The organism is Alteromonas hispanica (genome assembly GCF_010500915.1).
GTDB lineage: Bacteria > Pseudomonadota > Gammaproteobacteria > Enterobacterales > Alteromonadaceae > Alteromonas > Alteromonas hispanica.
Map to the genome: position 1 here is coordinate 1 of NZ_JAAAWP010000007.1, position 57,671 is coordinate 57,671.

A 57,671-nucleotide genomic window follows, 5' to 3' on the forward strand; every position below is an offset into this window, starting at 1 on the left:
TTGCCGAATAAGGTTTACCATGCGACAGTGGAAAGCTGCACTCAAATGGTACAGCTCCATAGTAGACAGTGCATGGGCCGGAAGCACATGGAATTAAATTCGTGGGGATCCCTCAGGTTCTGACCCCATTTTATTGATGCGGTTGGCGAAGTTTGGTAGCTCGGACAGTTCAATTTGTAAAAACGCATTGGGGTGAGATGTCATAAACCCGCTTGCAATAGTTACTGTATCTTCTTCCGGCAGCCTTCTATCTTCTTCATTAAATAAATGGGAGATGTTGGTGTGAGCGCTATGTCTAAGCATGGTGTAAAAGTGTTCTGAATTGCTGTCTTTATCAAAAACACGCACTATGGTCGATTCCGGCAGTAGTGATACATTTGTTCCCTGCATAGCATTAATACGCTTAAAACTGTTTAGTGCTTCTTTTGAATTAAATCCATTTTCCAAGCTATGGCGGCGGCTCAACGTATCGTCAAATTTAGCTTTAATTTTATTGAGCAATTCTTGGTAAGGGGCTTTTGTTTGATATTCGATATCGGTTTTTATATTCGACGTGTTGCCCTTGTAAACAAACTCTTCAACTTCGCTTACAGAACCTCTGTACCACTTGCTTCTTACCTCTTCTCTAGTTTTGTTAGGAAGAAATGATAAGAAGTTAAACTCGCCTTCCATGCGTAAAAAGTCCATGTACATTCTGCTATTTAGCTGGTGGCCAACGTTGCCGTAAACATCGTATCCTGCTACCAGCAAATAATGAATTCGTTCGAACAAGGGGTAGGTTAACACCCAAGCCGTTTGGGGTGTTTCTCCAACAAGCCCCTTTACTACACTTGCAGCGTCGTTATGCCTGAAAATGGTGAGCGCCAAGTTTTCATTGTTATTTTCACCATCCCACAATAAATTTAAGTCTATGCTCAACTTGTTTTTTATTTGAGTGTCAATGAAGTTAGATTTAGCCGTTAAATACTCTCGTTCCATGGCCGCATAGTTCATCCATGCTGTGGGCAACGCATTGCTCTGTTCTTCAGCCGGAAGCTCTATATTTTGTAATGCTTGCTGAATAAATTCTCCGTTATTTTGAACAAGATCCAGTTCTGGCTCGGAAAACACCACCCAAAAATGGTCATTAATTACATTGAGTGCCATTTGACCACGACAAACGGGGCCTTTAATAAATTGCATGATGGTATTTTGAGCTTCATCTAGCATGTACTTGTAGCGCGCATTGATAGGAATTTGCGCAAAAGTAATAAAGGGGTTAGACGCCTCTTTAGGCTTATATGAAGGTAATTCAGTAACTGCGTAGTTGTCGTTTAAAAACCATCGTTGCCATTTTTTCATGCGCTGTTCGTTAAGCAACACGGGCATGTGTGATTTGTGCACCAAAGTTTGCTTTTCAGGCACTAAACGATAATAGACTCGCTCAACATCTGGTTCGTCAAAGGGGCGACGGGTAAAAATACCCTCTACTGGGGTGCCCGGAGCTGTAGATGAACGTACTAACTTAAAGAATTGCGTTGGTTGTTCAGCACTAAAATGCAAGTGCACTAGAAAAAGGTGCTCGAACAAATACCGGCTCATTAACTGCGATTTTAAATCATCGGCATTTAAGAAGCGTTCCCATTCCTCAATTTTTTTCAGATGAGCGTTTGTTAATACAATGTCGTCATTTCCTCTCGCACCCTGTGCAATCCAATTTAATATAAGCGTATTTTCTTTCTCATTTATCGCCGGAAGTGCATAGGGCATTCCCCAAAGCGGGTAATCTTGTTTATAGGTACCAATGTCGTCAATGGTAGGGCATTGATATGATCTATTGATATTTAGAGGGTATTTTTCTTTGTTAAGCTGTGAGGGCGTCGTGCCTTCTGTCTCGGCACGGTTGTCTTGTTTTAATTGAAGCAAGTGAGCTATTACACTCGAGGACAAATTATCTTTAGCAGAGGATTGATACTCTTTAGAAGAAAAGTTCTCTGACGTTTCCTTAGGTGAGTCTGAAACTACCGGGAAAAAGTCTTTGTCTCGCCACTGTGCCAGAGTGTGGCCGTCTTCAAACAAGCGGGTTAGGTTAGCCTCTACCAATCGTTCACCATCGTAAACACGCGCTTTGTTTGCGCCACGTTCAATGCCTGAAAAAGAGCCCATTTTAAGCTGGCACGGAGCATCATAGCAGGCGTGGCATACCACACAGCGTTGCGCTAAAACAGGTTTTACTTGGCTGTGGTAGTCAACTATTTCACTTGCTTTGGGGGCTGAAATGGGTAGCGACTTTGCTTTTAACGGTGCTTGAAAGTAATGGTATAAACCTGAGCCTACTGAAAGGGCGAGGATAAACGAAATGGAGGTAACCCATTTATTCATGCAAAAATTCTCTTATTAGTGGTGTTGCTATCAATGTTGATATTGGCTGTTTCACCTAAAGCCTGAATGATACTTGATACTATTTAATACCATAAACCTGTTTTGCCAGCTTGTTTCAGCTGAAAAAGAGGCCAACTTCTTACTAAGTTGCATCTAGAGTACTATCAAAAGGTACTTTCAAAGAGTACTTTCAAAATTAAACACCCAAAATATAACACCGACAAAATGTGAGATCGAATAGCAGCAAGCTGGTAGCAAGTAAGCCTGTTAATTAGCTCTAACTAATTTACAACTATACCTGAGCCATCGTGTAGGCGGTAGAAAATAAAAGATTTAAAGCGCAAATGTCGAGCTCTTCTACCATCAGCAATCGTTAACGCTTTCTTTTTATATCTACCGCAGCTAACAACGTCACCGGGTTGAGTTACGTTGTGCAATTAAGCTAAATCAAACCGGTAAATCAAACCACAGAGCCTCTAGGGCACTTTCAGCAACCACCTGATAAGTTTCATTTTGGGTAGACGCAAAGGCATCGCCTGATTCAAAGCGATGATAAAGATGCTGGTTATTCACAGTAGCTGAACCACTAATAATATGCAGGTAGCCAGTTCTCGCTGTTTCTAATGCTAAAGACTGTCCGGCTTCCAACACAAGACGATGTATACTGGCATCTTGATGTATTGACAGTGAGCCGCCGTTTCCCTGGGGTGTTACTAAAGGTGTAAGCGGGCCTGCCTGCTCAATCGTGGTTTGCTCATAGCTTGGCGCAATACCCTTGCTTGAGGGGGTAATCCATATCTGTAGAAACTTTACGTGTTCATTGTCTGAAGCATTCAACTCACTATGCATAACCCCTTTTCCTGCGCTCATACGCTGTACATCACCAGCGGGAACAACATAACTATTTCCCTCGCTATCTTCGTGTTTAAGCGCGCCCTCTATCACATACGACACAATCTCCATGTCACGGTGTCCGTGCTTACCAAAACCGTGTCCAGGCATTACAACGTCTTCGTTTATCACCCGTAACACCGATATACCCATGTGTTTAGGGTCGTAATAACGCCCAAAAGAAAAACTGTGCTTGCTGTTGAGCCAACCAAAGCTAGCGCTGCCCCGTTCTGCTGATTTTCTAATGTATTTCATGTTTAACCTTTTGGTTTTACCTTGTGCCGCTATGTTATTGCTTTATGGAACACAGCAAAATTATTTTAAAAAGGTTTAAATATTCTTTTTATTAGAATGATTTCGGTGAATGAGCGGTGCTATTTTTATTGAATATTCGTTTTAGTGGAATGGTTGGTGTTATTTTTTTCAATTTTATTTATCGCCGAGTCATTGAATAATCATCCCAAGCATTCACTAATACTAATCAACTGTAAGAGGGAACAATAATGAGTAACGTTTTATTTATTAAGTCATCGCTGAACGGCAGCGAGGGTAATTCCAACATTCTTGGTAATTTGCTTGTAGCAAAATTGAAGGAAGAAAAGTCTGCCAATACAGTGGAAAGGGACTTGGCTGCCGACGCACTACCGCATTTAACACAAGCTGAGATGGCATCGTGGGCACCTGATAGTAATAATCAAGAGCTGGCTAGTTTTTCTGACACGTTAATCGATGAACTTAAAGCAAGCGACACTGTTGTAATTGCTATGCCTATGTACAATTTTGGTGTTCCCTCTACGTTCAAAGTATGGGTAGATCGTATCGCACGTGCTGGCGTTACTTTTCAATACACAGAAAACGGACCTGTTGGATTGTTAGAAAACAAGAAGATAATAGTAGTTGCCGCGCGAGGCGGTATATATGAAGGCACACAAAAAGACACTCAATCACAGTATCTAAAAGATTTCTTCGGTCTGATTGGTCTTACAGACATTTCGTTTATCTATGCTGAGGGCTTAGCTATGCCAGACGGTGAAGAACGAATGAATGCGGCTAAACAAGCAATTAGCGAATTTAAGTTTTAGTTTTGCCTTCAACCTTCAAATAGGTGTTCTTTAGCAGTTGGGCTTTTTGAAATTAAGCCTGCACTAGCATCTTTAGTGAGGCCAGCGTTGGCCTTACTAAAGATAAACGCTACTAGGCTGCCCACAATTCCTAAAAATAAAGCTCTTAGAAACCGCAGTTTTTACGATCCATTGCTCCTACAATATAAAGCCTGTAGAAGTATGGACTGCTGCAGCAGCTGTTGCAGCACCCAATAATGTAACCACACCTGCACCCGCTAAAAAGGCTACAAGCTTTCTTCCACCTTGCATTTCACCTTTCCTAGCTTTCGACTTCGCTAAAAGCTTTTGGGAAAAAAACGAGCTTAAAATGAAAATACCACCAGCGATTACGGCATAGCTCACATATGTCATCAACATAACTTTCTCCGTTTATTGGATAGACAATGGTTGTTTCTCTCAAAGAAAGTATTATGTTCACTTTTTGCGCGTTACATTATGTTAACCGAGGAATCGTAAATGAATTAGCTCTGAGAATGGGTTTACGACATAACGATGTACCGAATAAATTTTATTCACCTACAGATTCCATTTGCAAACCGATAAGAAATAATCCTTTTGCCGCGCTTTCACTTACTTTTCGTCAAAATGTTCGAATTATTACTCTTTATTTAATTTGGCATTATAAATAAACTGAAAATATACTTTAGCCTAACTAACGTACACCAGCGAAAACATGGTTACATCCAGCGCACACGGCTTATATTCCTTGTCTTTAAGTCAAAACACGGTCTCTTGTGATTATTCCGAAGGGTTTAATTTACATGGCGTGCGCGAGTTAACTCGAGATGTACTGTCTTTAACGGCTCATTTAAATGCCTGGGTGCTTTTTCAACGTCCCACAGAAACTGCAGGCATTACTCATGATGCGATTGGCGAAATGATGGCGGGCTACTTGGCTTTTCAGCAGGCCGGCTGCAAAGCGGTGGGTATTGTCGAAAACAGTATATTTGTTCACGCAGGTTCCCCGCATAGGCCTTCAAATCTCACCATGCCGTTTATGATTGATAAAGATGAAGAAAAAATAAAGCACTGGCTTTCAGGCGTTCTCTAACCTGTTAATACGGTGTGCTCTTAATGTTAAACCTCAATTTTCGACTTTTTGTCGCTTTGTATAGTCCTTCCTCAACAAAACAACGTATTCTTCGCGTGTTTACAATTGCAGTAAAGCGTCTGCCGCGCGGAGAGAAGAATGGTCAACCCTGACAATAACTATAACAATGAACAAAAAATCTTTAATAAAAAGGCGCCATGGATAATTCATGCCGGTGTATCCATAGTCATTCTGATTATCGCTGCATTGGTAGTAAAAGCTATGTTTGCAAGCAAGCCCGAGGCAAGAAAGTGGGGAGGGAGCCAGTCTGCGCCTACAGTAGCGGTTGATGTTATGGACCTTACTGTTGAAGATTATGAAGTGTGGATTGAATCTTATGGCACCGCTCAACCCCTTACTCAAACCGAATTAGTAGCAGACGTGTCAGGGCGTGTAGTGTCGGTTGCTCCAAATATTAGAGCTGGCGGCTCATTTAAAAAAGGTGACGTGCTTGTTAGATTGGAAGATCGCGACTTTCAAATTGAAGTTGATATCGCCAAATCTGCGGTTGCCGATGCCAACGTCGTTTATCTTCAAGAGTTGGCCGAAGCCGATTTTTCTGCTCAGCAATGGAATAAACAACCATCAGGTGAAGCAGCCAAACTTCTTGCTTTACGTAAGCCGCAAGTGGCAGCTGCAGAAGCAGCGCTTCGGGCTGCTGAAGCAAGGCTGATGGGGGCAAAGTTAAATCTCGAGCGCACAGTAATTAAAGCGCCCTTTGATGGCATGGTGTTAAGTCAGTCTGTAGATGTAGGGCAGGTGGTTTCACCCTCACAAACAATAGCGTCTATTTATAGTACTGATGTTGTCGAAGTCAGGCTGCCAATTAAAACAGCCGAGTTAGAATATTTTTATTTAGGTGAAAATACTGCACCTAATGCTTCGAACCCCCGAGTTAAATTGTATGGTGATCTTGGCACCAAAACTTATCAGTGGGATGGTGAAATTGTGAGAAGCGAAGGGGCGTTTGACCCAACAACTCGAATGCTGTTTCTTGTTGCTCAAGTAGAAGCGCCTTTTGAGGCAACGCAGCAGCGACCGGCTCTTAGAGTTGGTCAGTTTTTAAGTGCCCGTGTAGAAGGTCAAAAACTTAACGACGTGTTTGTTATACCCAGACAAGCGGTATCACAAAGTAACATGGTGAGTGTGGTGGACGACGGAACGCTGCGCAAGCGACCCGTAACGCCACTTTGGACAGATGATAAAAACGTAATTGTGTCGGCATCACCGCAACAAATGCCGAATAATAGTGCGAACGTTTTAACGCCTAGCGATAAGCTAATACTTACCCCTACCGCTAATATTCCCGATGGTACAAAGGTAAAATCGCTAGCCGATAGTTTGCCAGAGTCATCAGCTGCTCAGAAATCGCTTCAGGCTAATAATGCTGAAAATGCGAAAAACAGCAAAGCACAGTAGGAGTTGCTGACATGATTGCATGGTTTGCTAAAAATGATGTAGCGGCAAATATCTTACTTGCCGTAATCCTTATATCGGGTCTTTATGTAGTCTCGAATCATATTCCGGTGGATTTATTTCCTGAGTTTGAGCAGCGCAGCGTACGAGTGTCTATGTCGTTACCGGGCGCATCACCACAAGAAGTGGAAGAGGGCATTACCATCCGTATTGAAGAGGCGGTTCAGGATTTAGAAGGGATCCGCGAACTCAATTCTTCAAGCAGTGAAGGCAGCGCTTCTGTCACCATTGAGGTAGAGGAAGGGTACAACGTACGAGAGTTGCTTGATGATGTAAAAATTAAAGTCGACGCAATCAATAATTTTCCTGTCGATGCCGAAAACCTACTTATTCAGGTGCCACAGTGGCGAAGAGACGCAATTGGTGTTGTGCTTTACGGTGAATATGACCCTGTAACGTTACGACGTCAAGCCGACACCGTGCGCGATGAGTTGGCAGCCCTTAGTCAAGTGTCTCAAGTTGAAGTTGGAGGTACGCTGCCGTTTGAGATTTCAATTGAAATTCAGGAGCTTGCGCTTAGAAAATACGACCTCACTCTTGAGCAGGTAGCTACGGTTATTCGCCAAAATGCTACTGATGTGTCTGCGGGTAATTTAAAGACTGAGGGCGGTGACATATTTATACGTAGTAGGGGGCAGGCCTACAATGCAAGTGAATATGCCAACATTCCTATTGTTACCACGCAAGATGGGACCATGCTAAAACTTGGTGACATTGCCAATATTGTGGATGCTTTTGAAGAGACACCACTAAAAACAAGGTTCAACGGTATGCCCGCTGTGGAAGTGGAAGTATTTCGCACCGGTGATGAAAGCATTATTGAAGTTACACAGGCAGTAAAAGACTACGTGCTGGCTAAGCAGACTCAAATGCCAGAAGGGTTAAGCTTAGATTTTTGGCGTGATAGAAGTGAGCCAATTAAAGCCCGCTTAGCCACACTTTCCACAAGTGCATGGCAAGGTGCGCTACTCGTGATTACGCTGTTAGCGCTATTTTTGCGTCCTTCAGTGGCGTTTTGGGTTTGCTTGGGTATTCCCATGAGTTTTATGGGCGCATTTCTCCTTATGCCTGTGTTCGATGTAACCCTAAACCTAATGAGTTTGTTTGCCTTTATTTTGGTACTGGGCATAGTGGTCGACGACGCTATTGTAACCGGAGAAAATGTGTATGCTCACTTAGAGCGGGGGGAGAACCCTCTGGACGCGGCTATTAAAGGTACGCAGGAAGTGGCAGTGCCTGTAACTTTTGGTATTTTAACCACCGCAGCAGCCTTTTTACCTCTAGCGTTTCAAACCGGTAGAGGAAGTTGGTACGCGGCTATTCCTCTTGTCATCATTCCCGTATTGCTGTTTTCTCTCATTGAATCGAAGTTTATTTTGCCCGCTCACCTAAAGCATGTGAAACCTCGCGGAGACAAGCCAGCGTCAAAACTTTCTCAAATCCAAAAGAAAATAGCTAAATCTCTTGAAACACTTATTGAGCGTGTGTATCAACCTTTATTGGCCCGCGCTATGAAGTGGCGCTACGCATCGTGGATGTTAATGTTCTCCACTCTCATCATCATTATTGGTTCTATTGCTAGCGGACAAACTAAGTTTGTATTCTTCCCTCGGGTGCAAAGCGAGGTGGCAACAGCTACCTTAGTGATGCCGGCAGGGACGGCGTTTGAAAGCACAGACCGCATTGTGAAATCTATCACCGGGCATGCCCAAGCGCTTCGTGAAGAGTATTTAGATGAAGACACCGGTGAGTCGGTTATTCGCAATATTTATTCAGTAAGCGGTGGACGAAACTCTACTACAGGACGAGTACAAATAGATTTAGTTCCACCTGAGAAGCGTACCGTGGATGTTTCAACCAGAGAAGTCGTTAACGAATGGCGTAAACGTGTTGGACAGATTGCTGGAGCAGAGCAGCTAAACTATCGTGCCGAAATAGGCGGCTGGGGTGGGGCCGCGGTAGATATAGAGCTTAAAGGTAGAGACACAAATGCGCTTAATGCGTTAGGAGAGAAGTTAAAGACAAAAATGGCAGAGTATGCAGCCGTCTTTGATATTGAAGATTCTTTGTCTGATGGTAAGGAAGAACTGCAGCTTGAGCTTAAGCCTGAAGCAAGATTACTTGGACTGGATTTGAACACCGTTGCCAGACAAGTAAGGCAAGCTGTGTTTGGCTTTGAAATTCAGCGCATTCAGCGCGGTAGGGAAGAAGTGCGCGTAATGGTGCGTTATCCGCTGCAGGCGCGCCAGTCTATTGAGACATTAGAGCAAATGATGATCCGCATAGGCCCAAATCAAGAAGTTCCGCTTTGGCAGGTTGCCGACGTAATTCCTGGCTTTAGCCCCGACAGCATTTTACGGGTAGACAGGCAGCGCACGCTGTCGGTTACCGCCGATTTCGATAAGAAAAATGGTGATCTTACGCTCGTTCAGTCAGAACTAAACGACTGGCTTTCACAGCAGCTAGGGCAATACCCCGGTGTTACGTTTGAAATGGCAGGGGAAGCGCGGGATCAGCAAGAGTCATCTCAAGGGCTCATTGTCGGCGGTATTGGGCTGGCAATACTCATTTATATCTTGTTAGCTATTCCGTTTAAATCTTACTCCCAGCCTTTCATCGTTATGTCTGTTATTCCATTTGGCTTGGTGGGTGCGGTAATAGGCCATTGGATTATGGGAATGGACTTAACTCTGCTTAGCTTTATGGGAATGTTGGCTCTTTCTGGTGTGGTAGTGAACGATTCTTTGGTGTTAGTTGATTATATTAATCAAAAGCGCAAAGAGGGAGAGGCAATCAAAAAAGCTGTCTATGATGCCGGCGGCCGTCGATTTAGGCCTGTGTTGTTAACATCGTTAACCACCTTTGCCGGGCTAATGCCTTTGTTGTTTGAAAAGTCGACTCAAGCGCAGTTCCTAATACCGATGGCGGTAAGTCTTGGTTTTGGTATTTTGTTCGCCACATTAATAACGCTATTCATTGTTCCGCTGAACTATTTAATTCTAGAAGACATTAAGAGTTATTTCAGGCGGTATGGTAGAGATATGAAAGGGTTGTTGAAAAGAAAAAGTGCATAGCGCTATTAGTAAAATTAGAGCTTAGTTTCACTTTGATTTTTATACTCGGCAATTCTAAAAGGCGATTGCGCCGCATTAATAAAACGCAGTCTTCAATTAAGCCGAATAAATTGCGACAAAATACATTGCGATAAAGCGGGATAAACAATGTATGGGAGCGGTAAGGTAATCATTGCCTTACCGCTTTTTTTATTTTTTATCTTCCATCGGTTATCTTTTTCAGTTCTCTTTCCATTTTTAGCTCGATTTCCATTTTCAATGACGCACCTTTACTGATAAAAAGTGATCTGCGCTTACGAAAACATGTCTTTACTGATAAGGTAAAAAAGTCGCTAAGATAAAAATGACGCCCTCTGAGGTCATTCTGTAAGAACGTTAAAGTAAAGAGAAGTTTTTGATGAATATTCGAAGTAAGCTTATAACCGCATTTTTAGTCGCCGTTACGGTTCCCATCATTGTTTTGGTGGTCACCACCACGGTACAAACCTTTACACAATCTCGTAACTACTTCGTCAATAGTGCTTCTCAAGAAATAAAGCAAATCGATAATGCATTTGAGCTATTTTTTGAGGGTATGAAAGAGCACGTTCGTTATTTGGCCGATGATGAGCGTGTTAAAGCCGCTGCCAATACGCCAATCACGAATTACATCAACCGCTCTGCTGATATGACGCCCAGATCTAACGGTGCAGTTGAAAAGGCAATTTACGACTTTCACGGGCAGTTTCGAGAAAAGCATCCCAATTTACTGAATGTATATATGGGCACAGAGTCTGGCGGATTCATTCAATATCCCGCAGAGCCAATGACAAATTATGACCCGCGCAAACGGCCTTGGTATGAGCAGGCTAAGCAAGCAGGCGGTGAGGCCATTATTACTTCGCCTTATCAGGGAATATCGGGCGGCCCCATGATTTCTATTGCCACCACAATTACCGCTAATAATGGCAGTGTAATTGGCGTTCAGTCTATCGATGTCACCCTCGATACGCTGACTCGGTTGGTGAATGATGTGAAAATAGGTGAGTCGGGCTATGTCATTTTAGTGGATGAAAATGGCGTTGTGCTTGCTGATCCACGAAATAAAACCAATAACTTTAAAAATATAAGTGAACTGCAAAATCTGGCCCTTTATAAGGCGCTGAAGACTGAAAGTGATAAAACGTTTTCTGTAGATACCAAAAATGGCGAGGTGACGGTAACTAAATATCGCTCACCTAACCTGAAGTGGCAGTTTGTTGGTGTCATTGAAAGCTCTGACATTGAAGCGCCGGCTAGAAACATAGTTACCACCATGATGATTGTGCTTATTGTAATGCTTGTATTATGCAGCGTGCTTGGCGTTCTGCTTGCCAATAAAATTGTTGCTCCCATTCTTCATATCAGCCGAAGCCTGAAAGGCATTGCAGACGGCAAAGGTGATTTAACCCAGCGCTTAGACGTAAAAACGCGAGATGAGATTGGTGAACTTGCTAATTATTTCAATCAGTTTATGAACTCGATTGGTGAACTTATAGGCCAAATTAAAGCGCAGGCCCAAATCTTACACAGTTCATCCCAAGACTTTAAAGCGGTTGCCCAATCGCTTAATCAAGCAAGCGAAAAGCAAGAGCAGTCTATTGAGCATACTGCAACGGCCACAAATCAAATGGCTGCAGCGGCGCAAGAAGTGGCGCGTAGTTGTGTATCCACGCAAGATGCAACTGAACAAACTGACAGTGCCAGTCAAAGTGGTCGCTCAATTATTAAGGACACCGTGGTTCAAGTAGAGCAGTTGATGACGCTGATGCGCGAAGCCTCTTCGGCAACGGAGGAACTTGAAAACGAGAGCGAAAATATTAATAAAATCTTGAATGTTATTCGAGGTATAGCAGAACAAACCAACTTACTGGCGTTAAATGCAGCCATTGAGTCGGCCCGTGCGGGAGAGCAAGGTAGAGGGTTTGCTGTGGTCGCCGATGAAGTAAGAACGCTAGCGCAGCGCTCTCACGGAGCCACAGAAGAAATTGATACCATGCTTAATAAGCTTGTAGAAAGAACGCAGTTTGTGTCTTCTAAAATGACCACCAGTCTAGAACAATCGGAGCAAGCAACTACGCAGTCAAACGAGGCAAGTGAAACCTTTGAAAAAATAGGTGCGCTGGTTCAGCAGATAATGAATCAGATTACCCAAATTGCTACTGCCGCAGAGCAGCAATATCAGGTATCTGAAGAAATTAGTAAAAACATTGTTGGCATGCAAGCATCGACATCAGACGTGAGTAAAGCGTCGCAGGGGCTATCTACTAATGCCGATAACTTGCTGTCATTATCGGACGATCTCAACGACTTAGTAGGGCAATTTAAGCTGTAGAAGTGTTTTTTAACTGGCGGGTTAATAACATAGCGAGTTCAATTAATCAGGCATAGATATGTATAAAAACAATCAATTGTTTATGCCTGTTTGCAGTATTGCACCAAACCATACTAACCGTTTACTCTAGGTTAATTATATGTAACCAAGTAGTTAATCTGGAGTGCTATGAATTTTGCAGAATTTGCTGCGTCGAGAAAAAGTGTTCGCGGCTTTACAAACCAGCCAGTATCTAAATCTACTGTCGAGGCTATTATTGACGCGGCTAAGTGGGCACCGTCCTCCTACAACACACAAACATGGAAAATTCATGTAGTCACTGGGGATGTGTTAGATAAAATTCGAGAGGGCAACACTGAAAACACGCTGGCGGGGAAACCTCACAAGCGAGATTTTCCATACAAAGAAGATTACCAGGGCATACATCGTCAGCGCCAAATTGATGTGGCAGTTCAGCTTTTTGATGTTATGGGGATCACTCGTGAAGACAAAGAAAAGCGCATGGAATGGATGATGCGCGGTTTTCGTCAGTTCGATGCACCAGTGTCATTAGTATTAACGTACGATAAAGAATTAGAGCCTGCTGGGATCACGCAGTTTGGTCTAGGCTCACTAGCTTATGGTATTGTTTTAGCTGCCTGGGACCTCGGGTTAGGTTGCGTTATTAACGGGCAAGGCATCATGCAATCTGATGTGGTTCACAAACACGCGAACATCCCAGATGACGAGGCAATAATGATTTGTATTGCGCTCGGCTACCCAGACCCTGATTTTCCTGCCAACGCAGTACGTTCAACCCGAGCAGATAACAAAGATTTTGTTACCTATCACGGCTTCGAATAACGTCCAGTTTGTTAGCCAAGACGGCCAAGTTGGTTAACCGGCATGAGTTCGACAAGGCTCAATCTGCTTGTTCTTGTCTTAAAATCATGACGAACACAATGATAAGTAATAGGGCAGTCGGTGCTCCCACCAACAAAAACTGCCCCTGTCGCACGAAATACCATGCCAATGATATGAGCGAGACGATAATCGCCGCAGCAACGCCCAATTTCAGTAGTTTCATATCTATTTCCCTTTCTTAAGTGTCTAAAGTTTAAAAAGTTAACCTAAAGTATAACTTTTATTAATGTTTTTTAATATTCGCACAATTCTTGTTTATATTCTGATCCTAAACCCTTGTTATTGATTAATCAAAGGTACGTTAAGTAATTGTTAAAATACTCGACGTTAACTTTAAACAAGTGATGAATGTGAGAGAAAAAAATATGAAAAACTTTAGCTCCATATCAGATATGTGTAAAAACGTGGGTCGACTAGGAACCAAAACAAAACTGCTCGCAACCGGCGGTTTAATGCTTTTGACTCCAGGCATGGCCCATGCAGCGGCAAACTTGCAACCCGATGATTTTGTTGGGATTTCTTTCTGGTTGATTTCTATGGCGTTGATGGCGTCTACTGTGTTTTTCTTATGGGAAACTCAGGGCGTAACTGCAAAATGGAAAACATCATTAACGGTATCGGCGCTGGTTACTTTCATCGCTGCCGTGCATTACTTCTACATGAGAGATGTATGGGTAGCCACGGGCGAAACACCAACCGTTTATAGGTATATAGATTGGCTATTAACAGTGCCATTACTTATGATCGAGTTTTACCTAATATTGCGCGCCATTGGCGTAGCATCTGCAGGTATCTTCTGGCGTCTGCTTATCGGTACATTGGTAATGCTAGTACCTGGCTATCTCGGTGAAGCTGGCTATATGAACCTAACAGTTGGCTTTGTTATCGGTATGCTAGGTTGGTTCTTCATCCTGTATGAAGTATTCCTAGGCGAAGCAGGTAAAGCCGCAGAAGCAAACGCTAGCGATGCAGTGAAATACGCTTACGGTGCAATGCGCTGGGTAGTAACAGTAGGTTGGGCTATTTACCCAATTGGTTACGTACTTGGTTATATGGTGGGTGCTGCAGATGCAGATACACTGAACATTGTTTACAACCTTGCTGACGTAGTGAATAAGATCGCATTTGGTCTCTTAATTTGGTATGCAGCTACTAACGAAAGTGATGCAAAACTGAAAAGCTAAGAGGATAAAGCACCAGCTTCATGAGAAGCTGGTGCTTATCGTTATATGCAGTTAAGGAGCGACTTAGCATAATAAATAACGGCCGAGGGTGTGAAAATGAACAAAAGCAAAGTAAAAAGCACCAGCAAAATTAATACGCGGATGATGGAAGCGTTAGAAAAAGCGCTGTTTTTATCCGTTTCAGAAAATACAGCAGCGTGTTACCACCTACAAAGTGGAGGCTCTCGAACTAGGGCGAAACTTTGTTTAGATGCAAGCAATGCGTTGATGCTAAATGAAAAAATGGCACTTTCTTTATCCTGTTGTGTTGAACTTCTTCACAACGCATCGTTAGTGCATGATGATTTACAAGACAACGATGCAGAGCGTCGTGGCAGGGCTTCTGTTTGGAGCCGGTTTGGAAAAGATATAGCGCTTTGTGCAGGCGATCTTATGCTGTCTAAAGCATACGGTGCACTTAGCGATATTGATGAAATAAATAAACTTCCTGCATTACTTCGATGCGTGAGCGACAGTGTGTCGAAAACCATTGAAGGTCAGTGCAAAGACATACACCAGCAGTGTAAGTCGCTGTCCGATTTTGAGCTGATTGCAGCTGAAAAATCTGGACCTTTGCTGCAGCTTTCCTTAGCGCTGCCATTAATTGCAGCAAATTATGAAAGTGAAGTGGAGCGAGCAAGCGAAGCTATTCGACAGTTTGCCATAGCCTATCAAATAGCCGACGACATGAATGATTGGCGCGCAGATCTAGCGAACGGTCAGCTTAATATTGTTAATTTGCTAGCGCGAGAATCTGATCACAGCCAAGCTATCGAATTGGCAAAAACACGAGCGCAATACTTGCTGAAGCGCTGCGAGTTAGAGCTTAAAGAGCTTCCCGCAAATTGCGGCGCATCAGCTATTGAAGCTTGCCAGCAGCTTTTTAAGGCAGTTTGTAGGAGCCAAAATGAATAAAGCCGTAGTGATTGGTGCCGGATTCGGTGGCATTGCGTCAGCATTGCGTATGAAAGCTAAGGGGTACGATGTTACTTTAGTGGACAGGCAAAGCGAACTAGGTGGACGTGCTCGCGTTTTCCGTAGAAATGGTTTTGTTTTTGATGCCGGTCCCACTGTGATTACCGCCCCTTTCTTATTCGAAGAACTGTTTGAGCTTTTCGACAAGCGCATAGAAGACTATATCGATATCGTGCCTGTAGAGCCTTGGTATAAGTTTGCTTACCCTGACGGTGATACATTCAACTACGGCGGCACATTGGAAGATACGCTGCAAGAAATAAGGCGCATCTGCCCTGAAGACGAAAATGGCTACCTCGAACTGCTCAAAGAATCTGAAGCTATCTTCGACATTGGTTTTAGTCAGTTAGCAGACAGACCTTTCCATTCGCTCTCCAGCATGGTTGAACAGATTCCTAATCTTGCCAAACTTCGTTGCTATCGAAATGTATGGCAGCTAGTTTGCGAGCACTTAAAAAGTGAAAAGCTGCGTCAAGCGTTTTCCATACAACCGCTTCTTGTTGGCGGGAACCCCTTTGATACCACCTGCATTTATAACCTTATCCACTTTCTTGAGCGAAAATGGGCCATTCATTTCGCAATGGGGGGGACGGGAGCGCTAGTACAAGCTTTAGGAAAGTTGATGGAAGAAGAGGGTATCAACATTCAACTAAATACCACCATCACGAGCATTGAGACGGAAAATAAAAAAGCGACCAAAGTGCATTGCGATTCAGGTGAAATAAGTTGCGATACACTGGTATCAAACATCGATCCGAAATACCTTTATTCTAAATTGATAAAAAAAGAAGACCAAAAATTGTCGGCCAGAATTAAGACAAAACACGCGAAACTCTCTATGGGTCTGTATGTTTTGTATTTTGGCACCACCAAAAAGTTTGAAGATATTGCCCATCACACCATCTGGCTAGGAAAGCGCTACGAATCGTTGCTTGATGATATTTTTAACAAAAAAGTGTTGGCAGATGACTTCTCGTTATATTTGCATAGACCAACAGCCACAGATCCCAGCATGGCTCCGGAGGGATGTGACAGCTTCTATGTTCTATCACCTGTTCCTAACCTCTCTGCTGGGACTCAGTGGGATGACATTCGCGAAGAATACGCCAACAAAATTATTCAAGCCCTCGAGTCGTCAATTATGCCTGGGCTAAGCGAATGTGTGGTTGAACAGTTTGATATGACGCCGCAAGAATTCTCAGAGGATTACCTTAGCGTACAAGGAGCAGGTTTCTCAATTGCTCCAACTTTAACTCAGTCTGCATGGTTTAGATTTCACAACAAAAGTGAGGGTATCGACAACCTTTACTTATGTGGCGCGGGGACTCATCCCGGAGCAGGTCTCCCCGGTGTGCTTTCCTCGGCAAAGGTAGTTGAACGACTAGTACCAGAGGTGTTAACGCACCCGGTAAAGCGCAAGAGTCATTCCACACACCGTCCTTCGTTATCCACCTCGCCTGAACTGCAAAGCGAAAGTGTAAATGTCAAATAGTGAAGTAGCACTAGCAACCTTAGCCAAGCACGGGAAGTCTTTTCGTTTCGCGGGCTATTTTTTACCTGAGGACAAATTAGCTCAGGCCGCTAGGCTTTATGCGTTTTGCCGATGGATTGACGACATAGCTGATGAAAGTAGCGATAAAGCCCAAGCAAAAGTGGAACTTAATAACATTCAAAACGCATTAGAGTCGGGCACCCATATTTGCTCTAATACTTCAGACTTTTTGCTGCTACAGCAAGAGTTGGGGTTTTCCTCCACCTTGCCCATTCAGCTTATCGAAGGGGTAAAGCAAGATCTCTACACCGTAGAATTTGAAACAGAGTATGATCTCATCAGGTATGCGTACCGCGTAGCAGGGGTTGTTGGCTTAATGATGTGTCCAATTTTAGGGGCTGACGAGGAAGGCTTACCTCATGCCACTAACCTTGGCATAGCTATGCAACTCACCAATATCGCTAGAGACGTTTTTGAAGACGCAGTCATGGGACGTCGCTATATTCCCCGCCAGTGGTGCGATGTCAGTGCGCAAGAAATAGTAAAAAACAGTGAAGCGACTCAAAACAAAGTGGTAGAAGCAGTAAAACGACTGCTTACACTCAGCGAGTCGTATTATTGCAGCGGTTGGCAGGGGTTAACTTATCTACCTAAGAAAAGCCGAACCGCTATTGCGATTGCTGCATCTGTCTACCGAGAAATAGGCGTGAAATTAGCGAAGCATCATAAATATGCATATTGGCATGGCAGAACTCACGTAAAGCTTTCAAAAAAAGTGTTTATTGCATCGTCAATTTTACTTCGAGGTGGTTATCCAGATTTCGAAAGAGAAACTGTTCCTCCATTAGCTACCCTTCAGTCAGCAATCTCGGATTTACAGCCCTACAGCATTACAAATAGTATTACCGGTGATTAACCGCTGATGACTACCTATCTATGAATGCCGACCGTGTAGATATTATTATTCGTGGGGCTGGGCTAGCCGGCACATCGCTCATGCTCGCGTTGGTCGAGCAGGGGTACACGGGGAAAATCTTGGTTGTCGACAAGCTTCCAAAGCCCGACACTCAAAAGACATGGTGCTTCTGGGGAGACCAGAATTTACCAGACTCTATGCGTGCGCTTATAGCAAAACGCTGGTTGACGTGGAGCTTCTCCAGTGACGACGAGGAATTTGAGCACAAGACATCATCTTTTGATGAGTCATACTGCTGCATAAAAGCAGAAGATTTTTATCAATATGCACTAAGCAAATTAACCAAGACTTCTAATATTGAGTGGCACTGGAACACAGACTGTGAGCAGATAGATAGTGATGACACTGCTTGTGAAGAAGGTGTAGCCATAATGCTTAACGGAAAGCGAGTGTCGGCGGATCTCGGCTTTGATAGTGCAGGGCAGTGCACTGCACCTGACGCAGCACTTAATAAAGTACCCAACAAGGCACCTAATACAAGCATAATCAATCAGTACTTCTCAGGGGCGTGGGTAACTTCAGCGTCACCAATCTTCGACTCCAATAGTGCAGCACTTATGAAAAACATGGTTGCAGATAATCATTGTTTTGAGTTCACCTACATCTTGCCTTTTAACGCTCACAGCGCGCTTATAGAGCTAACTCGATTTTCAACTCGACAAGAAAGTCTCTCTGATATGCAGTCAGCATGTGAGCAAATTATTGCAGATGGAAAGTACGGTACGAATATTGGCAACGAAACTACAATCGAGCGCTGGGAGAAAGGCGTACTGCCCATGGATACGCGTATTAAGCCAGTCAAAGTGGGCAATTGGGAAAGTATAGGCGTAAGAGGTAATATGATTAGAGCTTCTTCTGGATATGCATTTATGATCATTCAGCGGTGGGCAAAATACGCGGCAGCTGTCATATGTAATAACGCTATCCAGCGTGAAAATTCAGGCGCAAAGGATACGCATCGTCAGCAAATAGTCTTTACAAAAAGCGCTGTTCCCTCGCTTTATACAAAACTAGACAGTGTTTTTCTGAAAGTAATGCGTACTGATATGGCACGTGCTCCGCAATTGTTTTCAGCTATGGCTCAACATATAGAGGCGGGAGCGTTTGCACGCTTTATGTCGGAAAGCGCATCTTTCAAGGATATGTTGGCAATGATTAACGCTATGCCCAAGCGCCCATTTTTAAGAGCATTAATCACCCCTGAGCATTAAATGCAAACTCAAAAGCTTTTTAACAACTTTGCGATAGTCAGTATTTTGTTTACTGCATTGTGGTATGCGGCGCCCCAAGTATCCGAGAACACAATAGGCCTTGTAGCGCTTGTGGTTATCTTTGCTTTGGGTATGCCCCACGGTGCGCTAGACATAATCATGCTTAAAACCTTAAGCAGGGCAAGTGCGTGTAAAAGTGTTGTTTCTTGGGGAGAAGGAAAACCGGGCAGACGCTTGGCGGGTTTAGTTACCGTTTACTCTCTTGTTGTTGTAGCTGCTTTTTCTGCTTGGGTAATAATGCCAACGTTGTGCCTTGTCACCTTTCTTATTATTGGTGCCGCGCACTTTAGGCATGATTGGCAGCAAACATTTACTAAACCTTCATGGTGTTTTGGTCTCATTGTTGTCACTGCGCCATCCTTACTCTACTCATCGCAACTAGAAGGTGTTTTTGGTTGGCTATTTGTGCCTGCTAGACACTCTGTCGTTATTGTATTGATGATGCAAGTTGTCACGTTCATTTGTGCAGTGGCAGTTTTCTACTATTGGCTAAAGGGAAAGGTAGAAACACGGAAAGTGGGAAATATGATGATGCTATTAGCCTGTGCTAGCTTATTGCCGCCGCTCATTTACTTCACTATTTATTTTTGCGTTATTCACTCGGTGTATCACACTGTTTTAATCAAAAATAAGATGGATATGCGGTGGCGAGAGTTGTTAGCTGTCACGTTGCTTCCAATGGTGGGAACGCTGGTTCTATATGCTTTTGCGCACATTTACCTATCTGACTTAAATGGTTTAGCCAACTACTACCCTCTTATTTTTATTGGCTTATTCGCCGTTACCGTACCCCATGTGATGCTGACTTATTTTTGTGAGCGTTTTTTGGGCAATGTGTCGGGCAATGCGACTCACTCAATATCGTCCTAGGCGCTAATTAATAGGCGCTGAGCATTGAGAACTACGCATTGCTTGGGGCTTTGACATTTCTAGCTGCAATAAATTTCTCTAGCAGTTCGGCAAACCAAGCAGTGTAGCGTTGTGGAGAATGTGTTAATTCAGCCTGTATATCGCTTTCGTTTACCCATCTAGTGGCGCAAACCTCATCAGGGTTAGGTGCTAGAGGCAAGGTATCATTATCGCAGTATTGAACAAAAATATGGTCGTACTCATGCTCTGTCAGGCCGTTATCGAGTTCAGCTTTGTACGTCATCGCCCCAATGTACTCAGGGTTAGACAAATGCGTAACGCCTAATTCTTCAAAGGCTCTGCGTTTAACCGCACTATCAAGGTTTTCTCCCTCACGAGGGTGAGAGCAACAGGCATTGCTCCACTTGCCGCCACTGTGATATTTATCCGTGGCCCTTTGTTGAAGTAAGTGTTCAAAGCCGTTTTCGGTTTTCCTGACAACCATAAGCGAAAACGCAAGGTGTAATAAGCCATGACGATGAGCCTGGAGCTTTTCGCAGGTACCCACCTTATTTCCCGTCGAATTTACTAATATTACTGATTCACTCATTTTAACTGCTCACGCTTTTATTATTGTTACGTAATACAGTCGTAATGGTTTCACTTTGTCATGTTTATTAAGGCGCGTAATCACTCTTGAGGTTTTTTATGCGTAAAGGCAGGGTTTAAGAACTTTCTTATACCAGCGAATTCATTATGTTGCAGGGCTCTCATCAAATGTTAAATGCAGGTCGTTTGCTTGCCTTTCTACTTTTAACAGCTCATTGAATTGAGACTCTGGTATGGGCTTAGACCACAGGTAACCTTGCCCAATATCACATCCAAGCTCGATTAATTTTGTTTTTGCAGCATCGCCTTCCACACCCTCTGCAACAACTTTCATATCAAGGCTCTTTGCCATGTTAATAATAGCCGATACCAACATTTCGTGTTTTTCGTCGATGCCAAGGGTAGTAATAAAAATTTTGTCTATCTTCAACTTTCCAGCGTTAAAAGAACGCAAATAATTTAAGTTGGAATATCCCGTGCCAAAATCATCAATAGCAAACTGCACACCTAACTTTTTCAATTGTTCGAGTTGCGTAGATATATTGCCCTGCTCATCGGCTAATATACTTTCAGTGAGTTCTAGTTCGAGGAAGTTTGCAGCCAATCCGGTTTTCTTTAGAACGGATTCGACAATACCGGGCAGTGAATTATCGCGGAACTGAGAAAAAGACAGGTTTACCGCTACCGTTAATTTGTCATTCCCTATGCTGTGCTGATGAGCACAGAAGCGACAGGCTTCCTCTAGCACAAAAGCGCCAAGTTTATTAATTAAACCACTACTTTCCGCGACAGGAATAAACTGATCGGGAAAAATCATGGCTCCATCTTCCTGGGGCCATCTGACTAGTGCCTCCATACTGCAAATAGTGTCACTGTGAAGGTCAATAAGGGGCTGAAAATACACCTCAAGTTTATTGTTAAGTATGGCGGGCCTTAACTTTTGCAGTAAGGAAAATACTCTGTCACTGTGTTCATCAAGTTTACTATTGTAGTATTCAAATCGGTTGCGGCCTTTGCGTTTTGCCTCGTACATAGCGACGTCCGCTTTGCGACATAACTGTTTAAAGGTTAGGCCGTCGTCTGGAGCGCAAGCTATACCTATCGAAGCCGACACCACAACTCTAGCGTCATTAATACTATATTCTGTTGAGCATAATCGAATGATTTGCTTGCTAAGCGTATCTACCTCTTTCTTATCGCTCATGTTGGGGGCAAGAACAATAAACTCGTCGCCGCCAAAACGAATGAGACACTGGTCTTTTTGAAGGTTTTGATCAATGGTTTGCGATATTTTTTTCAAAAAATCATCACCGGCGGCATGACCTAATGCATCGTTAATTGGTTTGAAATTATCTAGGTCGATAAACAACATGGCGAGTTTATTTGGCGATGCTTGATGCTCGTTGAGCATTGACACTAATAGTCGCTCTCCTAACACGCGGTTCGGCAAATTAGTAAGTGGGTCGTGCAGGGCTAAATGTTGAATTTGCTGTTTACTTTCTTCGGCCTTCGCGTTTTCAATTACTAGTGACTCAATAAGTTTGCGAATATCTTGCACTAAAACATATACGCTAAAGCCGGTAACAGAGAAAATAATAAATATAAAACTGACGTGAGACCATGTGAGAACCGGCGTATTGGGCTCGACTATTCCCTCTAACTCAAGCCATGCTAAAACAAAGCATTGTATTGATACTAATGAAAGCACAGATAAAAATAGACGTTTGTTACCGAGCATCGCAGAAAAAATGATAACTACGGGTAACCCGAGCATAGCTAAATCGAATACACCTGCACCCGTTGCACAAAGGGCGAATAGTATTGAAGAAACAGTACCAAGAAAAAGATAATTGCAGGAGCTGCTATACCGATAAAGCGCCATTAACGAGGTGGTAAGTAAAGCGATAAATCCAATTAACATGATAAAGAATGCTGAGTTGCGCGCAAAAAACAACGCAGCAAATAGCCCTAAGCTTGCTGCAAAGCAGGTCTGGATAAGACGACGACGTCTTATCTCAGTTTCAGCAACATTCGATGCCAATTTATTTCGAGAAGCCTTTCCTTGGTGCATTAAGGTGTCTTTTCACAACTGATAGTAACAACATTAATCGTAAATGAAGAAAATGCAAGAGGGGCTTTAGTTTTAAGCAGTACTCAGAGGTTTCACTAGGTGTAAGGTGGGACTCAAAAGTTTAAGGTGCGAATTATAAATAAAAACGCTCGCTGATATTCCAATTTACAGAATATCAGCGAGCAGGCTTACGGCTTGCAGGCTCATAGTTCGCAGGCTTAAGCCGCAGACTCAAGCTAGCAGAGCAGCATTAAGCTGCTAGTGTAAGTATCTGTCTTGCCTTTGTTAAATCGATATCGCCGTGTTCACCAAGAGCCGTTAGTCCATTGCGCTCAAGGTTTTCTACCAAACCGTCAATAGCAGATTTATCGATGTCGTAGTCAGATAGTCGAGTTTTAACCTGCATGGTTTCAAAGAAGTCTTGAACTGCCTTTATGGTTAAATCGATAGCCTTGGCTTCATCTTGCTCAGTGATGTTAAATACACGCTCACCTAACTGCAGCAGCTTTTCTTTTTTGCTATCGCGCTGAACGTACATAAGCGAAGGCAATACGATTGCCAATGTCACGGCGTGATCTAAACCATGAAGTGCCGTAAGCTCGTGGCCAATCATGTGAGTTCCCCAATCTTGAGGTACGCCCTTACCTATTAAACCATTGAGCGCCATGGTTGCCGACCACATCACATTAGCTCTTACGTCATAATCTGTTGGAGTTGCCAAAGACTTAGGACCTTCCTCTACTAACGTTTGCAGTATACCTTCAGCAAAACGGTCTTGTAGGGGAGCGTTAACAGGGTAAGTAAGGTATTGCTCTATTACGTGTACAAACGCATCTACTACACCATTAGACACCTGACGGGGTGGTAATGAGTAAGTGAATTCTGGATCCAGTACAGCAAATACTGGCTGTACTTTCTCTGAAGAAAATGCGCGCTTTTGCGATGTTTCTTTGCGATTCACAACAGAATTACCGTTACTTTCCGAACCTGTTGCGGGTAATGTAAGCACTGCTCCTATGGGTAACGGGTTTTCAAACGGCGCCTCTTTAATAAGAATATCCCAAGGATCACCGGCAAAGTTAACTGCTGCTGCAATGAACTTTGCGCCATCAATAACGCTACCGCCACCCACTGCTAATATAAAATTCACCTGGTTGTCTCTGGCAACATCGACAGCTTTCATTAAAGTAGAAAACTCTGGGTTGGGCTCTACGCCTTTAAACTCAACAACCTCTGCATCTCCAAGAGCGTCAATGGTTTTATCGTAAATACCGTTTTTCTTAATTGAGCCTCCACCATATAAGAAAAGCACCTTAGCGTTTTTAGGTAAACGAGACGAAACTTCGCTAAGTTGTCCTTTTCCAAAAAGAATTTCAGTTTGGTTTTTAAACGTAAAGTTAAGCATATGTATCAATCGTCCTATTAGTCTTGTTCATCTAGTTGTTCAATAAGTTTCTCTGCAAGCAATTTGTCAGAGAAAGGGTTTTGGCCTGTAATCAGTTCCCTATCTACCACTACGTTCGGCGTCCACATTTTGCTGTATTTCATATCGCCGCCGGCCGTAGCCATTGCGTCTGACGGATAATATAAAAGCTTGGCGTTTTCTAATGAACTTTCAAAAACTTCCTCTTCGGCCTCTGAAAATATCGTCATTTTATAATCTGCATAAATCCAGTTGTTGGCGTTGGCCGAGCCTTGGGTTTTCATTGCTATGTTGTATGCCTGTGGCTCATCTTGCGCAGATAAAAGTGCGATTGGTCCATGACATATTGCCGCTGTAGGTTTTTCAGAGGCATGAAAATGCTTCAATATTTGCCCAACTTCAGGGTTGTTAGCTAAATCAATAAGTGGAGCATGCCCCCCCGGTATGAAAACCCCTTTATAGTCCTCAAGGCCAGCGTCTATAACTTCTGAAAGGGAAAGGGTGTCGTTGATACCGTCAAGGGAGGCGACAAAGTTTTCTATTGTCTGCATGTAGGCTTCGTCTTGACCAAAATATTGAGGTACCACAGATTTTTTATCTACCGATGGCGCATTGCCTTTTGGCGTAGCAAGTACTAGGTGATATCCCGCCTCTACTAAGGCTTTTGCCGGTACACCGAATTCATTTAAATAATATCCCGTAGGCTCTGTTTTTCCATTGGTGAGCTGCATCGTATCTTCGCTAGACAGCAGTACGAGTACGTTACCTTTTTCGTCTGTGTGCGCATTTTCACCATGGGCAAAAGCATTTAACGATGTTAATGCAGCGGGCACGAGTAATAGTATTGGTAATGTCTTTTTCACAGAAAATCCTTCAATGTGTTAACTTGCAAACATAGTAAAGCTATTTGATAAGTGTAAGAAGTCAGATAACTTAGTGTCAGCCATCAAAAATCTGATAGGTCGGTTATGTCATACCTCACCCAGTTGAAAACATTTGTTGAAGTTTATCGCAGTGGTAACATCACCAGAGCAGCATCAAGGCTGCATATGTCACAACCTGCAGTCACGTCGCACATTCAAGCTATGGAATCTATTGTTGGCAAAGAGCTATTTGTTCGTAAAGCTCGAGGTGTTGAGCCAACACCTATTGCCGATGATTTAGCGCTTCAAGTCGCAAGTCATATAGATATTTTAGAGCAAAAAGTAGCTTCTATCCGCAGTCGAGCTTCTACAGACCATGGTACGCTACATCTAGCTGGACCTGCTGAATATCTTAGTTCGGTAGCAGGGCCCACTCTTGCCAACCTGCTTCAAGCAGATAGGGTAAATCTGGTTATTCACACTGGAAATAAAACCGATATCTACGGTCTGCTTGAAACCGATGTGGCAGAACTTGCTATTACAGCCTCAGAACCTACATCTCAAATGTATGAATATCAAAAACTCGATAAAGAAAAGCTTATTTTGGTCATGAATAGAGTACAGGGAAAATTGATTGGTGAGCGGGAGGTTACCGTTTCGCTGTTAAATTCCCATAAGGTGGTAGCCTACGATGAGCAGCTTCCTCTTATTCGACGATATTTTGCCGATGTTTTTAATGCCAAATGCGAATCGGCAGTGGCGGCGATTTGCCCGGATATCCGCGCAATCGCATCAATTGTTAAGTCAGGTATTGGTTATTCGGTGTTGCCAGACTACCTATGCAAGGAAGGTATTCAGCAGGGGGAGCTTATTCAATTGGGCGCAGATGGACCTGAAAATGACCTATATTTGGTGTGGAAAAAAGGGGCATTATCAAACCCAAGGGTCGATTTCGCAAAGGACGTTATTATGGCCTTTGCTAATATCAACTATTATGCGGATTATCCTAACTAACCGAAAAGGTAAAAAATATCGTGTGCAGTGTATTAGTAGTAAAGGCTATTTGTTTGCTATTTAATACACTGCGCATTTTTTGTTGAGGAATGACTGAAAAAGTATCGAGAAAGCTCTACCTATGACGCCACATACATCAACTAGAAGGTGCCTACAACTTTAACTGTCTCATTGACTTTGCTTTCATCAACAAATCCAATGGTATTAGGGTTATTAGCGACAAGTGTCAACATTTCTTCTTCGCTTGCTATCATCTCAGGGGGCGTTCCGCGGCCCGTGAAAACGAGTTTTGACCAAAATGCAGAGTATTGAGATTCAGATTTACCAAGGACATCTTTGTTGAATGTATCTCTCAGTCCGTTGCCTTGTTCAAATGTCAGTGGTATCGCTCTGCTGCCGTCTGGAAATGCCTTTGCCTTACCTAGATAGATTCGCTTTACCATTTCCAGATCAATACCGGATGTATTGCTGCTATTGATGATAATTGCTGTGCCCGCAAATACAGGTGCTGATAAAAATAAACACAGCGCAATAATAAACTTCATTGAAATTACCTTAAAATAATTGTGGTCAGGCCCAACTAAGTATAGACCCAAAATATAAAAGGCCCAGCATTGGTTAGACGGTGCTAAAAGATTAAACTCTCATTATTGTAACTGAGAACAAAGGCTGAGCACGATTCTACAATGGTAGCAATTTTCCTTTTTTATTCCTGCTCTTGCCAACAGCGAGGTGTTAATGGCTAAGCCACGTAAAAAGGGGCCACAAAAAACGGTTCAAATTTACTGCGCAAAATGCAAAGAACAACTTTATAAATATAAAAAAGGAGGAAAGGGAGCGTTAGTAAAATGTTTTAAAGAAAGGATTGTAGAGGACTACACAATGAGCGAGGGAATTTGTCCTAACTGCAATCAACAGTTTGCTCGAGATGCACTTATTCGCGGCGCGCCAGCACTTAAGATGATTGGGGGCAAAGTAAATATGAAGTAAATGTTAAAAAAATTTGCTCTATTGAAAAACTTACCTAAATTTAAGTATATGGATAGAACCAACAAAGGATGTTGCCCTCTTAGAAAGTCCCAATAAGTGAGAAAAACATGTCGATACAGCGGAAATTTTTGCTAGCCATTTGTTCTGTTATTGCGTTATTGGCATTATTGATCGCCATCATTACTGTAGTCACCACGTCCTCCAGCGTGTTGAAGCAAATAGAGTCGCAAAAACAAAGTACTGCAGACAGGCTCGTGAATATACTCACCGTTACCGACGCAATTGTTTTAGAAAAAGTGAAAAGCAGTATGTCTTTACTCAAGCAGCGGGGAGCTGAAATTGGAGCCCCCAGTCACGGCGGAACAGTAACGGTAAACAATACTGCTGCGCAGCAATTGTTCTTGGGCTCTCAAGCACAAGCGAACAATTTCTCATTGGTTGATGGCCTTACAGAAGTAATGGGAGGGACGGCCACATTATTTAGTAAAACCGGAGACGACTACATTCGCGTTAGCACCAATGTGATTAAAAACGGTGCAAGAGCTATAGGTACCAAACTCGCCCCTACCGGAAAAGCCATAAAACAAATAGAGCAACAGAAAGCCTATTATGGCGCTGTAGACATTCTCGGAAGCCCTTATCTTACCGGCTATGAGCCTATGTTTAATGCACAAGGTCGCGTTATTGGAATATGGTATGTAGGGTATTCTGCAGATTTAAACGTGTTAGAAGATGCAATAAAAAAGAGCCACTTACTGGAAGAGGGGTTCGTTGCGCTTAGAGACGGTAAAGGCAATATTCGCATGCATTCTTCTCATGTGAATGAGAAGACGGTGCAGGCCGCTTTAAATAATAGTGACGACTGGTCTACGACTATAGTGCCTTTTGATGCATGGGGTTACGACATTATACTTGTTGCATCAGAAAGTGAAAAATCATCGCTAATTAGTGCTGCTGTTTTTGCAGTCATCCTCAAAGTAATTGTTGCCAGCGCAGGCGTGCTTGTCACTATTTGGCTGCTAGTAAAATACATCGTCGGCCGTCCGCTAGAAGAATTTATTGCCGTGGTAACAAATTTAACCTCTGGAGAAGGTGACCTCACGTTTAGGTTTGAAGGAAAGCGCAGCGATGAATTTGGCGCTATGGCACGGGCGTTTAACAAATTGCTTGGTCAGCTGCAGGAGACATTACAAAACGTAGATGCCGCCACGGGGGGAATGCTAACAAAGTCTGAGCGGCTAAACTCAACTGCGGAACGTTCAAGTGAGTCTGTATCCTTGCTTTCAGAAGAAACCGATAAAATAGACTATGCTATTACGCTTCTTCAAGAGAACACCGACAGCGTTTCCTCACGGATCCTGAGCTCAAGCGACGCTGCCAATGCCGCAGATAAGGACACCAGAACCAGTGTCAGTGTGCTGGCGCAAACTATCGAAGATATACAGGCTCAGGCCAATGATGTAGACGCCTCGGTGAAGGTTATCAATGAACTCGCGCAGGCAAGCGAAGAAATTAGTGGCGTGATGGAAGTGATAAGAAATATTGCTGAGCAAACTAATCTGTTGGCCCTAAATGCTGCTATTGAAGCCGCCAGAGCCGGGGAACAGGGACGGGGCTTTGCTGTAGTTGCTGACGAGGTTCGGTCCCTAGCAAGTAGAACGCAGCAATCTACCGAAGAAATAAGAATAATGATTGAACGTTTACAACAAGGAAGTAGAGAAGCTGCGTCGAAGATGAACCATAACAAAGACACGGCATTTAAAACCCTGGAAGTGACAAAACATGCAGGTACATCTCTTGAACAGGCCTTAGGTGCAGTTGCAAGAATAACGCAGTTGAACAATGAAGCGTCTGAGACTGCACAAGGTCAAAAGGAAGTGGCTAGGAATGTAATACAAGGTGTAGACAGTATTAAAGCGGTGGGCGAAGCAAACAGTAATTACGCAGAGGAAGTTGCAATAAGCTGTAATGAACTGGTTGAACAAATTAGGCAAATGCAGGCTCAGCTTCGTCGCTATCGTTTTTAAAAATCTCCCCCCCCCCAAAAAAAATACCGGCATATTTGAAACCTGCCGTAACAATTTGCATCGTTACTTTTACACACTGCGCATTGCGATAGACGCAATGCGCCTTTATCCTAGGCGATAAATAAATTGTTGCACCACGTCATTGTGTTGCTCTACGCATGGAATAATAAAAATGAAACGAATGACTGCGCTCTTAAACGGCGCTGCACTGGTACTTATTTTAAATCTGTTTGCGCTGAACGCTTTATTAAGCAATACAGCCCTAGCAGCAGACGTGGAATATCGTTTGCCCTCTTCGGTAACGCCTACTTTTCAAAGTATTCACCTAGATATAGACCCCGATAAGCCAAATTATTCAGGCACCACAGACATAGAGGTAACGGTGAATACGCCTACAAAAAGAGTAGGGTTTTACCAACACGACTTGTCCATAATATCTGCTGCTTTATTACAAGGAGATGAAGTTCTTTCCCTTGACGTTACGCAAAGCGATTTTGATATTAATTGGGGAGCAGCAGAGACACTTATTGAACCTGGTAAGTATACGTTGCAAATTACCTTTGAAGGTAAGGTAAATACCTCATCAGACGGCATGTACCTATCGCGTTTTGAGGATAGCAATTACATATTTACCCAATTTGAAGATATGCACGCAAGAAAGGCATTTCCCAGTTTCGATGAGCCAATATTTAAAATTCCTTATCAAATGACAATCAGTGCTCCGGCACATCAAGTGGTGGTATCGAACACGCCAGTTGAAACAGAAACCGTTAGCGATGGTGTAAAAACGGTTACCTTTGAAAAAACCAAACCTATGCCAACTTACCTTATTGCCTACACCGTAGGGCCGTTCGACAGCACTGAAATGGAAGGGTTATCTGTACCAGGGCGTATTTATGTCCCTAAAGGTTACGTTGATAAAACCAAATTTGTGATAAAGCACACGCCTGAAATTTTAGCGTCCTTAGAAGATTTCTTTGGCATAAAGTATCCGTATAAAAAATTGGATTTCGTTGCCGTACCCAACTTTACTCATGGTGCAATGGAAAACGTAGGTTTGATAACCTACCGCGATAGCTTACTGCTTCTCGCTGATAACCCAAGCGTTACTGAGCGCTCTGCACCGTTAAATGTTATTGCTCATGAGCTTGCCCATCAGTGGTTTGGCAATTTAGTTACAATGGCGTGGTGGGACGATCTTTGGCTTAACGAAGCTTTTGCTTCTTGGGCTGCAAGTCATACCATGAAAGAGCTTTACCCAGAGCTTAACTACGCAGATAGGCTAGTACAAGAAGGCGCCTTTGGTGCAGACGCTAGCCCTACTGTTAAGCCGGTGAAGAAAGTGGTGAAGCGTCAACCTGACGTAATGGATGGTCTTGGTCTTAACTATTCAAAAGGTGAATCTATTCTGCAAATGATTGAGTCGCTTATTGGAACAGAAAACTTCCGTAAAGGCGTTCGCAATTACATGAAAACCCATTCATGGGGCAATACCGTCGCCGACGACCTTTGGCGTGCACTAGATGGCGTTTCAGATTTCAACTTAAGTGCAATGATGAAAGCCTATCTAGAGCAACCAGGCTATCCTGTCATTCACATTACTGATGGCGGAAAAGTGACTCAGTCCCGTTTTCACTATGCAGGGGCATCGGTTGAAGAACAAACTTGGGCTATTCCCCTTAAACTGACTTATCAAGTGAACAATGAGATTAAAAGTGAAATTGTTTTCATTGATAAAACAACGACTGTGCTGCCGCAATTAGCCGAGGCAGACTGGGTGTATCCGAACGACAACGCTACAGGTTATTTTCGTTGGTCAGTACCTCAAAAGCAGCTAGATAACTTGCTTGCCAACATTGATGCGCTAAATAAGCGCGAGAAGAAAAACGTGCTGTATAACTACCAAGCTCTGTTAAATGCCGATGAGGTAGGGGTTGATAGCGTAATGAAAGTGCTGAATACGTTGAGCGGTGATGACGACCCGGCGGTGACGATAGCTGCTGTAGGGGTACTTCAAGAGTTCGATTATTTGGTCAATGATAACAACGATGAGGCTTATGCGGCCCTGTTAAATAAAACGTACATGCCGCTATTAGATGCTTTAACCCTAAATCAACAAGATACCGACTCTTCAGATGTAATACGTCTTCGCAATCAGCTTTATGGATTACTAGGTATGTATGCTGATAGCGAGATGCTTGTTAAGAAAAGCGAGAAACTGGCTAAGCAATACATTGCGGATACTACAAGCGTTCCATCTGGGATAGCGGCGACGGCTATCGCTATTGCCACAAAAAATAGCGCAAAAGAAAATAGTGAAAAATGGTTTGCTGACCTGTTAGGCGCATTTAAAAAGGCGCAGTTGCCTAACGTAAAACGAACGCTACTTTATTCCATGCGTTTTGATGATAAAGAGCTGGTTTTTAAAATGTTAGATTTAGCGCTAACCGATAATGTAACGCCAGCTAATGCTCTATACATGGTTACACGAGTGGCCAGAAACCTAGACGATCACACCTTGCTTTATCAATGGCTTAATGAAAATAAAGAGGCTTTGTTGAAAAAAATGCCTGACTATCATGTTTCTAGTATGCCCGAGTACGTGTCATCGACATGCTCAGTTGAAAACTTGAACATGGCGAATGCGTTTTACGCTGATATTATGAGCAAGCATGAAGGCATGTCACGCGGCGTAGAGATTATGCAAGATGAATCTCAGCAGTGCCTTCGCTTAAAAGACGCTTTCCAACAAGATTTCGATAATTTCTTGGCAAGCTACCAAAGTTGAGATTCTGAGGGTACTTGAGCGCAGGCTAAGACATTAACCAGCGTTAAAATGCTAAGAAAACTCAAACCAAGTATTAAGCACCTTTTTAGGTGCTTTTTTATTTTCTAAAGTATGAGAGTAAAGCCGAAATTTGGGCATATAACAGTAAAGTTTATATTTACACGCGGCTTAAAATAAACCACACTGTTTAAAAAAACACTGGGTATTCATTATGCTTGAGTCTATTTCATTTTCACAACGCCAACGGCTGGCGTACATCGATTTTTGTTTGCTATTTAAAGGCGCGATCCACCGACAAGATCTCATTACGCGGTTTGAGGTAGGCTTGTCTGCAGGCTCTCGTGATTTCACGTTATACAAAGAGCTGGCTCCAGAAAATTTAGTATATTCCACACAGGAAAAACGCTACTTTCAAACGGAAAATTTCAACCCGCTATTTGAGCACGATGCAAAGCGCACGCTTGTAAAGCTAGCTAACGATATATCAGACGGGTTCGATGCCATTGGCGATATTCATTTTCCCGTTGAAAGTGCTTCGTCTTTAAATGTTCCTGACATATTTGTTGTGGCTAAGGTAGTGCAAGCCATTGTGAATAACAAAGCAATAAGCGTTATTTATACATCGTTAAGCAGTGGCTCTGGCGCAAGAGAGCTTGTACCTCACAGTATTGTTGATAACGGCCAGCGTTGGCATGTTCGTGCTTTCGACCGCAAGTCGCAAAGTTTTCGTGATTTTGTTTTAACCCGCATTAGCAAGGTGACGTTAAAAGAAACTCCAGAGGCTAACGAATGTAAAGAAAGTGATGAGGCTTGGCAGAGAATCATTCCATTAGAAATCGTACCGCACCCCAAAAATATTAAACACCCCACTGCAATTGAGCTTGATTATGCAATGGAAGAAGGGATGCTAACACTTAACGTACGGGCGGCAATGGCTGGGTACTTGTTGCGCCGATGGAATGTGGATTGTACAAAATTTGCAAGCTTAAGAACCGGAGAATATCAATTGTGGCTTAAAAATCACGCGAGCTTGGCAAATACGGATAATCTCGCTATTGCGCCAGGGTATACCCGTGAAGAGCCGGAGTACCAATAGTGCTTGGTGCGTAAGAGGGGAGAGCGTTATTCTCTCGTCTTGTGTCAGCGGCCGATAGCGGAACTTCAGCATTACTTGGCTTTTTTGTGGCACGCTCCAAGCGTTTAGCAGGGACATTACTTTTTGGAACGCTTTCATCATCGCGTTCCACATCTGACTCAACATTTAACTCAGCATTTAGCTCGTCATCAGAAGGCAATCGGGTGACGCGAATTGCGCTCTCTTCAAAGTCTAAATTTATCAGTCCCTTTTCCGCATAGGCTTGAAGAATATCTTTACGCGGGTAGTAACCCCATTTGTCACGAAATAGTTGAGCATTATGCACGAAATCAAGCAGGTGGTTTACTGGGCACTGCGCAGTCTCACGTGCTGGAGAGTATGAAGGTAAGGAGAGGTCGTGTATTGAAAAGTTAAGCGCGCGGCATTGGGTGAAAAAATCTTCGTCGTTTAGCCCGTAGCCGTCGTAGGTTTCATCGAAACCGCCGGCTTTTTCAAAGTCTGTCTTACGAATAAAAAACATTGCAGAAGTACTGCTATCGTTACTAAATTTTCCATGATTCTCGTCCTTTTGACTCGATGTAGTCACATTATTATTTGGCTTTGTTACAGAATTAAGGTTGGCTTCAGTATTTTCTTTTCGCTCGGCAAATAAATGCTCATAAGGCGACTCGCAATCCGATAAGGGAATAAACTCTACAGGAGCGCGCACAATGGATGACTCAGTTAGCGAATTAAGACCCTCTTCAATACATTTTGGTGAGAAAATAGTATCCACGCTGATGTATAAAAGCGTTTCGTTTTTCGCTTCAAACATTCCTTTGTTTCGGGCCTTTGCGATAGGTAACTCGTGTTGGTTTGCAAACTTGTGTTCAATTGTGAAGTTGTCGCTTTTTATTAGCGACAAATCAGAAGGAGGCGTCATCCAAACTATAATTAACTCGCTTGGCGCTGCTTCGCATGCTTCAAGCTGATTAACAAGGTTACAGAGCTTATCAGTTCTGTTTTTCACTATTGTTATCACGCTAACTGGTGCACACATTTACAAATATCCCTTTATTGACTGAATTGCGGCAAAAGTAGATTCGAAATAAGTTCTTATACTTTTGTCTATAAAACCCATTGCAACAGTAGATAAGCAATAGGTGTTCCATAACTTAAGTGACTGAAAATTAATGATAATTTGTATGTTGGTTTAGTTTTTAAGAAGCCGGTAGACAATACTTTCAGAAGAAAAGGAAAATATTACAGGTCTATATTGCAGGTATAGGGTAACCCCGTTTTTACTGAGCAAATTTAGTGATTAACGCTATGCGAGAGCTGGCTTATTTGCTAACCTTGAAATCGAAGTTAAGTAACTACTTTTCAACAACTTATTTATTCTTGTTCCCCTGCTTTTATCCGTGTAAAAGAAAAGGCAGTAGTTATAACCAGTATCTATAGCCAGCGTTTATAGCTAGCACTTACAGATACTATCGATAGACAGACAATCTTAAATAGCGGTTAGCGCGTAATAATGCTGATCATTGCGCCATTTTTATAAGGGTAATTATCCTCGTGCCATCTCAGTCTTCTGTAGAAATTAGAAATTACGACAAGCAATCATTGCGACTAGTCGATGTTATTTCCGGGATATCTCCCAATGCGATGCGAAGAGTTTTTGGTGGCTGGATATTCTTTGCAGCTGTTGTTGCTGTCATCGTGATTGTTGCGCCAGATTTGAGCAATCAATTTGTCGGGTTAACACTGTTTGTGTTGGTCGCTTTTACGCTAATTATGTTTGGACAAAGCCGTATTTCAGAAGGGTGGCCGGCCATTATCAGCGACAACAATATTATCGGTGTAGTGCGTGATCCTGTAAAAAGGGAATATATTTGCGTGGATAAGTCAATCGTTGTCGATGCGGTACCAACGCTAATTAAACCCAACAAAAAGGCTATCGAAATTCAATTAAGCGCAGAAAAACTTACCGAAGCTGATAACGACGTGTTGAAGCAGGCTGTCTGGCCAAGAGATGGAAAGCTTATTGGTTTAGCGCATTTCAAGCGCCGCGAAGATGCCTGTAAAAGCTTAATGTGGTGTGTAGAAAAAAAATGATACTCACATACAAGTAACTACCTTTTCTAAGGCTCTACTTCTGCAAGTTTTTTATAGAGAAAAGGCGTTACTCCAACGCCAATTCCAATTCTGTGTACAAAGGATAATGGTCTGAGCCAATATCGCTTAGTCGCTCTAAACGCACCAGTTTAAAATGTGATGAATGAAAAACGTGATCTAGAGGCCATTTAACAAGAGGGTAATGGGCATGGAACGTATTAAAGAATCCTCTACCTTCTCTGGGGTCTAGTAGCCCGCTTACCTTTTTAAACTTTCTTGTGGTGGGCGACCACGCGACATCGTTCAAGTCTCCTGCGACAACAACAGGACCCGGTGTCTGAGCCACTTCCTTGCCCACAATATTTAGCTCTATGTCTCTGGGCCGTGCATATTCATTTTCTGTCGGGCTTGGGGGTTTGGGATGAATAAACTGCAGTGTAATAGGAACACCATCCACTCTTACGATAGCCTTTACCGACGGTACATCGTCTTCAACCAAGAAACGCAACTGGTGTTCTTCAAACTCATACTTACTGTACACATGCATGCCATAGAGATTTTCAAGAGCACAAAACTTAGTGTAAGGATAGTCTTTCTCCAATGGCTGAAGTGCTCGCTGCCATTTTTCATTTGATTCAAGTGTAACCAAAAAATCAGGCCTCTTGTCGGTTACATGGTCCAGCAGCTTTTGATAGTTGCTGTTGTGCATAAAGACATTGCTCGAAAGAATGCTAATTGTGCGTTTTTTGGAAGGGGTTTTACTGCGTTGAACATCTGTTCGATAAAGGGGGGTGTAGGGAAGGATCCAAACAGCTTGGTATACCAAACTTATCACTAACCCAGTGACTATTGCATAGATTAGAAACGGCGTTATTGACAAATATTTGTAATCTTCAATTGTAAAGAACGCATGAGAGATAAGAGCTGCAATAATGAGTACAGCGATTTGCAAGCGAGGGAATTCCCACACTCTCACTAACCAGTGCGAGGACGGTAATAAGGGTACAAAGCTAACCGCGATTAAAAACGTCGATATTAATAGAAGAAAAATGTCCATTTATTGTCCGTAATATATTGATGCGTTTTAGTCTACTGATATGAATCAGCAAGAGGTATAAAGATGACAACCATATTACATGTAATTGATGTCACGAATTCAAGCTTTCATTTACGTAACGCTTTATTTAACTAAAAAGATGCACTGCTTAATAAATTCTTATAGGTGTGCCATCTAATTCGCTTTTCCAAATACATGTACTGTTCAAGTCGTACTTAGCGGAAAAGAGACTTTATTAAAGCAGTGTTGATTGAATCTAAATGAGAATCAGTAATTTTTGCCGAATACTACGCAATGTTTTCAGGCAGACGATTCTAAATTTTTAAAATTTATTGACGAATATTAAATATATCAATGGCTTAAGTCATTGGCATGAACCTAGCTTACTCATACTTGAGTTTCAACAAAGGAGAAATGTTATGAAACGTACAATACTATCTATGATTATTGCTACATCAGTGTCAACGGCTGCTTTTGCAGGTGACATGAACTCAAATAGCCAAACAGATAACGCATGGGAAGAAGGCGCCAAAGACGCATGGATTGATGGCAAGGCTGAAGCTACGCTGCTGTTCAATGGCAACCTTGATTCCTTTGACATTAATACAGACGTTAAAAACGGCGACGTTATTTTAACGGGTAAAGTAGAAAACTCAGTGGACAAAAAGCTTGCTGAAGAACTAGTCGCCAACATTGACGGCGTGATGTCAGTAGATAACAAACTTACCGTTATCGAAGACAGAGATATGGATTCGATGACCTCTAAAATGTCTGACGACATGGAAGAGGGCTACGAGGAAGGTGCCAGTGAGCTGACGGATGCTAAAATTTCGACCGTGGTAAAAACAAGGTTACTTATGGATACCGACATTTCTGGTTTTGACATTGATGTAGATGTAGAAAACGGTGTCGTTACCTTAACAGGTACAGTTGACTCTGACGCTGAAGAAGACTTAGCGATTGAGATTGCTAAAAATGCTTCTGACGTGAAAGACGTAGAGAACAACCTGACAGTAGTCACAGAAACAGCGATGAACTAATTGGTTCATAGTCTGAGCCAGTACATCTGAGCTTATACATCTAAACAGCAAAAAGGGGCTTTAGCCCCTTTTTTGTTGGTCTGAGTTGCTAGCACGTCTTTTGCAAAAACGTTACTGCATCAACTGCCAGATAGCTGGTTATTCTACGTCAACCACCTTCAGCGTGTTTGTAGCGCCCACTTTTTCCATCTCATCACCGTAAGTCAGAATAATACTGTCGCCACTTTCAACAAGTCCTTTTTCTTTTAAACACGCCACTACATCGTGTTTAAGCTGACCTGGTTCGCTGTTAGATGAATCGAAAAATATTGGCTTAACGCCACGGTAAAGTGCCATGGCATTCAGTGTAGATTCGTGACGTGACATTGCGATAATAGGAAGTGATGTTGTAATACGCGACATAAGTTTGGGGGTATTACCACTTTCTGTTAACCCAACAATGGCCTTTATGCTTGGCAAGTGGTTAGCAGCATATACCGCAGACAGGGCGATGGATTCACTGGTAGATGAAAACTGCTGATCCATGCGGTGCTTTGAAATTTTAACGCTTGGATGTGTCTCTGCACCCTCACATACTCTAGCCATGGCTTCAACAGTTTCAATAGGGAAGCTACCCGCAGCAGTTTCTGCTGACAGCATAACCGCATCGGTACCATCAAGTACGGCATTGGCTACGTCCATTACCTCAGCACGAGTTGGCATTGGGCTATCTATCATCGATTCCATCATTTGCGTTGCTGTAATAACAACTTTGTTCAACTGGCGAGAGCGCGCAATAAGCTTTTTCTGTACGCCAACGAGTTCAGCGTCACCAATTTCAACACCCAGATCGCCGCGTGCTACCATAACTGCGTCAGACGCACTGATAATGTCGGTAATCGCTTCATCTGTTGCAACGGTTTCGGCACGCTCAACTTTTGCACAAATTTTCGCGTGACAGCCTGCTGCTTCTGCAAGTTCACGGGCATAATTTAGGTCTGCGCCACTTCTTGGGAATGAAACCGCTAGGTAATCTACGCCAATGAGCGCCGCTGTTTTTATGTCTTGTTTATCTTTCTCTGTAAGAGCTTCAGCCGATAGACCGCCGCCCTGACGATTGATTCCTTTATTGTTAGACAGCTTGCCACCAACGGTGACTTCAGTAATGACTTTTCGACCTTCTACACCTGTGACCTTTAATTGAATTCGGCCGTCGTCCAGCAGCAAAATGTCGCCTGCAGAGACATCGTCGGGAAGGGCTTTATAATCTATACCTACTTTATCTACAGTGCCGGCATCTCTTTCTAGTTCTGCGTCGAGCACGAAGGTTGCGCCGATATTTAAGTGAACAGCACCATCAACAAATCTTGCTACACGAATTTTTGGTCCTTGCAAATCACCCAAAATAGCAACGTACTTACCCAAGCTTTTAGCAGCTTCGCGAACGCGTTTAGCACGCTCAATGTGGTCTTCTGCTTGGCCGTGAGAAAAGTTCATGCGAACCGTATTTGCTCCGGCTGCAATAAGTGCTTTAATTTTTTCAAGTGAATCTGTTGAGGGGCCTAATGTGGCAAGAATTTTGGTTCTTCTAGTCATGGGATTCCGTCGCTGCTTCTTTTATAGAAAAGATAAGTAAGTCGAATACGCTAACACACTGATGTTGTAATCGCTTTACGTAATTTTATTACAGAATAGTAGTTTATTTTGACAAAAATGTGAATGAAAGAAAGAAAAACGCTGCACTGGCTCGACCAGTTGTAGTGAAATTACTTACAATTTTTGACCAAAATGGATAAATAAGGCGAGAAAATGCTCAATAATCGCAACGTTTTCAATGTAGAGACTTTTTTAAATTATAGGGCACAGACGCCGTTAAGCAAGCTCACTAATATGCAATATCACTGAGTAGGGCTTGCATTTCTAACGCTACCCATCTCGCTTTTCGTATCGAGAGCCGCGCAGAGTATCTTTTACCCGTTTTAAATTCTCTCTAAATTTGTTGCCTCTGCGAAGTGTGAAACCCGTTGCGAGCACATCGATTAGCGTTAATTGCGCAATACGTGATGCCATGGGCATATACATGTCGGTGTCTTCTGGTACTTCAAGAGAAAGCACATAACTACATTCTTGTGCTAACGGACTATCTGCAGAGGTTATACCCACCACAGTTGCGTCGTTCATGCGAGATATTTGGGCAATCTCGACCAAACTTTTGGTTCTGCCGGTGTGACTAATGAGAACAACGACATCGCCAGCCGAGCAATTCATACAGCTCATTCGCTGCATTAAGATATCTTCAAAATAAACCACTGGAACATTGAAGCGAAAGAATTTGTTTAATGCATCGTGGGCGACAGATGCAGAGGCGCCAAGGCCAAAGAATGAAATCTTCTGCGCTTGTGTCAACAGGTCAACAACTCGGTTTACCACGTTTACGTCTATCGACTGTCTCGCCACTTCAAGAGACGCCATGGTCGATTCGAAAATCTTATTGGTATACTCATCTGGGCTGTCGTTCTCATCGACATGACGGTTTACGTATGGAGTACCGTTGGCTAAGCTTTGTGCTAAATGCAATTTAAAATCTGGGAAGCCCTTAGTGTCTAGCCTGCGGCAAAAACGATTTACGGTAGGCTCACTCACATCCGACATTTTCGCCAGCGTTGCTATACTTGAATGAATGGCGGTCTGGGGGTTGGCAAGTATGATCTCGGCAACCTTCTTTTCTGATTTGCTAAATGCGGCTTTATTTTGTGTGATTTTTTCTAAAATGTTCATACAGATACGACAAGTAATTGGCCCAGATTGTTCTAATGTACATCGTAATACTACTCAATGTGAAACCTATGACAAGGAAAATGTAATTTTTTGACATTTTTTATGTTTTGTTTGCCATTGAGATACCCTAAAATCCATCGATAACGAAAGAATTTCAACTTGTAGTTTGTTGAAGTTGTAATTTTACTACATTTGGTGTTAACTATACGGTAATAATAGTCGTTAGTGTTGTAAATAAAGAACCAGCACGACACGTACATACACATACAAAAGGTCGACGAATATGGTATTGGAGAATTCCTACGAGCCCTGCGATTTTGTACTTTTCGGTACATTGGGCGATCTTTCACGACGCAAGCTGTTGCCATCACTTTATCAGCTTGAAAAAGCGAATTTAATGCATCCTGAAACGACAATTGTAGGTGTAGCTCGCCACGATATGTCGCTAGAGGACTACGTTGACGAAGTTCATTCAAACCTGGTGAAATTCGGCGAGCAAGACTTGTGCGAAGCAACATGGGAAAGAATGAAGGCTCGACTTCACTATGCCTGTGTTGATATGAAAAACGTTGATAGCTATTGCGTTTTAGACGATCACGTAGATCCCACGCGCACCATGGTTTGCTACTTAGCAACGCCTCCTGCCATTTATGGGGATATTTGCCGCGGATTACACAGTTGTAAAATCATCGATTCAAGCGTTCGCGTGGTGCTTGAAAAGCCGATTGGTCACGATCTTGCGTCTTCAAAAGTGATTAACGAGCAAGTTGCTGAATATTTTGACGAGAAGCAGATTTATCGTATCGACCATTACCTGGGCAAAGAAACTGTTCTTAACCTAGTGTCTCTTCGTTTTGCTAACTCAATCTTTGCGACTAACTGGGATCACAACTGCATTGACCACGTTCAAATATCAGTTGCTGAGTCTGTAGGTATTGAAGGCCGTTGGGGTTATTTCGATGACGCCGGACAAATGCGCGACATGGTTCAAAACCACTTGCTTCAAATTTTGAGTTTGGTTGCCATGGAGCCGCCTACCACACTAGACGCAGACAGCATTCGTGATGAAAAGTTGAAGGTACTTAAAGCACTGCGTCCTATTAATGCTTCTAACATTAATGAAAGCATCGTTCGCGGCCAATATACCGCTGGGTTTGTAAAAGGTGAAGAAGTACCTGGTTACCTAGAAGAAGAAGGCGCGAACACGCAAAGTAAAACAGAAACATTCGTTGCTATTAAAGCGGAAATTGACAACTGGCGTTGGGCGGGGGTGCCTTTTTACCTTCGCACGGGTAAACGCATGCCAAACAAGGTAAGTGAAGTTGTTATTTACTTTAAGCGTCAGCCTCATAACTTATTTGGCGATAGCTTTAAGAATCTACCGCCTAATAAACTGGTTATACGTCTGCAGCCAGATGAGGGTGTTGAGATAACCGTAATGAATAAGGTTCCTGGTCTCACCAACTCTGGTTCTATGGACCTTCAAAAGTCGAAGCTAAACCTAAGTTTTTCTGAGGCATTTGCCGATGAGCGCATTCCTGACGCCTATGAAAAATTATTGCTTGAGGTGATGTTAGGCAACCAGGCGCTGTTTGTTCGTCGCGACGAAATAGAGCAAGCGTGGACATGGGTAGACTCAATACTCGACGCATGGAAAACATCAAGTGAGCCACCAGAACCTTATCAAGCAGGCACCTGGGGACCAGTCGACTCTATTGGTTTGTTAGCAAGAGCAAACCGTAGTTGGTATGAAAGCAAGACGGTGAAGAAGAAGTAATATGGCATTAACTACATTATCATTCGAAAGTCCTGATGCACTTACCAATGCATTTGCAGAAGACCTAGTTAGTATTTTAGAAACCGGAATTAAAACACGCGGTAGAGCCTCTTTGGTTGTCAGCGGTGGACGTACGCCCTTAGCGTTGTTCAAGCAGTTGAGCAACACTGACTTACCGTGGGATAAAGTGGACATTACCCTTGCCGACGAGCGTTGGGTGAGTGAAGACCACGAAGCAAGTAACACTAGCTTGGTTAAAAACAACCTGATCCAAAATAAGGCTGCAGCAGCCCGTTTTGTGGAGTTAAGAAGCGATGTTGAAGATGCTAACGACGGCATTAACCTTGCCGAGCGTCACTTAGCCAGTATGTCTCAACCATTCGATGCACTTATTCTTGGAATGGGTGAAGATGGTCACACTGCCTCGCTTTTTCCGTGTTCTGAACAGGTTAAAGACGGCCTGGACATGAGTAGCGGTCGTACATGTATCGCTGTTCAACCAACAACAGCACCTCATCAACGCATATCGTTGACACTCCCCGCACTACTTAATAGCAGACATATTTTTTTGCACCTTACAGGTGAGAAGAAAAAACAGGTACTACTCGATGCTATCGACAATGCCACCGAAGCGCAAAAGCCTATCACTGCGGTTGTAAACAGAGCACCGGTTACACTGATGTGGGCGCCATAGGAGACGAAAAATGAATCCAAAAATTGCAGAAGTTACGCAACGTATTATCGAGCGTAGTAAAGAAACGCGAAAAGCGTATTTAGAAAAAATTGAAAAGGCGCGCCGTCAGGGGCCTCATCGTGGCGTATTATCGTGCGGTAACCTTGCTCACGGCTTCGCAGCATGCGGCACAGAAGAAAAAAGTGACTTGCGTTCGATGACCAAAGCCAATGTCGCTATCATTTCGTCATATAACGATATGCTTTCGGCTCATCAGCCATACGAGACATACCCTGCGATAATCAAACAGGCCATTAAAGAAGTAGGCAGTGTTGCTCAGTTCGCAGGTGGTGTTCCGGCTATGTGTGACGGTGTCACGCAAGGTCAGGCGGGCATGGATCTTAGCCTAATGAGTCGCGATAATATCGCTCAAGCAGCAGCGGTAGCGCTATCGCACAACATGTTCGACAGTGCCATGATGCTAGGTATTTGTGACAAAATCGTACCTGGGCTACTTATGGGGGCGTTAACCTTTGGTCACTTACCAACGGTATTTGTTCCTGCTGGCCCTATGCCTTCTGGCTTACCTAACAAAGAGAAAGCCCGTGTTCGTCAAGAATTTGCCGAGGGTAAAGTTGGTCGTGACGCATTATTAGAAGCGGAATCTCAGTCTTATCATTCAGCGGGAACCTGTACTTTCTACGGTACTGCTAACTCTAATCAGTTAGTCGTTGAAATGATGGGGCTTCACTTGCCGGGTTCATCGTTTGTCAATCCTGGTACACCGCTTCGTGAGGCGCTTACAAAAGCTGCAGCAGTACAGGCGACGCGTCTTACTGACTTAGGTGAAAATTACACGCCTATTGGTCATATCGTTGATGCCAAGGCGATTGTGAATGGTCTTGTCGGCTTGCTGGCAACAGGTGGTTCTACTAACCACACTATGCATTTAATTGCAGTTGCACGCTCAGCAGGTTACATCGTCAATTGGGATGACTTCTCAGATATCTCAAATGCAGTGCCGCTTCTTACTCGAATTTACCCTAATGGCTCTGCAGATATTAACCATTTTGTTGCTGCTGGTGGTATGTCGTTACTTATGAAGCAGTTGCTTGATGCTGGCTTGCTTCACAACGACGTTAAAACTATTTGTGGTGAAGGCTTAGACTTTTACACCAAAGAGCCAAGACTGATTGACGGCGAACTAGAATGGCGAGATGGCGCAAGCGAATCTCACGATAAAGAAGTACTCGCTAGCGTGGATGCACCGTTTAAGCCAGATGGTGGTTTAAGTGTACTAGATGGCAACTTGGGCCGCGGAGTGATTAAAACCTCAGCGCTACGCACGCCACACTGCACCTTAAAAGCGCCTGCGGTAGTTTTTGAAGATCAGTTTGAACTAGATGCTGCGTTTAAAGAAGGCAAATTGGACAAAGACTGTATCGTTGTAGTGCGTTTCCAGGGGCCTTCAGCCATTGGTATGCCTGAACTACACCGTTTAACGCCGCCGCTAGGTGTTTTGCAAGATAAAGGGTTTAAGGTTGCCTTGGTAACCGATGGTCGTATGTCTGGAGCGTCGGGTAAAGTGCCCGCTGCTATTCATGTTACCCCTGAAGCATATAAAGGTGGCTTGCTAGCGAAGGTTCAAAACGACGATATCATTGAGCTAAACACACAAACAGGTGCGCTTACGCTGCACGTTGATGAAGAGACATTAGCAGCTCGTGAAGCAGCGCCTGCTAACTTAGCAAATCACCATGTTGGTATGGGACGTGAAATGTTCGCAGGCATGCGCGCTATTCTCACGGGGGCAGAAGAAGGAGCATGCTCTTTATTCTATACCCAGGAGCAAGCGTAATGAGCCAGAGATTTGTGGCTGACGTTGGTGGAACGAACATTCGTCTGGCTCGGGTTACCGAGTCGGGCGTCACCGACATAAAAAAGTACATGTGCGAAGAGTTTGCAAGTATTGATCTCGCCATAGCGCAGTATTTTTCAGACATGCCTGAGGTTAGTTTTAGCGAAGGTTGCATAGCCATTGCCTGCCCAGTATTAGGCGATAAGGTTGAGATGACCAATCACAGTTGGGCATTCTCGCAAAATGCGCTAAAAGCACAGCTGAAGTTAGATGCGCTTTTTGTTATCAATGATTTTACGGCTGTGGCGCACTCACTTCCGGTACTGAGCAGTGAGCAAGTAGTTCAAGTGGGTGAAGGTACAGCTATAGAAAACGGCAATATTGCAGTTTTTGGTCCGGGAACCGGCCTTGGTGTTGAACATATCACTATGACCGATTCGGGCTGGCAAACGCTAGACGGCGAAGGCGGACATGTAGATTTCGCACCGGTCGATGAGACCGATATAGTGGTGTGGAGACATTTGCAGGCCACGTTCTCACGAGCTTCAGCGGAAGAGGTGATGTCAGGGCGAGGTATTCTTAATATCTATACTGCGCTTGCCAATCATGCTAAAAAGCCGGTTGAGTTTAATGAGCCAGCACAAATCACTGAGGCTGCATTAGCAGGAACCTGCGCAATTGCCGAAGCCGCTCTGCATCAATTCTGCCGAATTATGGGCAGTTTTGCGGGCAATCTAGCGCTTAATATGGCAACTACCGGTGGTATCTTCATTGGTGGTGGCATAGCAAATCGATTCCCAAAATTTATAAAGAATAGTGACTTCAGAGCTCGTTTCGAAGCTAAAGGTCAAATGAAGCACTATGTAAAAGATATCCCTACCTATTTGATAGCAGAACCCGATCATGGCCTTTTGGGAGCAGCTGCTTATTTGAATCAAAACACAGCGAGTTAAATTATGACGACAAAATGGAAATACTCTCCAGAGGAAATTTTTGCGGCAGGGCCAGTGGTACCCGTACTGGTTATCAATGACGTAGAAAAAGCCGTTCCTTTGGCAAAAGCGCTGATGGCTGGTGGGATCAAAGTTCTTGAAGTAACGCTTCGTACACCAGCAGCAATAGATGTTATTAGGCGTATTGCAGAAGAGGTGCCAGATTCACTTATTGGTGCAGGAACAGTAACCAACGCTCAACAGCTTAAAGCCGTTGTGGATGCAGGTGCAAAGTTCGCAATAAGCCCAGGTATGACTGCCGACTTATTAAAAGCGGGTATGGAAGCTGAAATTCCTCTTATTCCTGGTATTTCTTCAACTTCAGACCTGATGAAAGGAAAAGACGCTGGATACACCCACATGAAATTCTTCCCTGCGGAAGCGTCTGGTGGGGTGAAAGCGATAAAATCAATCAGTGGTCCTTTCCCTGATGTAACCTTTTGCCCAACAGGTGGTATTGGCCCTAACAATTACAATGATTACCTGTCATTGAACAATGTGAAATGTGTAGGTGGTTCGTGGTTAGCGCCTGATGATGCCATTGAATCAGGAGATTGGGACCGTATCACACAATTAGCGAAAGAGGCTGTTGCAGGCGCAAACGTCTAACATCCTTGTTGTAAGTCACTTATATAAAAACCTGCCTCTCGGCAGGTTTTTTGTTTGCAGATATGCAAGTGGTGTACGAGGCGCCGATTTTTTTAATCTAAGTGATTGGGCGCACGGTTTGCACCAGTTCAGCTTTTTCACCTGGTGCAAGCTCAAGACCTTTGGTCACCGATGATTCAACGCACACCATATGGTTGTATCCAAACGGGTCCATATCTGAAATAGACGCGGCACTTTGCCAAGGATTCCAGACAACCAACGAATCGTTGCCCTGTGAAAGCACCTCAGTAAAGTCTTTATCGTCAACTGCAATGGTTGTCTGTTTTACAGCAGATAAATGAATACGGTCTGTTTCAGCGTCGATGGTGTAGGGAGCCGGTGTCGGTTTTACGGCCCAGTCGTCTAACTTATCTTTATAATCGCCAGAAATGCCTTTTAACTCTGTGTGTTTTATATTCTCGACATGGAAATAGGTGTGAAGCGCCGTATTAAAAGAAAACGGAATGACGCCTGTGTTTTCAGTCTCAAGACTCACTTGCAAGTTTTCGCCTACATGCACACGAAGGGACACGCTACAATCGTACTCGAAGCCCTCTGCTCGTGTAAATGAGGGCGCAAGCTCTACCGTTGTTCCCTTACTATCTTCTGTTGAATTAACGAGTTTCCATACCTGAGTGCGCAAAAATCCGTGTGAGGGAAGCTCACCGTCATCTCTACCGTGGTCGTTGGCAAACCAAGGCCAGCAGATTGGAATTCCTCCACGAATAGGTCGCTCTCCGTTTAGATAGGCATGAGGGCTAACCCATAAGCGTTCTTTGTTATCTGCAGCTGGAATGAAAGACAATACGTGGCCGCCAAATAAACTAATTTTTGCTGACGCGAATGCATTTTCAATATTAACGAAAGAGAGTCCATTTGACTCGCTTAGGGAGACTGAAGCTACCGGCGACATGTGTCCTCCGAGAATGATAAAAAGTATGAAAAGTCTGTGTGACGAAAAAATGAAAAATCACGCAAACAAAAAAGGCGTAGATTTGAATTCTACGCCTTTAGATTACCTTAACTATCAGACAAATAAAGCGTTAATGTTGCATTATTTGTCGCTAGTTAATTATTTTGAAATGTGTGCAACCAAATCAAGTACTTTAGATGAATAGCCCCACTCATTGTCGTACCATGATACAACTTTTACAAAAGTATCAGTAAGCGCAATGCCGGCAGTCGCGTCGAAGATAGACGTATTAGGGTTGCCTACAAAGTCATTAGACACTACTGCGTCTTCAGTGTAACTCATGATGCCTTTAAGCTCGCCTTCAGACGCTTCTTTCATTGCTGCACAAATGTTGTCGTAGCTGGTAGGCGTTGCTAGGTTTACAGTTAAGTCTACTACTGATACGTTTGGAGTTGGCACGCGGAACGCCATACCAGTAAGTTTGCCATTAAGCTCAGGGATAACTTTACCTACCGCTTTTGCAGCACCTGTTGATGATGGAATGATGTTCTGGCCTGCACCGCGACCGCCGCGCCAATCTTTCATTGAGGGGCCATCTACAGTTTTTTGCGTAGCCGTTGTTGCGTGAACCGTTGTCATCAGGCCATCAACAATACCAAACTTGTCGTTTAGTACTTTTGCCAGCGGCGCTAAGCAGTTTGTTGTGCAAGATGCATTAGAAACGATGTTTTCGCCAGCATAGCTTTCGTGGTTAACGCCCATCACGAACATTGGCGTATCGTCTTTTGAAGGTGCAGACATTACAACTTTCTTCGCACCAGCTTCGATGTGTTTCGCCACAGTTTCTTTTGTTAGGAATAAACCCGTAGATTCAACAACAACGTCTACGTTAACTTCGTCCCATTTAAGTGATGCCGGATCTTTTTCAGAGGTGATTCGAATAGTTTTGCCGTTTACGACAAGGCTATCATTGTCTACTGTTACTTCACCATCGAACATACCGTGAGTAGAGTCATATTTTAATAAGTAAGCAATGTAGTCTGTGTCTAGCAAGTCGTTTATTGCCACAACTTCGATGTCTTGACGCTCTGCTGCTGCGCGCATTACTAGGCGACCAATACGGCCAAAACCATTGATACCGATGCGAATTGTCATAACGTACCTCGAAAATTTAAAATAAATTGAAAATAAATTACGTAAAGTATGGATCAAAATGCCATAATTAGCAAAATAAAAACGCAAAGTGTTGCAAAATTACGAACAAATACTTATGCAATCGTATTCAGTTTCGTCAACGCGTAGTTTCTAGAATAATGTTAAAAAATTGTTTGTAGGCGCTTTTTAGAATTAACTCATGCCAGCGTCTTCTGCCGAATAACAGGAATGACACACAATGACACAACAACTTCTGCAACAACTGGTTGAAATGCGTGGAATTGAAACCCACTATGTCGACGCATGGGGGAAACCAACAACCATCGCAGAGCCAAGTAAAGCTAAATTATTAAACGCTCTTGGTTATGACACGTCGAGTGATGAAAAAATTCAATCTCAAATCACTCAAGATACTAACGCTGTGTGGTTATCACCATTAAATCCTGTTCAGGTAATTAGATCGTCTCACGATGTGTATCTGCCAGTGCGCTTGCCAATAGAATTGGTCAACGATGAACACCTTGTTGATATTACGTTTGAAGACGGTACACAGCGCGAGTATTCATTTGTCCCGGTAGACCAAGAAATGTCATCCATGGCCCACATCGATGATGTAGAGTTTCATGAATATCTTGTGAAACTGCCCATCGATTTTCCGCTGGGATATCACAATATTGTCTTGAAAGCAGATGACGATCAGCTTGCAACATCGCGCATGATTGTTGCGCCAGAAGCTTGCTATACGCCTGATGAAATAAAAGCGGGCAAGAAGATTTGGGGATTAAGCGTTCAGTTATACTGCGTGCGCAGTGAGAAAAACTGGGGGATTGGCGATTTTTCAGACTTGGCGCAGTTAATCGATAAGGCGGCAGGCGTTGGGGCAGACTTTATTGGTTTGAATCCTATACATGCTCTTTATCCTGCTAACCCGAATGCGTGCTCTCCTTACGGACCTAGCTCTCGCCGCTGGCTAAATTATTTGTACATCGATGTGACGGCTGTCGACGGCTACGACGATAAAGCGGTTCAGGATGTGGTAAGTACCGAAGAGTTTAAAGCGTTACTTCAACAAGCCCGTGATGCAGAACACGTAGATTATGAAGCGGTAGCACACCTTAAACTATCTGCGTTATATGCACTCTTTAACGTTTATAACGATACCTTCTTAAAAGGTAAAACGCCGCAAAATAAAGCGTTTAATGCTTTTGTCGAAGCCGGTGGTGAGAGCCTGGATATGCTTGCCGTGTACGATGCGCTGCAGTCAAAATTAAAAGCCGACGGTAAGGAAAGCTGGGGGTGGCCGGTATTCCCTAAAGCCTATAAGGACTACCACAATAGTGCAGTGGCGAAATTTAAAAAAGACAATGCTCACGACGTAAAATTCTATTTGTTTTTGCAATGGATAGCAGCGCAGCAGTTAGAGTTGGCGAGCAGCCGAGCTGATGCCGCTAATATGACAATTGGATTGTATCGAGACCTTGCAGTAGGTGTGAGTGAAGGAAGCGCCGAAATATGGGGTAACAAAGATCTTTACTGCATTGACGCAAGCGTAGGCGCCCCACCTGACATTCTCGGGCCGCTAGGACAGAACTGGGGACTTCCTCCAATGGACCCTCAAAAACTGTACGAGCAGCGCTATCAACCTATTATCGATTTGTTTGCCTCTAATATGGCATCCTCGGGTTCGCTGCGTATTGAGCACGTTATGGCACTTCTGCGTTTGTGGTGGGTGTCGAAAGGCGATAGCGCCAAAGAGGGCGGGTATGTGTATTACCCTGTTGATGACTTACTAGGCATATTGGCTCTTGAAAGCCATCGCAATAAAAGTCTTGTTATAGGCGAAGACCTCGGAACAGTGCCAGAAGAAATTCGTAGTAAGCTTGCACAAAATGGCGTTTATTCCTATCGTGTATTTTTCTTCGAACAGGCAGAAGACGGTGGTTTTTATTCACCAAGCCATTATCCAGAGCAGTCTATGAGCACCCTTACTACTCATGACATGCCAACACTAATAGGGTACTGGCACTGTTTGGATTTAGAGTTGGGTAAAGAAATTGGCTTATACCCAACAGAGGAAATTTTACAGACCCTCTACGCCGACAGGCATGAGAATAAGCAGGAAATTCTCAATACGCTTCACGGCCATAATTCCATTGCGGACCATGTTGGCCATGATGTGAATGTGACGGGTATGAATCGAGAATTGAACAATGGTATGCAGGTTCATATGGCAGGCGGCTCAAGTGCATTGCTGAGTCTGCAACTAGAAGACTGGTTAGAAATGGACAAGCCAGTCAATATACCGGGAACATTTAACGAGTATCCGAATTGGCGGCGAAAGTTGACACAGAATATTGAGTCAATCTTCGAAAGTCATGATATAAATACGTTAGCGTCTAAACTTACTGCTGCAAGGAAACAGGCAAGCCAACGCTAGTTTGCAGAGTAAATAAATGAGGTGGCATGTATGCCGCCTCACACCAAGAATTGGTAGTTAGACCCGCGTGAAGCGGGTTTTTAATAGGAGTAGCAAATGCAACAAGAGCCTCAAATAGTGCAGCAATTTGAACAGGCAAAATGTTCACAACCGTTTTCCCAGTTGGGTGTTATCGAGAGTGAAGGAGAGTTACTGCTTCGCGTTTGGCGGCCAAAGGCAGCATCGATAACCATTACGTGGGAAAATCCTGCATTTGATGAGATTTCGCTACTCCCAGTGTCTGCTTCAGGGTTATTTCAAGCGGCTATCCCAAGAGAGTGCGTTAACCATGTTTATCGCGTTAATGTGACGGAAGGCGAGCATCAGTACAAGTATATCGACCCGTATCAATTTAGAGAGCAGGCTTATCATGCCGTGCATTTTATTGATAGTACGCCATTCAATTTGTTTCAGCAGGCAGGTGCCCAACTTGTTACTGTTGAGGCGCAAAATGGCGAATCGATAGACGGCGTTCGATATTGTGTTTTTGCACCTAACGCTTCTGCAGTATCTGTCATTGGCGATTTCAACCAATGGGATGGAAGAGTTCATCCCATGGAGAAAACGTCTATGGGCTACTGGGTCTTATTTATTCCTGGAATGGCTGAAGGCGAGCGCTATAAATATCAGGTAAAAGATAGCCGGGGTTACGACCTTCCTCACAAAGCCGATCCCTTAGGTTTTAGTGCCGAACAATATCCTTCTCACGCGTCAAAAGTGTATAACCACGAAAACTATACGTGGGGAGACAGCGACTGGTTAGAGAAGCGCAAAGCCGATAAATACACTACACCAATGAGTATTTATGAAGTGCACCTAGGTTCTTGGAAGCGTCCTAATGATGAAAATGCTGCACGGTACCTAAGTTATAAAGAGTTAGCTGACAACTTAATCGATTATGTTAGTGATATGGGGTATACCCATGTGGAATTGCTACCCATTTCAGAATTTCCATTTGACGGATCTTGGGGCTACCAACCTGTAGGTATGTTCGCGCCAACCAGTCGTTTTGGTGATCCTGATGACTTCAAATACTTTGTAGACCGTTGTCACCAGGCCGGTATCGGCGTGATTATCGACTGGGTGCCTGCTCATTTCCCTGAAGATGGTCATGGATTGGCGCGTTTTGATGGTACCTGTGTTTACGAATATGAAGATCCTAAAAAAGGGTGGCATCCTGATTGGAACTCGTGCATTTACGACTTTGGTAAAGAAACAGTTCGTCAGTTCCTAGTGTCTAATGCGTTATATTGGCTGGACAAATTCCATATCGATGGGCTTCGGGTAGACGCCGTTGCGTCTATGCTTTACTTAGACTATTCGCGCAACGATGGCGAATGGATACCCAATGTAGATGGTGGTAATGAGAATTACGAAGCTATCAGTTTACTGCGCTGGATGAACGAAGAAGTTTATAAGCATTTCCCTGATGCAATGACGATTGCTGAAGAGTCGACCTCTTTCCCTAAAGTGTCAAGACCGCTCTTTGATGGCGGCCTTGGGTTTGGCTTTAAGTGGAATATGGGTTGGATGCACGATTCTTTGCATTATATTGCCAAAGATCCGGCCTACAGAAACTATCATCACGGTGATATCACTTTCAGCATGGTGTATGCATTTGACGAAAATTTTGTACTGCCTATTTCCCATGACGAAGTGGTTCACGGCAAAGGTAGCATGCTGCAAAAAATGCCGGGTGATGAGTGGCAACAAACAGCAAACTTACGCTGCTACGCTGGTTTTATGTATGGTCACCCTGGTAAAAAGCTTAACTTTATGGGGATTGAACTCGGTCAATCAGCAGAGTGGAATCACGACAGTGAGTTAGATTGGGGACTATTAAAATTCGATCGTCACGCAGGTGTGCAGTCGGTATACAAGGCGCTAAACCATCTTTATCGAGATACGCCAGCGCTTTATGAGCAAGACCACAGCGCCGACGGATTTGCATGGATAGACCACGGTAATGCCGAGCAAAGCATTGTTTCATTTGTCCGTAACGCAAAATCGATAAAGCAAAAGGTGTATGTAATCTCTAATTTCACTCCGGTACCACGAGAGAAATTTAGAGTAGGCGTAGACTCAGCACAAACCTTAACGCTGGCCCTCAACACCGATGATGAAGCGTTTTGGGGAAGCGGCATGCCGGTTATCGCTGAAGCTAATCCGCAAAAAACGCCTTGGAATGACAGAGAGTATTCGGTTGAGCTGACTATACCGCCTCTTGCGACAATCTTTTATGTTGTAAATGAATAGCATTAGGCCAAGTGGCTTTTAAGTAAGGGAGCTGTTGAGTTTCTTATTTGGGGCGAGGGCGTAAGGCTTTCGCCAAAGTCGATTCTTTTTTCATATCTTGGCAACGAGTGATATCTGCGGTGAATAAAAACGTAAACGTAAATCAAGTCAATAAGATAAATCATATCGAGGCAGGCAGCTCATCTCCATTAGGGGCAACCCTAGTCGAAGACGGAAGTAATTTTGCAGTTTATGCCCCTGGGGCAAAAGCTGTGTACTTGTGCCTTTTCAATAGCGATACCGAACAAACTACACACGAGCAAATGCTGCCGGAGAAAACCGGAAATGTATGGCATGGATTTGTGCCTGGTATTAAAGCTGGGCAGCTATATGGCTATCGAGTAGAACGGTCTAAAGGTGAACTTGAAACGGTGACTCGCGATAGGCTTCTTATCGACCCCTATGCAAAAAAACTAAACCGTCCGATAAAATGGAACCGTCGCCAATATGAAAGCGACTCACAGTTTATGGTGCCTAAGGGATTGGTTATAGATGAAGACGCCTATGCTTCTACCTCTGTCTCTCGCCCTAAAGTTAATAAGCAAGAACGCATTATTTACGAAGCGCATATTAAAGGTTTAACTAAATTACACCCAGACGTCCCCCTAGAGCATAGAGGGAAGTTTCTCGGTGCGGCTCACCCCAGTGTCATTGGTCATATTAAGGCTTTGGGTGTAACTACTGTTCAATTTATGCCGCTGTGTTCGTTTATGCCAGAACCCTTTATTACTGACAAAGGCCTAACGAATTACTGGGGATACAATCCGGTTAACTTCTTTGCTCCAGAGCCCCGGTATGGCGTTCGTGATGCTTTAGCTGAACTTAAAGAGATGGTTGCCAGCTATCACGAGGCGGGAATCGAAGTAATTGTTGATGTTGTCTTTAACCATACTGCTGAAGCAGGCTTTGGCGGCCCTATTTTATCCTATAAGGGCTTATGTCCTTATGAAGCCTATTTGCTAGAACAAAGCGATACGGGAGAGGTGTTCTATTCCAATCATTCTGGGTGTGGAAATACCATCAATACCGCCCAGCCGTTTATGATGGGACTCATACTTGATGCTATGCGTCATTGGGTAACCACCATTGGCGTTGATGGTTTTAGGTTTGACCTTGCTGTATCTCTTGGTCGTGAACCCCAGCAATATAACAGTCAGTCTGGACTATTACGTGCTATTAGCGCCGATCCAGTTTTGCGTGATAAAGTGTTGTTGGCTGAGCCATGGGATATAGGTCCAGATGGTTATCAGGTAGGTAATTTCGAATCACCATGGTTAGAAGTTAACGATAAATATCGCGATACCATTCGCGCATTCTGGCGTGGAGATGATGGGTGTACGCCAGATTTCGCGACTCGACTAATGGGGTCGAGAGATATCTTTCACAAAGGCCAACGACATATTTCTACGTCGGTCAATAACATAAGTTACCACGACGGCTTCACCTTACACGATATGGTGACTTATGCTGAGCGTCATAACCTCGATAACTTAGAAGATAACCGTGATGGTCATGGCCACAACTTGTCAGCTAATTATGGCGTTGAAGGCGAAACGAAGGATAAGGCAATACTTGCCATTCGTGAGCGCCAGAAGCGAAACTTGTTTGCTACGCTTATTTTCTCACAAGGTACGCCACATATTCTTGGTGGCGACGAACTAAGCCGCACACAAAACGGAAATAACAACGCTTATTGTCAAGACAACCCAATAAGCTGGTTCAATTGGGAAATGAACAAGAGCAAGCAAGACTTTTTACAATTCTGCCAATACGTAATTAGCTTGCGTCAGTCATCGGCGTTATTAAGCGAGCTAAAGCTTCAAGATGATGCCTTCACACTTTCACGAAACGTGAAAGCTATCAACTGGTTTAAACCCGATGGCTCTGATAAAGCGTCAGAAGATTGGAATGCGCATCACAACAAAGCTTTCGGTGTAGAAATAATGGGCTATCGCAGCGGTAATAAGAAGCCCGAACACTGGTTCTTGTGTGTAAACGCTAGTGAAAATGACATGAGGTTTCATTTGCCCACTGCAAAACGAAAGGGGGGGTGGACACTGCAACTTGACACAAGGTATGCATCTCTCAACGAGCAGCCCTGCATTTGTATACAAAAAGTTTTTCTTCAGGCGAGCCGATCACTCACGCTATTTAGTTTCTCGGAATTAGAAGGTTAATATCTTATTAACCTTTACTGCCGGTGGTAAATACGGCAGTCCGTACTAAATTTTAGATGTTTGACTGTTCTTTATATCATCAGGTGGTAACATGCTCTCCCATCTGAATGTGAGGGTTTTCCTATGCAAAATAATGGTGGTAGTGCGCACGTTGAGACAACGTGTGATATCGGTTTTATCGGTTTAGGGGTAATGGGCAATAACCTTACCATGAACCTTGTAGATCATGGTTATCGAGTAGCGTGTTTCGATTTAGACCAAAACAAAGTTGATGCTATCTTAGATAAAGACGCAAGCGAGCGAGCAAAAGATGCTGCTCCACGTGTCGAAGGTTGTAGTTCGTACACGGAATTACTCAGTAAGCTCAAAGCACCACACCTCATCATTCTCTCTGTGCCAGCCGGCGACCCTGTAGACCATGTATGTAATCATCTGATAGATGCGGGAATACAGGCAGACGATATCGTTGTTGATACTGGCAACAGCTTATGGACAGACTCTGTCGCTCGTGAAGAGCAATACAAAGGCAAGTTTATTTTCTTCTCTACAGCGGTGTCTGGTGGTGAAGTAGGGGCTCGTTTCGGTCCGTCGCTTATGCCATCGGGCAATCCCTATGCATGGACACGCATCGAGCCGGTATTAAAGTCAATTGCCGCCAAAGTCGATGCGAAAACCGGTAAGCCAATCGAAAGTTTTGTGCCAGGCAAGCCTGTACTTGAAGGTGAGCCTTGTGCCACTTACATAGGGCCTGTGGGAGCTGGGCATTATGTGAAAATGGTGCACAACGGCATTGAGTATGCCGATATGCAGCTTATCTGCGAAGCTTATCAGATAATGCGCGATGCACTTCATATGGCCCCAGCTGAAATAGCAGAAGTGTTCCGCCGTTGGAACAATGGCAAACTAAACAGCTATTTGATAGAAATCAGCGCCGAAGTTCTTGAGCAGCTAGACCCAGAAACTAACCAGCCCCTGGTCGATGTCATATTAGATAAAGCAGGCCAAAAGGGAACTGGGCTTTGGACTGCAGTCAGCGCTCTACAAGTTGGAAGCCCTGCTCAAACTATTACGGCGGCAGTGTTCGCTCGCAGTATTTCAAGTTTGAAAGAAGAACGCGTAGCCGCAAGCTCAGTACTAGCAGGTCCTGAAGCGTCGGTTTTCGATGACGAGCAAAAAGTATCGATCATCAACAAGCTAGAGCAGGCGCTGTATTGCTCAAAAATTTGTGCTTATGCGCAAGGCTTTCAGCTCATGGCCATGGCGGGTAAAGAGCACGGTTGGACACTTGATTTTGGTGAAATTGCGAAAATTTGGCGAGCTGGGTGTATTATTCGCGCTGTTTTCTTGCAGTCTATTTCAAAAGCTTATGAAAACAACGAAGAGCTTGCAAACCTGCTGATGGACCCCTATTTTGCTGAGCAAATTACCGAATATCAGGGTGACTGGCGAGAGTCGATTGCGCAAGCGGCATTAGCGGGTATACCTTGTCCGGCAATGATGTCTGCACTGAGTTACTACGATTCTTATCGCTCTGCTGTATTGCCAGCTAATTTACTTCAAGGTCAGCGAGATTATTTTGGGGCACATACCTATCAGCGACTCGATAAGCCTGCGGGTAAAAAATACCACATTGAGTGGAGTGATCCAGCAAGACCACAGACCGCTATAAAACGCTAGCCAAGAGTTAATAATATCTATGCGAATACGCTAGAAAAAAACCTAAAATGAGGGTGTATTTGGCAACGAATACACCCTCTTTTGTTAGGTGTGATTGCACTAGTATAGACGGCCAAAGTGCCTTCTATACGGTTGAACCGAACAAGTGCTGTATGCAATGAAAAAGAACACGCATGATCCAAAGGCTCGTGCCAAAGACTCTTAAAAGTTAGAGAGGTAGCAATGTCAGACGATAAATGGAAACAAGAACTGAGCGAAGAAGAGTATCTGGTTTGTCGGCAGGCCCATACTGAACGTCCCTTTACAGGTGCTCTTCTTGATGAAACACGAGATGGTATTTACGTGTGTAAATGCTGTAACGCGCCTTTATTTCCCTCTGATACTAAATTTGATGCAGGTTGTGGATGGCCATCTTTTTACAAACAGCTTGATGATGGAAACGTAGATTATAGAGAAGATGTGTCTCATGGTATGCGACGAGTTGAAATTATCTGCAAACAATGTGACTCGCATTTAGGACACGTTTTCCCAGATGGTCCCGAGCCCACCGGTCAGCGATACTGTGTGAATTCAGTGTCAATGACATTCAAGAGCGACAATGACGAGGTGGTAAAAGGCTAAGGTTTGGAAGGCTGAGCATTGAGAGGCTGAGTTTCAAAAAATAGTGCGAGAGGTTGATACTATGAGAAAGGTAAACAGCTGGTCAAAAAATAAGCTCGTTTCGTTATGGCTTTCAAAACCAACAAAAAAACCGCCTTCAAATGGCGGTTTTTTTATGCTTTTTAGCATTTTTTTAAACATCTAACTGTAATTATATTTCATATTTATAACTTGTTCAGCTTTAGCTTTTCCGCATTAAACGTACTGCTATCTAGTGCGCTGACAATATCGCCGGTGACTGCATCTAAAATATCGGTAGGTAGACTAAACTTTTCTCCCAACTGAATACGCTGAATGTCAGGTAAGCGGTCGTCATATTTTTCTGCTACGCCATACCATACATAGGCCATTCGGTAGTTTTCTACGTCAAGACCAATTGAAGCAAGAGAATGGTAGATGCTCACGTCTATATCTGCGCTATCGGTGTATAAGCTCAATGCACGGTAAAGCGTATCAACGGTGCGGTTTTGGTCTGACTTAATT

Annotated in this window: 45 protein-coding genes (1 of these 45 running past the window's edge); 29 read left to right on the forward strand and 16 right to left on the reverse strand. The window is 43.5% G+C overall.

Annotated features, from left to right (window positions below):
* Nucleotides 1-93: 93 nt before the first annotated feature.
* Nucleotides 94-2,361 (reverse strand): fatty acid cis/trans isomerase, encoded by a 2,268-nt coding sequence (locus GTW09_RS11645; protein WP_163112039.1) that lies wholly within the window; start codon nt 2,359-2,361, stop codon nt 94-96.
* 447 nt (nt 2,362-2,808) lie between these two features.
* Complete coding sequence (locus tag GTW09_RS11650; protein ID WP_163112040.1) at nt 2,809-3,507, reverse strand: pirin family protein; 699 nt, start codon at nt 3,505-3,507, stop codon at nt 2,809-2,811.
* A 248-nt stretch (nt 3,508-3,755) separates the two neighbouring features.
* Here GTW09_RS11650 and GTW09_RS11655 point away from each other — a divergent pair, with 248 nt between their 5' ends.
* Nucleotides 3,756-4,334, forward strand: coding sequence for an FMN-dependent NADH-azoreductase (locus GTW09_RS11655; protein WP_163112041.1), 579 nt, complete (start codon nt 3,756-3,758; stop codon nt 4,332-4,334).
* 177 nt (nt 4,335-4,511) lie between these two features.
* Here GTW09_RS11655 and GTW09_RS11660 read toward each other — a convergent pair whose 3' ends face one another.
* The gene (locus tag GTW09_RS11660) at nt 4,512-4,733 is read right to left on the reverse strand and encodes a hypothetical protein (protein ID WP_071979910.1); all 222 of its coding nucleotides are present in this window, start codon (nt 4,731-4,733) and stop codon (nt 4,512-4,514) included.
* 316 nt (nt 4,734-5,049) lie between these two features.
* Between GTW09_RS11660 and GTW09_RS11665 the strand changes: the two genes are divergently transcribed.
* The 5 genes from GTW09_RS11665 (at nt 5,050) to GTW09_RS11685 (ending at nt 13,212) form a co-directional block, all read left to right on the forward strand.
* Nucleotides 5,050-5,427, forward strand: a complete 378-nt coding sequence (locus GTW09_RS11665; RefSeq protein ID WP_071979908.1) for a hypothetical protein — start codon at nt 5,050-5,052, stop codon at nt 5,425-5,427.
* Between the two features lie 138 nt (nt 5,428-5,565).
* A complete protein-coding gene (locus GTW09_RS11670; RefSeq protein ID WP_163112042.1) occupies nt 5,566-6,885 on the forward strand; it encodes an efflux RND transporter periplasmic adaptor subunit in 1,320 nt (439 codons plus the stop codon).
* An 11-nt stretch (nt 6,886-6,896) separates the two neighbouring features.
* Entirely contained in the window at nt 6,897-10,016 is a 3,120-nt protein-coding gene (locus GTW09_RS11675) for an efflux RND transporter permease subunit (RefSeq protein WP_100971553.1), read from the forward strand.
* A 397-nt stretch (nt 10,017-10,413) separates the two neighbouring features.
* Nucleotides 10,414-12,369, forward strand: coding sequence for a methyl-accepting chemotaxis protein (locus GTW09_RS11680; protein ID WP_100971555.1), 1,956 nt, complete (start codon nt 10,414-10,416; stop codon nt 12,367-12,369).
* Between the two features lie 168 nt (nt 12,370-12,537).
* Nucleotides 12,538-13,212: a nitroreductase gene (locus GTW09_RS11685; RefSeq protein ID WP_100971557.1), complete on the forward strand. Its 675-nt coding sequence runs from the start codon at nt 12,538-12,540 to the stop codon at nt 13,210-13,212.
* A gap of 58 nt (nt 13,213-13,270) precedes the next feature.
* Here the strand turns inward: GTW09_RS11685 and GTW09_RS11690 are convergent, their stop codons facing one another.
* On the reverse strand, nt 13,271-13,435 hold the full coding sequence (locus GTW09_RS11690; protein WP_157812661.1) for a hypothetical protein: 165 nt from the start codon (nt 13,433-13,435) through the stop codon (nt 13,271-13,273).
* A gap of 202 nt (nt 13,436-13,637) precedes the next feature.
* Here GTW09_RS11690 and GTW09_RS11695 point away from each other — a divergent pair, with 202 nt between their 5' ends.
* The 6 genes from GTW09_RS11695 to GTW09_RS11720 all read left to right on the forward strand — a co-directional run bounded on the left by GTW09_RS11695 (nt 13,638) and on the right by GTW09_RS11720 (nt 20,079).
* Entirely contained in the window at nt 13,638-14,456 is an 819-nt protein-coding gene (locus GTW09_RS11695; RefSeq protein WP_100971559.1) for a bacteriorhodopsin-like, read from the forward strand.
* 96 nt (nt 14,457-14,552) lie between these two features.
* Nucleotides 14,553-15,410, forward strand: a complete 858-nt coding sequence (locus GTW09_RS11700) for a polyprenyl synthetase family protein (RefSeq protein ID WP_163112043.1) — start codon at nt 14,553-14,555, stop codon at nt 15,408-15,410.
* Nucleotides 15,403-16,962 (forward strand): phytoene desaturase family protein, encoded by a 1,560-nt coding sequence (crtI, locus tag GTW09_RS11705; protein ID WP_163112044.1) that lies wholly within the window; start codon nt 15,403-15,405, stop codon nt 16,960-16,962. Before GTW09_RS11700 ends, crtI begins: the two co-directional genes overlap by 8 nt.
* Nucleotides 16,952-17,878, forward strand: a complete 927-nt coding sequence (locus GTW09_RS11710) for a phytoene/squalene synthase family protein (RefSeq protein WP_163112045.1) — start codon at nt 16,952-16,954, stop codon at nt 17,876-17,878. Before crtI ends, GTW09_RS11710 begins: the two co-directional genes overlap by 11 nt.
* Before the next feature lie 20 nt (nt 17,879-17,898).
* Nucleotides 17,899-19,149: a lycopene cyclase family protein gene (locus tag GTW09_RS11715; RefSeq protein WP_163112046.1), complete on the forward strand. Its 1,251-nt coding sequence runs from the start codon at nt 17,899-17,901 to the stop codon at nt 19,147-19,149.
* Nucleotides 19,150-20,079, forward strand: a complete 930-nt coding sequence (locus GTW09_RS11720) for a Brp/Blh family beta-carotene 15,15'-dioxygenase (protein ID WP_163112047.1) — start codon at nt 19,150-19,152, stop codon at nt 20,077-20,079.
* 31 nt (nt 20,080-20,110) lie between these two features.
* Here GTW09_RS11720 and idi read toward each other — a convergent pair whose 3' ends face one another.
* The 4 genes from idi to GTW09_RS11740 all read right to left on the reverse strand — a co-directional run bounded on the left by idi (nt 20,111) and on the right by GTW09_RS11740 (nt 25,024).
* Nucleotides 20,111-20,668 carry an isopentenyl-diphosphate Delta-isomerase gene (idi, locus tag GTW09_RS11725; protein WP_100971572.1) on the reverse strand — a complete coding sequence of 186 codons (558 nt, stop codon included), beginning with the start codon at nt 20,666-20,668 and terminating at the stop codon, nt 20,111-20,113.
* A gap of 144 nt (nt 20,669-20,812) precedes the next feature.
* Nucleotides 20,813-22,738: a putative bifunctional diguanylate cyclase/phosphodiesterase gene (locus GTW09_RS11730; protein ID WP_163112048.1), complete on the reverse strand. Its 1,926-nt coding sequence runs from the start codon at nt 22,736-22,738 to the stop codon at nt 20,813-20,815.
* 250 nt (nt 22,739-22,988) lie between these two features.
* On the reverse strand, nt 22,989-24,143 hold the full coding sequence (locus tag GTW09_RS11735; RefSeq protein ID WP_163112049.1) for an iron-containing alcohol dehydrogenase: 1,155 nt from the start codon (nt 24,141-24,143) through the stop codon (nt 22,989-22,991).
* Between the two features lie 17 nt (nt 24,144-24,160).
* Nucleotides 24,161-25,024, reverse strand: a complete 864-nt coding sequence (locus GTW09_RS11740; protein WP_338024952.1) for a type 1 glutamine amidotransferase domain-containing protein — start codon at nt 25,022-25,024, stop codon at nt 24,161-24,163.
* Between the two features lie 105 nt (nt 25,025-25,129).
* On the opposite strand from GTW09_RS11740, the gene GTW09_RS11745 reads away from it, so the two are divergent.
* Nucleotides 25,130-26,038 carry a LysR family transcriptional regulator gene (locus GTW09_RS11745; RefSeq protein ID WP_100971583.1) on the forward strand — a complete coding sequence of 303 codons (909 nt, stop codon included), beginning with the start codon at nt 25,130-25,132 and terminating at the stop codon, nt 26,036-26,038.
* A gap of 140 nt (nt 26,039-26,178) precedes the next feature.
* Here GTW09_RS11745 and GTW09_RS11750 read toward each other — a convergent pair whose 3' ends face one another.
* Nucleotides 26,179-26,583 carry a type 2 periplasmic-binding domain-containing protein gene (locus GTW09_RS11750; RefSeq protein WP_100971585.1) on the reverse strand — a complete coding sequence of 135 codons (405 nt, stop codon included), beginning with the start codon at nt 26,581-26,583 and terminating at the stop codon, nt 26,179-26,181.
* Nucleotides 26,584-26,776: 193 nt separating this feature from the next.
* Here GTW09_RS11750 and GTW09_RS11755 point away from each other — a divergent pair, with 193 nt between their 5' ends.
* The 4 genes from GTW09_RS11755 (at nt 26,777) to GTW09_RS11770 (ending at nt 32,939) form a co-directional block, all read left to right on the forward strand.
* Entirely contained in the window at nt 26,777-27,028 is a 252-nt protein-coding gene (locus GTW09_RS11755) for a hypothetical protein (protein WP_100971587.1), read from the forward strand.
* A 107-nt stretch (nt 27,029-27,135) separates the two neighbouring features.
* Nucleotides 27,136-29,055: a methyl-accepting chemotaxis protein gene (locus tag GTW09_RS11760; RefSeq protein WP_163112050.1), complete on the forward strand. Its 1,920-nt coding sequence runs from the start codon at nt 27,136-27,138 to the stop codon at nt 29,053-29,055.
* 181 nt (nt 29,056-29,236) lie between these two features.
* Complete coding sequence (locus GTW09_RS11765) at nt 29,237-31,843, forward strand: M1 family metallopeptidase (RefSeq protein ID WP_420809556.1); 2,607 nt, start codon at nt 29,237-29,239, stop codon at nt 31,841-31,843.
* 211 nt (nt 31,844-32,054) lie between these two features.
* Nucleotides 32,055-32,939, forward strand: coding sequence for a WYL domain-containing protein (locus GTW09_RS11770; protein WP_163112052.1), 885 nt, complete (start codon nt 32,055-32,057; stop codon nt 32,937-32,939).
* Here GTW09_RS11770 and GTW09_RS11775 read toward each other — a convergent pair.
* Entirely contained in the window at nt 32,896-33,978 is a 1,083-nt protein-coding gene (locus GTW09_RS11775) for a glycosyltransferase family 2 protein (RefSeq protein WP_163112053.1), read from the reverse strand. The two genes, GTW09_RS11770 and GTW09_RS11775, sit on opposite strands and share 44 nt — an antisense overlap.
* 515 nt (nt 33,979-34,493) lie before the next feature.
* Here GTW09_RS11775 and GTW09_RS11780 point away from each other — a divergent pair.
* Nucleotides 34,494-35,033, forward strand: a complete 540-nt coding sequence (locus GTW09_RS11780; protein WP_071979903.1) for a hypothetical protein — start codon at nt 34,494-34,496, stop codon at nt 35,031-35,033.
* A gap of 67 nt (nt 35,034-35,100) precedes the next feature.
* On the opposite strand, the gene GTW09_RS11785 is transcribed toward GTW09_RS11780, so the two are convergent.
* Nucleotides 35,101-36,090: an endonuclease/exonuclease/phosphatase family protein gene (locus GTW09_RS11785; protein WP_163112054.1), complete on the reverse strand. Its 990-nt coding sequence runs from the start codon at nt 36,088-36,090 to the stop codon at nt 35,101-35,103.
* Between the two features lie 419 nt (nt 36,091-36,509).
* Between GTW09_RS11785 and GTW09_RS11790 the strand changes: the two genes are divergently transcribed.
* On the forward strand, nt 36,510-37,130 hold the full coding sequence (locus GTW09_RS11790) for a BON domain-containing protein (RefSeq protein WP_163112055.1): 621 nt from the start codon (nt 36,510-36,512) through the stop codon (nt 37,128-37,130).
* Nucleotides 37,131-37,268: 138 nt separating this feature from the next.
* On the opposite strand, the gene pyk is transcribed toward GTW09_RS11790, so the two are convergent.
* On the reverse strand, nt 37,269-38,705 hold the full coding sequence (gene pyk / locus GTW09_RS11795; protein ID WP_071979901.1) for a pyruvate kinase: 1,437 nt from the start codon (nt 38,703-38,705) through the stop codon (nt 37,269-37,271).
* A gap of 330 nt (nt 38,706-39,035) precedes the next feature.
* Nucleotides 39,036-39,887 (reverse strand): MurR/RpiR family transcriptional regulator, encoded by an 852-nt coding sequence (locus GTW09_RS11800; RefSeq protein ID WP_071979900.1) that lies wholly within the window; start codon nt 39,885-39,887, stop codon nt 39,036-39,038.
* Nucleotides 39,888-40,170: 283 nt separating this feature from the next.
* On the opposite strand from GTW09_RS11800, the gene zwf reads away from it, so the two are divergent.
* Genes zwf through GTW09_RS11825 form a run of 5 tightly spaced genes read left to right on the forward strand, consistent with a single transcriptional unit; the run spans nt 40,171 to nt 45,796 of the window.
* Nucleotides 40,171-41,664 carry a glucose-6-phosphate dehydrogenase gene (gene zwf, locus GTW09_RS11805; protein WP_100972159.1) on the forward strand — a complete coding sequence of 498 codons (1,494 nt, stop codon included), beginning with the start codon at nt 40,171-40,173 and terminating at the stop codon, nt 41,662-41,664.
* Nucleotide 41,665: 1 nt separating this feature from the next.
* Complete coding sequence (gene pgl, locus GTW09_RS11810) at nt 41,666-42,358, forward strand: 6-phosphogluconolactonase (RefSeq protein ID WP_071979898.1); 693 nt, start codon at nt 41,666-41,668, stop codon at nt 42,356-42,358.
* A gap of 10 nt (nt 42,359-42,368) precedes the next feature.
* Nucleotides 42,369-44,195, forward strand: coding sequence for a phosphogluconate dehydratase (gene edd, locus GTW09_RS11815; RefSeq protein WP_163112056.1), 1,827 nt, complete (start codon nt 42,369-42,371; stop codon nt 44,193-44,195).
* Nucleotides 44,195-45,148 carry a glucokinase gene (locus tag GTW09_RS11820; protein WP_163112057.1) on the forward strand — a complete coding sequence of 318 codons (954 nt, stop codon included), beginning with the start codon at nt 44,195-44,197 and terminating at the stop codon, nt 45,146-45,148. Before edd ends, GTW09_RS11820 begins: the two co-directional genes overlap by 1 nt.
* A gap of 3 nt (nt 45,149-45,151) precedes the next feature.
* The gene (locus tag GTW09_RS11825) at nt 45,152-45,796 is read left to right on the forward strand and encodes a bifunctional 4-hydroxy-2-oxoglutarate aldolase/2-dehydro-3-deoxy-phosphogluconate aldolase (protein WP_071979895.1); all 645 of its coding nucleotides are present in this window, start codon (nt 45,152-45,154) and stop codon (nt 45,794-45,796) included.
* A 97-nt stretch (nt 45,797-45,893) separates the two neighbouring features.
* Here GTW09_RS11825 and GTW09_RS11830 read toward each other — a convergent pair whose 3' ends face one another.
* Together GTW09_RS11830 and gap are read right to left on the reverse strand one after the other, a co-directional pair.
* The gene (locus tag GTW09_RS11830; protein ID WP_163112058.1) at nt 45,894-46,748 is read right to left on the reverse strand and encodes a D-hexose-6-phosphate mutarotase; all 855 of its coding nucleotides are present in this window, start codon (nt 46,746-46,748) and stop codon (nt 45,894-45,896) included.
* 159 nt (nt 46,749-46,907) lie between these two features.
* A complete protein-coding gene (gap, locus tag GTW09_RS11835) occupies nt 46,908-47,903 on the reverse strand; it encodes a type I glyceraldehyde-3-phosphate dehydrogenase (RefSeq protein WP_163112059.1) in 996 nt (331 codons plus the stop codon).
* Between the two features lie 238 nt (nt 47,904-48,141).
* Here gap and malQ point away from each other — a divergent pair, with 238 nt between their 5' ends.
* The 5 genes from malQ to msrB all read left to right on the forward strand — a co-directional run bounded on the left by malQ (nt 48,142) and on the right by msrB (nt 57,149).
* Nucleotides 48,142-50,340, forward strand: coding sequence for a 4-alpha-glucanotransferase (gene malQ, locus GTW09_RS11840; RefSeq protein WP_163112060.1), 2,199 nt, complete (start codon nt 48,142-48,144; stop codon nt 50,338-50,340).
* A gap of 96 nt (nt 50,341-50,436) precedes the next feature.
* Nucleotides 50,437-52,635, forward strand: a complete 2,199-nt coding sequence (gene glgB, locus GTW09_RS11845; protein WP_163112061.1) for a 1,4-alpha-glucan branching protein GlgB — start codon at nt 50,437-50,439, stop codon at nt 52,633-52,635.
* Between the two features lie 119 nt (nt 52,636-52,754).
* Complete coding sequence (glgX, locus tag GTW09_RS11850) at nt 52,755-54,851, forward strand: glycogen debranching protein GlgX (protein ID WP_338024953.1); 2,097 nt, start codon at nt 52,755-52,757, stop codon at nt 54,849-54,851.
* Between the two features lie 123 nt (nt 54,852-54,974).
* On the forward strand, nt 54,975-56,528 hold the full coding sequence (gene gndA / locus GTW09_RS11855; protein WP_163112062.1) for an NADP-dependent phosphogluconate dehydrogenase: 1,554 nt from the start codon (nt 54,975-54,977) through the stop codon (nt 56,526-56,528).
* A gap of 222 nt (nt 56,529-56,750) precedes the next feature.
* Nucleotides 56,751-57,149 carry a peptide-methionine (R)-S-oxide reductase MsrB gene (gene msrB, locus GTW09_RS11860; RefSeq protein WP_071979889.1) on the forward strand — a complete coding sequence of 133 codons (399 nt, stop codon included), beginning with the start codon at nt 56,751-56,753 and terminating at the stop codon, nt 57,147-57,149.
* Nucleotides 57,150-57,352: 203 nt separating this feature from the next.
* On the opposite strand, the gene GTW09_RS11865 is transcribed toward msrB, so the two are convergent.
* On the reverse strand, nt 57,353-57,671 hold the 3' portion of the coding sequence (locus GTW09_RS11865; RefSeq protein ID WP_420809553.1) for a DUF2989 domain-containing protein. Its footprint extends 608 nt past the window's final position; the window shows 319 of its 927 coding nt (coding positions 609-927); its start codon lies beyond the right edge, outside the window; it ends in the stop codon at nt 57,353-57,355.

Excerpts from the sequence above, each read along its gene's own strand:
- GTW09_RS11755 (WP_100971587.1), top strand. The coding sequence starts at position 26,777 with ATGGCTAAGCCACGTAAAAAGGGGCCACAAAAAACGGTTCAAATTTAC.
- GTW09_RS11660 (WP_071979910.1), bottom strand. The coding sequence starts at position 4,733 with ATGTTGATGACATATGTGAGCTATGCCGTAATCGCTGGTGGTATTTTC.
- gndA (WP_163112062.1), top strand. The coding sequence starts at position 54,975 with ATGCAAAATAATGGTGGTAGTGCGCACGTTGAGACAACGTGTGATATC.
- GTW09_RS11820 (WP_163112057.1), top strand. The coding sequence starts at position 44,195 with ATGAGCCAGAGATTTGTGGCTGACGTTGGTGGAACGAACATTCGTCTG.
- idi (WP_100971572.1), bottom strand. The coding sequence starts at position 20,668 with ATGAGTGAATCAGTAATATTAGTAAATTCGACGGGAAATAAGGTGGGT.
- glgB (WP_163112061.1), top strand. The coding sequence starts at position 50,437 with ATGCAACAAGAGCCTCAAATAGTGCAGCAATTTGAACAGGCAAAATGT.
- GTW09_RS11650 (WP_163112040.1), bottom strand. The coding sequence starts at position 3,507 with ATGAAATACATTAGAAAATCAGCAGAACGGGGCAGCGCTAGCTTTGGT.
- GTW09_RS11790 (WP_163112055.1), top strand. The coding sequence starts at position 36,510 with ATGAAACGTACAATACTATCTATGATTATTGCTACATCAGTGTCAACG.
- pgl (WP_071979898.1), top strand. The coding sequence starts at position 41,666 with ATGGCATTAACTACATTATCATTCGAAAGTCCTGATGCACTTACCAAT.
- GTW09_RS11825 (WP_071979895.1), top strand. The coding sequence starts at position 45,152 with ATGACGACAAAATGGAAATACTCTCCAGAGGAAATTTTTGCGGCAGGG.
- GTW09_RS11745 (WP_100971583.1), top strand. The coding sequence starts at position 25,130 with ATGTCATACCTCACCCAGTTGAAAACATTTGTTGAAGTTTATCGCAGT.
- msrB (WP_071979889.1), top strand. The coding sequence starts at position 56,751 with ATGTCAGACGATAAATGGAAACAAGAACTGAGCGAAGAAGAGTATCTG.
- crtI (WP_163112044.1), top strand. The coding sequence starts at position 15,403 with ATGAATAAAGCCGTAGTGATTGGTGCCGGATTCGGTGGCATTGCGTCA.
- GTW09_RS11710 (WP_163112045.1), top strand. The coding sequence starts at position 16,952 with ATGTCAAATAGTGAAGTAGCACTAGCAACCTTAGCCAAGCACGGGAAG.
- GTW09_RS11785 (WP_163112054.1), bottom strand. The coding sequence starts at position 36,090 with ATGGACATTTTTCTTCTATTAATATCGACGTTTTTAATCGCGGTTAGC.
- GTW09_RS11715 (WP_163112046.1), top strand. The coding sequence starts at position 17,899 with ATGAATGCCGACCGTGTAGATATTATTATTCGTGGGGCTGGGCTAGCC.
- GTW09_RS11665 (WP_071979908.1), top strand. The coding sequence starts at position 5,050 with ATGGTTACATCCAGCGCACACGGCTTATATTCCTTGTCTTTAAGTCAA.
- GTW09_RS11670 (WP_163112042.1), top strand. The coding sequence starts at position 5,566 with ATGGTCAACCCTGACAATAACTATAACAATGAACAAAAAATCTTTAAT.
- GTW09_RS11770 (WP_163112052.1), top strand. The coding sequence starts at position 32,055 with ATGCTTGAGTCTATTTCATTTTCACAACGCCAACGGCTGGCGTACATC.
- GTW09_RS11800 (WP_071979900.1), bottom strand. The coding sequence starts at position 39,887 with ATGAACATTTTAGAAAAAATCACACAAAATAAAGCCGCATTTAGCAAA.
- GTW09_RS11655 (WP_163112041.1), top strand. The coding sequence starts at position 3,756 with ATGAGTAACGTTTTATTTATTAAGTCATCGCTGAACGGCAGCGAGGGT.
- GTW09_RS11695 (WP_100971559.1), top strand. The coding sequence starts at position 13,638 with ATGAAAAACTTTAGCTCCATATCAGATATGTGTAAAAACGTGGGTCGA.
- GTW09_RS11750 (WP_100971585.1), bottom strand. The coding sequence starts at position 26,583 with ATGAAGTTTATTATTGCGCTGTGTTTATTTTTATCAGCACCTGTATTT.
- zwf (WP_100972159.1), top strand. The coding sequence starts at position 40,171 with ATGGTATTGGAGAATTCCTACGAGCCCTGCGATTTTGTACTTTTCGGT.
- pyk (WP_071979901.1), bottom strand. The coding sequence starts at position 38,705 with ATGACTAGAAGAACCAAAATTCTTGCCACATTAGGCCCCTCAACAGAT.
- GTW09_RS11720 (WP_163112047.1), top strand. The coding sequence starts at position 19,150 with ATGCAAACTCAAAAGCTTTTTAACAACTTTGCGATAGTCAGTATTTTG.
- GTW09_RS11685 (WP_100971557.1), top strand. The coding sequence starts at position 12,538 with ATGAATTTTGCAGAATTTGCTGCGTCGAGAAAAAGTGTTCGCGGCTTT.
- malQ (WP_163112060.1), top strand. The coding sequence starts at position 48,142 with ATGACACAACAACTTCTGCAACAACTGGTTGAAATGCGTGGAATTGAA.
- GTW09_RS11675 (WP_100971553.1), top strand. The coding sequence starts at position 6,897 with ATGATTGCATGGTTTGCTAAAAATGATGTAGCGGCAAATATCTTACTT.
- GTW09_RS11830 (WP_163112058.1), bottom strand. The coding sequence starts at position 46,748 with ATGTCGCCGGTAGCTTCAGTCTCCCTAAGCGAGTCAAATGGACTCTCT.
- GTW09_RS11735 (WP_163112049.1), bottom strand. The coding sequence starts at position 24,143 with ATGCTTAACTTTACGTTTAAAAACCAAACTGAAATTCTTTTTGGAAAA.
- GTW09_RS11680 (WP_100971555.1), top strand. The coding sequence starts at position 10,414 with ATGAATATTCGAAGTAAGCTTATAACCGCATTTTTAGTCGCCGTTACG.
- GTW09_RS11765 (WP_420809556.1), top strand. The coding sequence starts at position 29,237 with ATGACTGCGCTCTTAAACGGCGCTGCACTGGTACTTATTTTAAATCTG.
- gap (WP_163112059.1), bottom strand. The coding sequence starts at position 47,903 with ATGACAATTCGCATCGGTATCAATGGTTTTGGCCGTATTGGTCGCCTA.
- GTW09_RS11760 (WP_163112050.1), top strand. The coding sequence starts at position 27,136 with ATGTCGATACAGCGGAAATTTTTGCTAGCCATTTGTTCTGTTATTGCG.
- edd (WP_163112056.1), top strand. The coding sequence starts at position 42,369 with ATGAATCCAAAAATTGCAGAAGTTACGCAACGTATTATCGAGCGTAGT.
- GTW09_RS11645 (WP_163112039.1), bottom strand. The coding sequence starts at position 2,361 with ATGAATAAATGGGTTACCTCCATTTCGTTTATCCTCGCCCTTTCAGTA.
- GTW09_RS11700 (WP_163112043.1), top strand. The coding sequence starts at position 14,553 with ATGAACAAAAGCAAAGTAAAAAGCACCAGCAAAATTAATACGCGGATG.
- GTW09_RS11730 (WP_163112048.1), bottom strand. The coding sequence starts at position 22,738 with ATGCACCAAGGAAAGGCTTCTCGAAATAAATTGGCATCGAATGTTGCT.
- GTW09_RS11690 (WP_157812661.1), bottom strand. The coding sequence starts at position 13,435 with ATGAAACTACTGAAATTGGGCGTTGCTGCGGCGATTATCGTCTCGCTC.
- GTW09_RS11775 (WP_163112053.1), bottom strand. The coding sequence starts at position 33,978 with ATGTGTGCACCAGTTAGCGTGATAACAATAGTGAAAAACAGAACTGAT.